This is a genomic window from Paenisporosarcina quisquiliarum, assembly GCF_027563315.1.
GTDB lineage: Bacteria > Bacillota > Bacilli > Bacillales_A > Planococcaceae > Paenisporosarcina > Paenisporosarcina quisquiliarum.
On sequence record NZ_JAMKBJ010000012.1, the window covers coordinates 1 to 57,671 of the forward strand.

Annotated in this window: 48 protein-coding genes and 1 tRNA gene (1 of these 49 running past the window's edge); 31 read left to right on the forward strand and 18 right to left on the reverse strand. The window is 41.5% G+C overall.

The annotated features are described in order from the left end of the window. Positions 1 to 224: 224 nt before the first annotated feature. Positions 225 to 1,538 (reverse strand): short-chain fatty acid transporter, encoded by a 1,314-nt coding sequence (locus tag M9R32_RS12690; RefSeq protein ID WP_269927110.1) that lies wholly within the window; start codon positions 1,536 to 1,538, stop codon positions 225 to 227. Positions 1,539 to 1,716: 178 nt separating this feature from the next. On the opposite strand from M9R32_RS12690, the gene M9R32_RS12695 reads away from it, so the two are divergent. Continuing rightward, a complete protein-coding gene (locus M9R32_RS12695; RefSeq protein WP_269927111.1) occupies positions 1,717 to 3,879 on the forward strand; it encodes a beta-propeller domain-containing protein in 2,163 nt (720 codons plus the stop codon). A gap of 28 nt (positions 3,880 to 3,907) precedes the next feature. Here the strand turns inward: M9R32_RS12695 and ade are convergent, their stop codons facing one another. Beyond that, positions 3,908 to 5,674, reverse strand: coding sequence for an adenine deaminase (gene ade, locus M9R32_RS12700; RefSeq protein WP_269927112.1), 1,767 nt, complete (start codon positions 5,672 to 5,674; stop codon positions 3,908 to 3,910). A gap of 232 nt (positions 5,675 to 5,906) precedes the next feature. Here ade and M9R32_RS12705 point away from each other — a divergent pair, with 232 nt between their 5' ends. Both M9R32_RS12705 and M9R32_RS12710 read left to right on the forward strand, forming a co-directional pair. Further along, on the forward strand, positions 5,907 to 6,653 hold the full coding sequence (locus M9R32_RS12705; RefSeq protein WP_269927113.1) for a threonine/serine exporter family protein: 747 nt from the start codon (positions 5,907 to 5,909) through the stop codon (positions 6,651 to 6,653). A 10-nt stretch (positions 6,654 to 6,663) separates the two neighbouring features. Then, positions 6,664 to 7,122, forward strand: coding sequence for a threonine/serine exporter family protein (locus M9R32_RS12710; protein ID WP_269927114.1), 459 nt, complete (start codon positions 6,664 to 6,666; stop codon positions 7,120 to 7,122). Positions 7,123 to 7,181: 59 nt separating this feature from the next. Here the strand turns inward: M9R32_RS12710 and M9R32_RS12715 are convergent, their stop codons facing one another. Continuing rightward, positions 7,182 to 9,191, reverse strand: coding sequence for a bifunctional diguanylate cyclase/phosphodiesterase (locus M9R32_RS12715; protein WP_269927115.1), 2,010 nt, complete (start codon positions 9,189 to 9,191; stop codon positions 7,182 to 7,184). A gap of 211 nt (positions 9,192 to 9,402) precedes the next feature. On the opposite strand from M9R32_RS12715, the gene M9R32_RS12720 reads away from it, so the two are divergent. The 3 genes from M9R32_RS12720 (at position 9,403) to M9R32_RS12730 (ending at position 14,661) form a co-directional block, all read left to right on the forward strand. Next, positions 9,403 to 10,308, forward strand: coding sequence for a DMT family transporter (locus tag M9R32_RS12720; protein ID WP_269927116.1), 906 nt, complete (start codon positions 9,403 to 9,405; stop codon positions 10,306 to 10,308). Positions 10,309 to 11,114: 806 nt separating this feature from the next. Further along, positions 11,115 to 12,857 carry an ABC transporter ATP-binding protein gene (locus tag M9R32_RS12725; protein ID WP_269927117.1) on the forward strand — a complete coding sequence of 581 codons (1,743 nt, stop codon included), beginning with the start codon at positions 11,115 to 11,117 and terminating at the stop codon, positions 12,855 to 12,857. Next, positions 12,838 to 14,661, forward strand: a complete 1,824-nt coding sequence (locus M9R32_RS12730) for an ABC transporter ATP-binding protein (RefSeq protein ID WP_269927118.1) — start codon at positions 12,838 to 12,840, stop codon at positions 14,659 to 14,661. The genes M9R32_RS12725 and M9R32_RS12730 overlap by 20 nt, the downstream gene beginning before the upstream one ends. Positions 14,662 to 15,151: 490 nt before the next feature. On the opposite strand, the gene M9R32_RS12735 is transcribed toward M9R32_RS12730, so the two are convergent. Beyond that, positions 15,152 to 16,237, reverse strand: coding sequence for an acyltransferase family protein (locus M9R32_RS12735; protein WP_269927119.1), 1,086 nt, complete (start codon positions 16,235 to 16,237; stop codon positions 15,152 to 15,154). Between the two features lie 122 nt (positions 16,238 to 16,359). Between M9R32_RS12735 and M9R32_RS12740 the strand changes: the two genes are divergently transcribed. Next, a complete protein-coding gene (locus M9R32_RS12740) occupies positions 16,360 to 17,232 on the forward strand; it encodes a GNAT family N-acetyltransferase (RefSeq protein ID WP_269927120.1) in 873 nt (290 codons plus the stop codon). 55 nt (positions 17,233 to 17,287) lie between these two features. On the opposite strand, the gene M9R32_RS12745 is transcribed toward M9R32_RS12740, so the two are convergent. Continuing rightward, complete coding sequence (locus M9R32_RS12745) at positions 17,288 to 18,475, reverse strand: GTP-binding protein (protein WP_269927121.1); 1,188 nt, start codon at positions 18,473 to 18,475, stop codon at positions 17,288 to 17,290. A 273-nt stretch (positions 18,476 to 18,748) separates the two neighbouring features. Further along, positions 18,749 to 20,989 (reverse strand): RNA polymerase recycling motor HelD, encoded by a 2,241-nt coding sequence (gene helD, locus M9R32_RS12750; RefSeq protein ID WP_269927122.1) that lies wholly within the window; start codon positions 20,987 to 20,989, stop codon positions 18,749 to 18,751. Between the two features lie 329 nt (positions 20,990 to 21,318). On the opposite strand from helD, the gene kynA reads away from it, so the two are divergent. After that, positions 21,319 to 22,179: a tryptophan 2,3-dioxygenase gene (kynA, locus tag M9R32_RS12755; protein WP_269927123.1), complete on the forward strand. Its 861-nt coding sequence runs from the start codon at positions 21,319 to 21,321 to the stop codon at positions 22,177 to 22,179. 12 nt (positions 22,180 to 22,191) lie between these two features. Beyond that, a complete protein-coding gene (locus tag M9R32_RS12760) occupies positions 22,192 to 22,920 on the forward strand; it encodes a glycerophosphodiester phosphodiesterase (RefSeq protein ID WP_269927124.1) in 729 nt (242 codons plus the stop codon). Between the two features lie 187 nt (positions 22,921 to 23,107). On the opposite strand, the gene M9R32_RS12765 is transcribed toward M9R32_RS12760, so the two are convergent. Then, a complete protein-coding gene (locus tag M9R32_RS12765; RefSeq protein WP_269927125.1) occupies positions 23,108 to 24,139 on the reverse strand; it encodes a DUF2804 domain-containing protein in 1,032 nt (343 codons plus the stop codon). A 76-nt stretch (positions 24,140 to 24,215) separates the two neighbouring features. Here M9R32_RS12765 and M9R32_RS12770 point away from each other — a divergent pair. From M9R32_RS12770 to M9R32_RS12800, 7 genes are all read left to right on the forward strand, one after another. After that, positions 24,216 to 24,288: transfer RNA gene (locus M9R32_RS12770), tRNA-Ala, on the forward strand. Between the two features lie 141 nt (positions 24,289 to 24,429). Further along, the gene (locus M9R32_RS12775) at positions 24,430 to 24,906 is read left to right on the forward strand and encodes a DinB family protein (protein ID WP_269927126.1); all 477 of its coding nucleotides are present in this window, start codon (positions 24,430 to 24,432) and stop codon (positions 24,904 to 24,906) included. A gap of 146 nt (positions 24,907 to 25,052) precedes the next feature. Further along, the gene (locus tag M9R32_RS12780; protein ID WP_269927127.1) at positions 25,053 to 25,520 is read left to right on the forward strand and encodes a hypothetical protein; all 468 of its coding nucleotides are present in this window, start codon (positions 25,053 to 25,055) and stop codon (positions 25,518 to 25,520) included. Continuing rightward, on the forward strand, positions 25,495 to 26,034 hold the full coding sequence (locus tag M9R32_RS12785) for a DUF6241 domain-containing protein (protein WP_269927128.1): 540 nt from the start codon (positions 25,495 to 25,497) through the stop codon (positions 26,032 to 26,034). The genes M9R32_RS12780 and M9R32_RS12785 overlap by 26 nt, the downstream gene beginning before the upstream one ends. Positions 26,035 to 26,312: 278 nt before the next feature. Next, positions 26,313 to 26,840, forward strand: a complete 528-nt coding sequence (locus tag M9R32_RS12790; RefSeq protein WP_269927188.1) for a site-2 protease family protein — start codon at positions 26,313 to 26,315, stop codon at positions 26,838 to 26,840. A gap of 477 nt (positions 26,841 to 27,317) precedes the next feature. After that, complete coding sequence (locus M9R32_RS12795) at positions 27,318 to 27,788, forward strand: DUF4830 domain-containing protein (protein ID WP_269927129.1); 471 nt, start codon at positions 27,318 to 27,320, stop codon at positions 27,786 to 27,788. 105 nt (positions 27,789 to 27,893) lie between these two features. Further along, the gene (locus M9R32_RS12800; RefSeq protein ID WP_269927189.1) at positions 27,894 to 28,382 is read left to right on the forward strand and encodes an amidase domain-containing protein; all 489 of its coding nucleotides are present in this window, start codon (positions 27,894 to 27,896) and stop codon (positions 28,380 to 28,382) included. A 93-nt stretch (positions 28,383 to 28,475) separates the two neighbouring features. On the opposite strand, the gene M9R32_RS12805 is transcribed toward M9R32_RS12800, so the two are convergent. Further along, complete coding sequence (locus M9R32_RS12805; RefSeq protein ID WP_269927130.1) at positions 28,476 to 29,333, reverse strand: DegV family protein; 858 nt, start codon at positions 29,331 to 29,333, stop codon at positions 28,476 to 28,478. A gap of 117 nt (positions 29,334 to 29,450) precedes the next feature. Next, complete coding sequence (locus M9R32_RS12810) at positions 29,451 to 30,020, reverse strand: glycerol-3-phosphate acyltransferase (RefSeq protein ID WP_269927131.1); 570 nt, start codon at positions 30,018 to 30,020, stop codon at positions 29,451 to 29,453. Positions 30,021 to 30,103: 83 nt separating this feature from the next. Between M9R32_RS12810 and M9R32_RS12815 the strand changes: the two genes are divergently transcribed. Continuing rightward, positions 30,104 to 31,924, forward strand: a complete 1,821-nt coding sequence (locus tag M9R32_RS12815; RefSeq protein ID WP_269927132.1) for a diguanylate cyclase — start codon at positions 30,104 to 30,106, stop codon at positions 31,922 to 31,924. A 37-nt stretch (positions 31,925 to 31,961) separates the two neighbouring features. On the opposite strand, the gene M9R32_RS12820 is transcribed toward M9R32_RS12815, so the two are convergent. The 3 genes from M9R32_RS12820 to M9R32_RS12830 form a co-directional block, all read right to left on the reverse strand. Continuing rightward, entirely contained in the window at positions 31,962 to 32,084 is a 123-nt protein-coding gene (locus M9R32_RS12820) for a hypothetical protein (protein ID WP_269927133.1), read from the reverse strand. A 155-nt stretch (positions 32,085 to 32,239) separates the two neighbouring features. Then, complete coding sequence (locus M9R32_RS12825; RefSeq protein WP_269927134.1) at positions 32,240 to 34,042, reverse strand: adenylate/guanylate cyclase domain-containing protein; 1,803 nt, start codon at positions 34,040 to 34,042, stop codon at positions 32,240 to 32,242. A 2-nt stretch (positions 34,043 to 34,044) separates the two neighbouring features. Next, entirely contained in the window at positions 34,045 to 35,199 is a 1,155-nt protein-coding gene (locus M9R32_RS12830) for an HD domain-containing phosphohydrolase (RefSeq protein WP_269927135.1), read from the reverse strand. A gap of 142 nt (positions 35,200 to 35,341) precedes the next feature. On the opposite strand from M9R32_RS12830, the gene M9R32_RS12835 reads away from it, so the two are divergent. Beyond that, positions 35,342 to 35,692 carry a DUF3307 domain-containing protein gene (locus M9R32_RS12835; RefSeq protein WP_269927136.1) on the forward strand — a complete coding sequence of 117 codons (351 nt, stop codon included), beginning with the start codon at positions 35,342 to 35,344 and terminating at the stop codon, positions 35,690 to 35,692. 29 nt (positions 35,693 to 35,721) lie between these two features. Continuing rightward, on the forward strand, positions 35,722 to 36,300 hold the full coding sequence (locus M9R32_RS12840) for a nitroreductase family protein (protein ID WP_269927137.1): 579 nt from the start codon (positions 35,722 to 35,724) through the stop codon (positions 36,298 to 36,300). Between the two features lie 51 nt (positions 36,301 to 36,351). Here the strand turns inward: M9R32_RS12840 and M9R32_RS12845 are convergent, their stop codons facing one another. Continuing rightward, positions 36,352 to 37,749 (reverse strand): dipeptidase, encoded by a 1,398-nt coding sequence (locus M9R32_RS12845; protein WP_269927138.1) that lies wholly within the window; start codon positions 37,747 to 37,749, stop codon positions 36,352 to 36,354. 165 nt (positions 37,750 to 37,914) lie between these two features. Here M9R32_RS12845 and M9R32_RS12850 point away from each other — a divergent pair, with 165 nt between their 5' ends. Both M9R32_RS12850 and M9R32_RS12855 read left to right on the forward strand, forming a co-directional pair. Further along, positions 37,915 to 39,174 (forward strand): hemolysin family protein, encoded by a 1,260-nt coding sequence (locus M9R32_RS12850; protein WP_269927139.1) that lies wholly within the window; start codon positions 37,915 to 37,917, stop codon positions 39,172 to 39,174. A 206-nt stretch (positions 39,175 to 39,380) separates the two neighbouring features. Next, positions 39,381 to 39,926, forward strand: a complete 546-nt coding sequence (locus tag M9R32_RS12855; protein ID WP_269927140.1) for an RNA polymerase sigma factor — start codon at positions 39,381 to 39,383, stop codon at positions 39,924 to 39,926. A gap of 583 nt (positions 39,927 to 40,509) precedes the next feature. On the opposite strand, the gene M9R32_RS12860 is transcribed toward M9R32_RS12855, so the two are convergent. Together M9R32_RS12860 and M9R32_RS12865 are read right to left on the reverse strand one after the other, a co-directional pair. Next, positions 40,510 to 41,385 (reverse strand): IS3 family transposase, encoded by an 876-nt coding sequence (locus tag M9R32_RS12860; protein ID WP_269927141.1) that lies wholly within the window; start codon positions 41,383 to 41,385, stop codon positions 40,510 to 40,512. After that, positions 41,382 to 41,681 carry a helix-turn-helix domain-containing protein gene (locus M9R32_RS12865; protein WP_269927142.1) on the reverse strand — a complete coding sequence of 100 codons (300 nt, stop codon included), beginning with the start codon at positions 41,679 to 41,681 and terminating at the stop codon, positions 41,382 to 41,384. The genes M9R32_RS12860 and M9R32_RS12865 overlap by 4 nt, the downstream gene beginning before the upstream one ends. A gap of 326 nt (positions 41,682 to 42,007) precedes the next feature. Here M9R32_RS12865 and M9R32_RS12870 point away from each other — a divergent pair, with 326 nt between their 5' ends. Further along, a complete protein-coding gene (locus M9R32_RS12870) occupies positions 42,008 to 43,462 on the forward strand; it encodes a phospholipase D family protein (RefSeq protein WP_269927143.1) in 1,455 nt (484 codons plus the stop codon). Positions 43,463 to 43,721: 259 nt separating this feature from the next. Here the strand turns inward: M9R32_RS12870 and M9R32_RS12875 are convergent, their stop codons facing one another. From M9R32_RS12875 to M9R32_RS12885, 3 genes are read right to left on the reverse strand one after another with little or no spacing between them, the layout of a single operon-like run. Beyond that, on the reverse strand, positions 43,722 to 45,296 hold the full coding sequence (locus M9R32_RS12875) for an ABC-F family ATP-binding cassette domain-containing protein (RefSeq protein ID WP_269927144.1): 1,575 nt from the start codon (positions 45,294 to 45,296) through the stop codon (positions 43,722 to 43,724). 33 nt (positions 45,297 to 45,329) lie between these two features. Further along, on the reverse strand, positions 45,330 to 45,512 hold the full coding sequence (locus M9R32_RS12880; protein WP_269927145.1) for an SE1832 family protein: 183 nt from the start codon (positions 45,510 to 45,512) through the stop codon (positions 45,330 to 45,332). 46 nt (positions 45,513 to 45,558) lie between these two features. Then, positions 45,559 to 46,581: a hypothetical protein gene (locus tag M9R32_RS12885; RefSeq protein WP_269927146.1), complete on the reverse strand. Its 1,023-nt coding sequence runs from the start codon at positions 46,579 to 46,581 to the stop codon at positions 45,559 to 45,561. Between the two features lie 121 nt (positions 46,582 to 46,702). On the opposite strand from M9R32_RS12885, the gene M9R32_RS12890 reads away from it, so the two are divergent. The 9 genes from M9R32_RS12890 to M9R32_RS12930 form a co-directional block, all read left to right on the forward strand. Further along, positions 46,703 to 47,368 carry an NAD(P)H-binding protein gene (locus M9R32_RS12890; protein WP_269927147.1) on the forward strand — a complete coding sequence of 222 codons (666 nt, stop codon included), beginning with the start codon at positions 46,703 to 46,705 and terminating at the stop codon, positions 47,366 to 47,368. A 28-nt stretch (positions 47,369 to 47,396) separates the two neighbouring features. Continuing rightward, positions 47,397 to 49,244, forward strand: a complete 1,848-nt coding sequence (locus M9R32_RS12895; RefSeq protein ID WP_269927148.1) for a cation:proton antiporter — start codon at positions 47,397 to 47,399, stop codon at positions 49,242 to 49,244. 121 nt (positions 49,245 to 49,365) lie between these two features. Beyond that, a complete protein-coding gene (locus M9R32_RS12900) occupies positions 49,366 to 49,929 on the forward strand; it encodes an NADPH-dependent FMN reductase (protein WP_269927149.1) in 564 nt (187 codons plus the stop codon). A 218-nt stretch (positions 49,930 to 50,147) separates the two neighbouring features. Further along, entirely contained in the window at positions 50,148 to 52,319 is a 2,172-nt protein-coding gene (locus M9R32_RS12905; RefSeq protein WP_269927150.1) for a DNA topoisomerase III, read from the forward strand. A 29-nt stretch (positions 52,320 to 52,348) separates the two neighbouring features. Then, the gene (gene ybaK / locus M9R32_RS12910; protein WP_269927151.1) at positions 52,349 to 52,843 is read left to right on the forward strand and encodes a Cys-tRNA(Pro) deacylase; all 495 of its coding nucleotides are present in this window, start codon (positions 52,349 to 52,351) and stop codon (positions 52,841 to 52,843) included. Positions 52,844 to 52,949: 106 nt separating this feature from the next. Next, positions 52,950 to 53,561, forward strand: a complete 612-nt coding sequence (locus M9R32_RS12915) for a YczE/YyaS/YitT family protein (RefSeq protein ID WP_269927152.1) — start codon at positions 52,950 to 52,952, stop codon at positions 53,559 to 53,561. A gap of 96 nt (positions 53,562 to 53,657) precedes the next feature. Then, complete coding sequence (locus M9R32_RS12920; RefSeq protein WP_269927153.1) at positions 53,658 to 54,746, forward strand: hypothetical protein; 1,089 nt, start codon at positions 53,658 to 53,660, stop codon at positions 54,744 to 54,746. A 95-nt stretch (positions 54,747 to 54,841) separates the two neighbouring features. Continuing rightward, positions 54,842 to 56,929: an immune inhibitor A domain-containing protein gene (locus M9R32_RS12925; protein ID WP_269927154.1), complete on the forward strand. Its 2,088-nt coding sequence runs from the start codon at positions 54,842 to 54,844 to the stop codon at positions 56,927 to 56,929. Positions 56,930 to 57,659: 730 nt separating this feature from the next. Next, positions 57,660 to 57,671, forward strand: the beginning of a protein-coding gene (locus M9R32_RS12930; protein ID WP_269927155.1) for a glycine C-acetyltransferase. The gene runs 1,179 nt beyond the window's last position; the window shows 12 of its 1,191 coding nt (coding positions 1-12); the start codon lies at positions 57,660 to 57,662; the stop codon falls past the right edge of the window.

Here is a 57,671-nt window from a genome sequence, read left to right on the forward strand (position 1 = left end):
TCTTATTAGGCATTTCTTTCCCCTCCTATTCGATTTAAACATCCGCTCACAAGTTTGGTTATATTGTAACTCGCTTACTTTATGGTGTCTAAAACTTTAAGGGGGCTTAAGAGTTCACGTAGGAAAATCATCTTTTGGCGTGTGCTGCTTCCTACATCCAATACCTGAAAAAAAACCGCTTCCCATAAAGGAAGCGGCTTAAGGACGGAATAAAAGACCTTTATTTAAAAGAAAAATAGACCAATGCTGATGACGATACCACTCAAGATCAAGACGAATACGCAATAGCCCATGATATCTTTCGCACGCAAGCCTGCAATTGCCAGTGCCGGAAGTGCCCAGAACGGTTGAATCATATTGGTCCAAGCATCGCCCCATGCAATTGCCATGGCCGTTTTTGAATAGCTGACGCCAAGTGCGTTTGCTGCGTCCAGCATGATTGGTGCTTGTACTGCCCATTGTCCGCCACCTGAAGGAACGAAGAAATTGACAATCCCTGCAGCGTAGAATGTAAACAATGGGAAAGTGTGTTCATTTGAAATGCTAACGAACGCTTCAGACATGACACCTGCTAAACCAGATGCCACCATCATGCCCATGATACCCGCATAAAATGGGAACTGGACAATGATTCCTCCAGCTGTCTTCACAGCATTGGCTACTGCCGCTAAGAATCGTTTTGGCGTACCGTGGAAAATAATTCCGAGCATGACGAAAATCAAATTGACGATATTGATGTTCAGGTCAAAGCCTTTTGTTGCAAAATGATAACCCAGATACACCAGGCCAAGCGCACCGATTAAAATGGACAGAACATAACTGTTCTCCATTTTGGAAGCAGGTGTTAAGTCGCCTGTCTCTTCAACCTCAACCGGCTCTTCCAATAAAGCTGGATCCACAACGAAAGTATCTTCTTTCTTCGGCATCATCCAGCGATTCAACAAAGGAACCGTGATGATCAATAGAGCAACAATGATTAAATTATATGTAGAAAAAATCGTTTCACTTGTTGGGATTACACCCATTTGTTCAGCGAATGGATGTCCGTCTGTCGCGATAGACAAAGGAATCGAGCCTGCCAAACCACCATGCCAGATGATGAATCCGGAGTAAGCGCTTGCAATTAACAACCGATAATCAACGCCTGGTACCTGACGTGCAATTTCTTTGGCGAACAATGCACCAATTACCAAACCGAAGCCCCAGTTGATCCAACATGCAATCAACGATACAAAACTGACAAGCAGAATTGCAGAACCTGGAGATTTTGCTCCACGAGCCATCATGCTTAATAATTTTTTAAACACTGGACTACTAGCTAATACGTGACCAGCCACTAATACGACAACCATTTGCATCGTGAATGCAAGCAATCCCCAGAAGCCATCTCCCCAATAAACCACCATGTCCAGTGGGCTTGAGTCGGTTAATCCAATACCCATTAAAAATACAAGTAAAGTTAAAATTGCAACGAATATGTATGGGTCCGGTAAGTACCGTTCCATGATTGTGTTCGAGAAACGTGTAAGAGTTTTCAATATCTTGCTCCTTTCTGTTTGTTCCGTCCAATATCTACCTTATCCTAATTCTAAGACTTACGCTATACGAATAATTAAAAAATTCATAATCAAATAATTATTTTCAGATAAATTGAAACGAATTTCCATTTTATCGGTCTAATAAATTAACTAGCATTATTAAAGGAGAGGTTTTTTTATGAGAAAAAGAAGTGTATGGCTTCTGCTGGCTGCAATAGTTGCCGCTTTGGTTCTGTCTTTTGCGTTTTTTATTGATAAAGTGACGGTCAGTGCTTCTTCGATTGCATTGTCTGAACAAGGATGGAAAGCAAACTTTTCAGAGCCATTAAAAGCATCGGCGATTAAAGATGGAACCATTTATTTGGTTGATCAACAAGGGAAGAAAACAAAGGCGAATCTTCAGTTAACACAAAACGGCAAATCTATTGAAGTAAATGAACTCAAACTTGGCTCATATACACTGTATATCAAAAGGGAAGCCGTACAAGGAGGATTTTTCAAATCCATGTCGACCAGTAAATTATCGTTTACTGTTCACAAAGATTTGCAATCTGTAAAATCAGAACGAGAATTGAAAGAGTACTTCGCAAAGATAAAAAAGCAACGTGAAACCATGTATATGGTTACTGAGGAAAGTGCCGAAGAGGGCTCAATGGATGCAAGCACGAAGTCCGCTCCTTCGAGCAGCGGAGGGGAAGCTGAACACTCGGAAACGAACAACCAAGTCGAAGGCGTCGATGAATCGGATATGGTGAAGACAGACGGGAAGTTCATTTACTCTCTATTAAATGGTCGTGTCATTGTAACGGATATTCAAAATCCTGCAAACATGAAGAAAATGGCCGAACTACCTTACGATGCCGAGTTCTATCCAACACAGTTATTCTTACATGAAAATACATTGATTGTGCTTGGAGATCGGCATGTACCATATGATTATGAGGAAACATCAGGAGAAGTCTCTAATAAAATGATGATGCCTTTTAACAGTTCCACAAATGTGCGTTTCTACGATGTGAAAAATCCGAAGAATCCAAAACTGGTTCGGGAAATCGGAGCGGAAGGCTACTTGAACGGTGCGAGAAAAACAGGCGATATGTTGTATTTCGTAACCAATGTGATGCCGAACTTCTGGATGTTGGAAAAAGACAACGATGTGGAATTGCGACCTTACACCTTTGATAGTGCAAAAGATGAAAAGACTTCCCCAATGTCGCTTTCTGATTTATCCATATTGCCGGGTACGATGGAAGGGACATATAGCGTCATTACTGCTATGAATCTGGCGAATCCGGAACAATCGCAAGTTATGACGAAAGGATATTTAGGCGGCAGTAATGCGATGTATATGTCTAAGGAAGCTTTATATTTAACGGCCCCAATCTACATGCCGTCAACAGAAAATGAAAATAAATCATCAGTGGATATGATTTGGAATCCGCGTGAAACCAATACAGAAATTTTCAAATTCAAATTGGATGGCAGTGACGTTGAGTTTGTTTCGTCTGGAGAAGTGACGGGCATGTTGCTCAATCAATTTTCAATGGATGAACATGACGGCTATTTCCGAGTCGTAACGACGAAAGGATTTGCTTGGGATACGGAAGCACTTTCGGAAAATAATCTCTTTATTTTGGATGCAGGGATGAAAAAAGTGGGTTCTATCGAAGGACTTGCGAAAGGCGAGCGCATCTATTCAGCCCGATTTATGGGGGATAAAGCGTATATGGTGACGTTTAAAGAAACAGACCCGCTGTTTGTGATGGATGTCTCGAATCCATCGGCACCTAAAGTTTTAGGGGAGTTGAAAATTCCGGGTTTCAGCAATTACTTGCACCCGTTGGATGAGAATCATCTAATCGGTTTCGGTTACGATACAAAATCAATCCCAGGTGAAAATGGGAATCCACCGCGTATCATTACAGGCGGCATGAAAATTTCATTGTTTGATGTCACTGACTTTGCCAATCCGAAAGAAAAAGATGTAGAAATAATAGGAGGCCAGGGCACCTACAGTCCATTGCAATATGACCATAAGGCTTTGTTCCAACACCGCGACAAAGGGTTATACGGTTTTCCGGTGACGTTGTATCAAAGTACTAATAAAGAAGGATATGGTCAATATGCAGGCGAAGGAGCGATGATGTATGAAATAACCGCTGAAGAAGGAATTCAACAAGTGGCCAACATGATCAAACCTGCCAAGCAGCAATATGAAAATTGGGAGGAGCTCGTTCAACGGATGGTCTACGCAGGGGAAACTCTTTATACGATCTCTAGCAAAGAAACTAAGAGTTATGATCTAAACACGTTTAAAGAGATTAGTGTAGTCACATATTAGTAACAAGGCAGGCCACTAAACGAATCGCTTAGTGGTCTGCTTTTTCGTTCACTTCAATCTCGATGTGCTGGAAAGTGTTGACATCAAATAAACCCGTATCAGTCAATTTAAGTGTCGGAATGACAGGCAAACTGAGAAATGACAATGTCAGGAATAAATGAAAATCAAGTGTCGGATGAATGGTATGAACCGCTTCGTGCAATTTTTTCAATGATTGGACTGCTTCCTCAAGGGGAATTTGCGTCATTAATCCGGCTACAGGCAATGCGAGCGAAGCCATAATCTGGCCCTCATTGACAACAACTAATCCACCCTGCATTTCCTGTAATGCCTGCACCGCCACAATCATATCTTCATCGTTCGTCCCCAGTACAATCGCATTGTGGGAATCATGCGCAATGGTTGTGGCGACGGCACCTTTTTTCAGTCCGAAGCCTTTTACGATCCCTAACCCGATCGTGTGTAATTGGTGATGACGTTCGATGACAGCCAGTTTCAAGTGGTCTCGTACAATGCTTTGCACGAATGTACCATTTTTAATAGCGACTTGTTCAATCACTTTGTTGGTGACGATTTGGTCTGGAATGATTTCCATGATATTCGCTTTGGCACCTTCAGATAGAGGGATCGCCAAACTTTCAACCGTCAATTTTGGCAAGTGAACCGATTGACTGATACGTTTTGAACAAACCGACTGAGTTTCAGTATGAGTAACCATGCACCCATTTTCGGCGACTTTGATACCTTGTTTATAAACAGCTGCTACTTTGAACTGTTCGAGATGATCAAGCAACAGAAAATCTGCTTCAAACCCGGCTGCCAGTGCACCTTTTTGATTCAATCCATAACATTCAGCCGCATTCAGTGTAGCTAACTGAATGGCTTGAAGTGGTTCCATACCGGCTGCTATTGATAGTCGCACTGCATGATCAATACTTCCTTCATCGACCAGTTCGTCCAAGTGTTTATCATCTGTGCAAAATAGAAATCTTCTTGCATTATGTGGCGTAACCGCAGGAAGCAAATCATGTAAATTCTTCGCTGCAGATCCTTCACGAATCAATACATACATACCTTGAGCAATACGGTCGCGAGCTTCATCCGCTGTCACGCATTCATGATCAGTCTGTATGCCTGCCGTACGATAACCTCGAATCTGTTCTCTTTGCAATCCGGCGCAATGTCCATCAATTCGCAAGCCTGCTTCCTTGGTCATCAGAAGTTTAGCGAGCATGGCTTCGTCTCCTGACAACACAGAAGGGTAATCCATTACTTCAGCGAGTCCGAGAACGGAAGGATGAGATAGAAGAGGCTGCAAATCAGCTGCTTCAAGCGTTGCACCAGCATGTTCAAATGAGGTAGAAGGGACACTGGAAGGAAGCATCACAAAAATATCCATCGGGCTTTTTTCTGCATCCTTCAACATGAACTCGATCCCTTCCACTCCCGCCACGTTGGCAATTTCATGTGGATCAGTCACGACTGTTGTCACACCATGGGGCAATAGAACATCGCCGAAAGCAGATGGGGTGAGCATCGACGATTCAATATGAATATGTCCGTCGATCAATCCAGGCACGACATAGCGTCCGGATGCATCCATTTCATGAAGCGCTTCAAATGAACCAGTGGAATCGATTGCCACGATGAGTCCATCCGAGACCACGATATCCGCTTTCGTCCAAACGAGTGAAAATACATCTGCTACGCGCGCATTGCGCAATATGAAATCAGCGGGTTGTTTTTGTTGGGAAATCGCAATGCTTTTCTTGAGTATATCCATTGAACCGTGCATAAAATTTCCCCCTTACATAAGATGATTGAGTAAACCCATTGTACTGTCGAACAAGCAAAATGAATAGCTTATTGAGTTGGAGAAGTGTATTTTTATTGGTTTGATGACTGCATTTATATTATCGTATTCGGGTTGAACAATAGATTCATGTAAAGGTCCAACAATATTTGTTTTTTAGTGCGCATTTCGTTAAGATTGTGCAAAGGCGATTAGTGAAAGGAGTGGGCAAAACGTGCTGAATGAGAAGAATGATTTGGCAATAGATTGTTGCCTGCTTGCGGGTCGATTAATGATAGAAAGTGGTGCGGAAACATATCGGGTTGAAGATACCATGACCCGGATGGCGATTTCGCAAGGTCTGATCGGGACACAAAGCTTCGTCACACCGACAGGTATTATGTTTTCGCTCGGGAAAGATGGATCAACACGGTTAATGGCCATCCGAGACCGGATAACAGATTTAGAAAAAATTGCGCTTGTGAATCAAGTATCCAGAAAATTGACGACAACTGAACTGACCATCGAAGAAGCATATGAGGAATTACAACGGATTGCCAGTGCGAACTTAATGTTCCCATTTCTCTTGCAATTTATTGCAGCTGCGGTTGCGAGTGGCTGTTTCCTCATTCTGTTCGAAGGTGTCGTAAAGGATGTTCCTGCAGCGACTATTGCGGGTGGTATGGGTTTCCTTGTCGTCACCTTAATTCATGAATTGACCCGCGTAAAGTTTTTTGCGGAATTCATAGCTGCCTCAATCGTTGGAGCATTGGCTTTTTTGGCGGTTCTGTTAAATGTAGGGGAAGACTTGAACATCATTATTATCAGTGGTGTCATGCCATTGGTTCCAGGACTTCTCATTACAAATGCAGTGCGGGACCTCATGGCCGGGCATTTTGTTTCCGGTGTATCCAAAGGAGCCGAAGCATTATTAACGGCATTCGCAATCGGTGCAGGCGTTGCACTCGTACTATCATTTTAGGAGGGGTGTTATGACCTGGATTGTACAAGGAATTTTAAGCTTTATCATCGCCATCTCATTTGCCATTATTTTTAATGCACCGAGAAAAAAATTGATTGCTGCCGGTTTAGTAGGCATGAGTGGTTGGCTTATTTTCAGTGGTTTTACATTAGTGTCAGGTGATTCAATTCAAGCATCCTTTGCTGGAGCCTTTATTGTAGCGCTGGCAGCGCATATATTATCCAAACGATTCCGTATGCCAATGATCATATTCAGTGTACCGGGCATCATTTTATTAGTTCCCGGAGGTCTCGCATACAACGCGATGCGTAACATTGTGGAAAATGACTATTTGACGGCCATCTCCTATGCTTCAAAAGCTTTTATGACATCAGGAGCTATCGCGATGGGGTTAGTATTTGCGGAAGTTTTAATGCAGCTAATTTTTAGGTATTTACGTAGAAAAAAGACGGCTTCTCAGAATGTTTGAGAATCCGTCTTTTTTTATGTCTTGAGCCGAGCAACAGCCCGCATACGCAAAAAGGGTTATCATAGTTTTTCGATTTCGCTTGCAGGTACAGGATGACTGACATAGTACCCTTGAATGGCATCGCATCCGAGTTTAGTCAATAAATCCTGTTGTTCTTTCGTTTCAACGCCTTCAGCCAATACACGGATCTCCATTGATTTTCCGAACTGGATGATGCCTTCCACCAGTTTTTGCAATTTCTCTTGTTTCGTAATGGAAGAGATAAAGGATTGATCGATTTTCAGTTCGGTAATCGGCAGTAACTGCATATAGCGGAAGGAAGCGTAGCCTGTCCCGAAATCATCAAGCACAAACGTGACGCCATCAGTCTGCAGTTGTAGCATCTGACGGATAATCGATTGTTCGGACTCCGCTTCGAGTGCAAATTTCTCCGTAATTTCAATCTGCAATAAATGAGCAGGACAATCGAATTTCTCTAAAACTTGCCTGATTTTCTTCACCATGTTTTTATCACGGAACTCACGGATAGACGAGTTGACGCTAACTTTCATGGGCTTGCCTTGTTTTGCCCAAGTGGCCGCTTGTTCGCATGCCTTCTCCAACATAAATGTCCCAATATCATGGATCATGCCGGTTTCTTCTGCAATCGGAATAAGGTCGCTCGGTGAAACGGTGCCAAGCACAGCGTCTTCCCAACGAACCAGTGCTTCCACTGCGTCGATCTTGCCAGACTTTAAATCTACTTGTGGCTGATACATGACGCTCAGGTCTTTATGATGCAACGCTTCAATCAAGCGTTTCTCGATCATCGCTTTTCTGCTTAACGCAACATGATTGGCTTTTGAAAGGCTGACGATATTTCCGCCACCTTCTTTTTTCACCTTATGGATGGTCGCGCTAGATGCTTTCATCAAATGTAAAAATGTTGACTGATCTTCTGGGAATCTAGTAATCCCGCCGCTGATCGAAATCGGAATGGCTTTATTGCGGATATAAATCGGATGTTGTTTCAAGTAACTTAAAAAGCCTTGAATAAACCAGTCACTTAACGGCGTCAACACCACAAATTCATCTTCTCCGACGCGCGCGATATCACTATCTTGGAAATACATTTTCATACGTTTTGCAAATTCCAGCAACAGTGTCGTCTCAGACTCTTCATCGTGCATGTCTTTCAATGTGTAAAACTTATCGATATCTAAAAAGATGAACGAAAAATGACGATCTTCAGCAATTAAATTAGAAACGATATTTTCAAGACGATGACGATTCATCAATCCGGTCTCGGGATCCACATAAGCAATTTGTTCAAGATGCAATTGCAGGCGTCTCTTGTCTGTAATGTCTTTTTCCAAAATTGTAAAATACATCGGCTCATCGTTCATATCAAGTACAGGAATGGCGGTCATATCAACCCAGTAGGTTTCCCCATCCTTGGTCAGTTTTTCAACTGATCCTTGCCAAACGCGGTTGCTTTTCAGCGCATACCAAATTTGATTGACCAATTTATCAGCAGACTCTTCGGGGAAAAGCTGCCAAAATGATTTGCCAATAATTCTTTTTGGTGTCCATTTGCTTGATTTCAAAAATAACGTATTTGCATATGTAATAAGCCCATCCTGATCTAGATAAGTGAGCATAAAGGTTTCGTCTAATCCCATTTTAAAGCTAGCTAATTCCTGTGTACTTGATGCTTGATTGATGGTCGGAATGTTATCGACTTCAAATAAGAACATAACGCAGTGTTCATCGTCGATTATCATTGAATTCAATACAGCCGACACATGAACGGGTTGGCCATGTTTAGAATGTAGAATGAAATTTTCAAAGCGAATTGGGTCATTGCTTTGAATCACTTGGTCCCATGTGGATTTCTGGATGGCTGAACTGTTTTCCTCGAAAAAAGGATAGAATTTTCCAACGATTTCATCTGCAGTAAAACCAAATGTTCGTTCCGCTTCCTTGCTCCACCAAAGCACTGTTGCATCTTTAGCTGTCAGCATCATTGGAAAAGGAACATGGTCCAATACACTGCTGCCATTTTCCAATACTTGTTGCATACCTTTCATTTCGCAGGACTCCTTGTATGTAAACTATCTACTATTATAGAGAAGTCTTGACAGCAAGTCATTAAAATTAAAAATGTTTTATTCTGATAAATAAAGGAAAATTCAAGGAGATTCATTGAAGGTATAAATGAAATGTTCGCAAGTTGTTCATTGAATTCAGCACGAACAATAGTAAGATGTAATGAAGTCTACTAGATTATGAGGTGAGTAAATGATTCGTGCAAAAGGGATTGTATTGATTATTACAGGGGCTATGTTGTGGGGAGCGACGGGTCCATTAATGGAATGGATCCTGTCACACTCGAGGATATCTGTTCCGTTTATGTTAACAATCAGGCTTCTTATTGCCGGAATTGGTTTACTCGCTTTCTTGAAAATTTCAGGAAAACAGTTAACACCAATATGGCGTCAGCCTTACTGGCTAAAACGTTTAGTCATCTTCGCATTGTTCGGCATGCTCGGCGTTCAATATTCCTTCGTTGCGGCAATCGAATCCAGCAATGCAGTAGTGGCGACACTGCTTCAATTTTTGGCACCGATTTTTGTCGTGATTTTTGTATCCTGGAGTATAAAGAAATGGCCACCGAAATATCAGCTTTATGGCATTTTTGGAACATTATTGGGCTTGTTCTTCTTGTTGACGAACGGGTCATTCAACAAGTTATTGTTAAGCCCTGAAGCGTTGGCATGGGGAGTCGCAGTCGGACTGAGTTTTGCTTTTTATACGTTATATCCAAGTGCCCTTATGAAAGAATGGGGAGTATTGTTCGTGGTCGGCTGGTCGATGCTGATAGGCGGTGTTGTCCTCGGAAGTTTAAGCCATGTATGGAAATCTGACGAATGGACGTTGCTACTGGATTGGAAATTATCCATTCTAGTATTGACGGTCATTGTCTTCGGCACAGTAGCCTTCGTATTATTTTTGAGTAGCATGAAATACATAAGCGCCATTGAAACGAGTATTTTATCCAGCATGGAGCCTTTAACGGCAATGATTATCTCCGTTATTTGGCTGCAACAAGTGTTAGGGGTATGGCAGATGGTTGGTGCTCTTCTAATGCTGGTATGTGTTACATGGCTATCCATTGCAGGAGATCGGAACAAGAAAGAAGTTTGATAGGGAATCATCTACTCTTCCGGGAGTGGGTGATTTTTTTGTGTATTCTGGGGAGATTCCTACGTCAACGTCATTTTTTCCTACGTGAACGGCGGAAATTCCAACGTCACCCTCGGTTTTTCCTACGTCCATCCCGGTTTTTACAACTGAGCCACCGCTCAGGCGCAACGACAAACAGAAAAGAGCCTGGAGCGGTTTGCGGAATGGCTCCCAATCAGGTTTCAAAGATTTAATAGTTTTTGTTTTCGCTGCGCTGCTGTAGGAAAGAAGGGATGACTCGAGATTTGTCATGGTTTCAGACGTCAACGCTGATTTCTCAGACGTCATCCCCAAAAAGTCAGACTGAGCCACCGCTCAGAGTCAAACCACAAACAGAAAAGAGCCTGGAGCGGTTAGCGGAATGGCTCCCAATCAGGTTTTAAAGATTTAATGGCTTTTGTTTTCGCTGCGCTACTGTAGGAAAGAAGGGATGACGATCACCCAGAAATTGTTCCGACTTGAGAACATTTAATTTTGATAGAGAAGCATCCATTCTTTTTTGAGTGTGTGATTTTTTTGTGGATTCGGGATGTTTCCTACGTGAACGCGTTTTTTTCCTACGTGAACATCGATAATTCCTACGTCACCCACGAATTTTCCTACGTGAACCCCTATTTTTACAACTGAGCCGTCGCTCACCCTAAAATCGTTCGAACTCGAGAACATTTCATTCAAACGAATGATACCTTTTACTCAGCCATTGTGGCATAATAGTGAACAATCAGATAATTAATTCGTTTAACGAAGAAGTTTCAGGAGGACATTTAGTGAAAACTGTATTTTCGTATGTCAGACCATATAAATGGCCGATTGCCATTGCTCTTTTCCTTATGCTAATTGAGCTTTCAGTCGAGCTTGTACAACCACTCATCATTGCGAAGATCATCGATGATGGCATTATGAAAGGCGATCAATCCGTCATCTGGACGTGGGGAGGGGTCATGATGCTCATGGCGTTCGTTGCTTTCCTGTCCGGTGCGACGAACTCATTCTTTGCCTCGCACGCTTCACAGAGCTTCGCTTTTGATGTCCGCAGTGCTTTATTCAAGCAAGTGCAACAGTTTACCGTTGCGACGTTTACAAAATTCCCGACAGCTGGTTTGATCACGAGACTTACAAGTGACGTTACCATGGTGCAAAACGTTCTCTTCATGAGTTTACGCATCATGTTGCGCGCGCCTTTACTTGTACTCGGTAGTGTAATCATGGCGTTTATCGTCAATGCCTACCTCGCGATGTTCCTCGTCATCGGGGCTCCATTCTTAATCATCTTCCTTTATATCATGGTGAAAAAAGGAGTCAGTTACTTTGCGCTTGTGCAAGTGCGGCTCGATCGCGTAAACCGTGTTCTACAGGAAAACTTGCAGGCTGTACGCCTAGTTAAAGCTTATTTACGAGGGACTTTCGAGTCTTCTCGTTTTGAAAAAGTGTCGAACCTCCTCAAAATGGATACGGTGAAAGCACTTCGCATTATGGAAATAATTCTGCCGCTATTGCTATTGGTAATGAACATCAGTTTGCTAGCTGTTCTTTGGTTTGGGGCACGTGAAATCCAATCGAATAATGCACAAATCGGTGAATTGGTCGCAATCGTCAACTACGCGATGCGTATGACAGGGGCTTTCTCGATGTTCGCTTTCATCATCATGGCGTTTGCCCGTGCGAAAGCTTCCGCAGAACGAATGGAAGAAGTCTTGCTGGTCAACGAAGGTTTAGAACGCGATGATGAATCTGGCAAAATGCATGGGATCATTAAAGGTGAAATCAACTTCAAGAATGTAACATTTAGCTATCCGAATACGCCTGAACCTGTGTTGCAGAACATTTCATTTGATGTGAAATCTGGTGAGAAACTGGCCATTATGGGAGCAACGGGAGCAGGGAAATCGACATTGATGCAACTCATTCCACGCTTTTTTGAAGTGACCTCTGGTTCGATTACCGTAGACGGTAAAGACGTCAAAAACTGGCCGTTGGATCAATTGCGTCAAGCTATCGGGCTCGTGCCTCAGCAGTCTCTGCTGTTTACGGGCAGCATTTATCAAAACTTGGCATGGGGCAAAGTGGAAGCATCCACTGATGAGTTGCAACAAGCGGCCAAACAAGCGCAAATTCATTCATCCGTTGAACAGTTCGCGAAAGGGTACGATACGCGAGTCGGCCAAAAAGGCGTGAATTTATCAGGTGGGCAAAAACAACGTCTGTCAATTGCACGAGCATTGGTTCGAAAGCCAGAAATTCTGTTGTTGGACGATAGCACGAGTGCGCTCGATGTGAAGACGGAAGCATCGTTGTGGGAGGCTTTGGATAAAGAAGAAGCTACTATGCTCGTTGTCACGCAAAAAATACGCACGGCAAAAGGGGCAGACCGAGTCCTGTTACTGGACAATGGACGTATTGCCGCATATGGCTCACATCAGGAACTAATCGAAACGTCCGATTTATACCGTCAAATTGCGGAGTCACAACAAGAACAGGAGGTGCCTTCGCATGCGCCAGATGTTAACTAAGCCATTCGGCTACGAGCCGGTTTTGACAAAAGAAGATATAACACCCGTGAAAAAGAAAAAAGGGGAACGGGCTGGGGACTGGAAAGGTGTATTAAAACGTATTTGGCAACTAGTAGATGAACAAAGAGCTTTATTGATTACCGTTCTGTTGCTCGTCGTGGTCAGTTCAACACTCGCTTTAGTTGGTCCGTATTTGCTTGGTAAAATTATTGATGAATATATCGTTCCTGGACAATTTGCAGGAATGCAAAACATGATGATGTGGTTGATCGGCATTTATTTCTTCCTGTCGCTATCGCTGTTTTTCCAGAACTACTGGATGATCGGTGTCGCGCAACAAACGATTTACCGCATGCGAACCAGTCTTTTCGCTCATTTTCAAAAGCTGCCGGTTTCATTCTTCGATAAACGCCAACATGGGGAACTCATGAGCCGTGTGACAAATGATATTGAAAACGTCAGTGCGACCTTAAATAGTTCCTTCATTCAAGTACTTTCCAGTATCTTGACGCTGACCGGAACTGTCATTGTCATGCTGACATTGAGTCCGTTACTAACACTGTTGACGATGACTATCATTCCTATCATGTTCTTCTCCATTCGATGGATTACAAGAAGAACCGGTAAACTGTTTAAGCAACAGCAACAAGCCGTGGGTGATTTAAACGGGATGATTGAAGAGACGATTTCTGGACAACGAATCGTTAAAGCCTTTTCTCAGGAAGATCGTGTCACCGATGAATTCATCGTGAAAAGTGAACGTTTGCGACAAACAGGATTCTGGGCGCTGACCTATTCAGGCTTTATCCCGAAAGTGATGAACATGTTGAACAATGCCAGCTTTGCCATTGTGGCTGGCGTTGGGGGCTTACTAGCCTTGAATGGACACGTTTCAATCGGAACCATCGTTATCTTTTCGGAATATGCAAGACAGTTTACCCGACCTTTAAATGACTTGGCGAATCAATTCAACACTGTGCTATCGGCAATTGCCGGGGCGGAGCGTGTTTTCGCGATCATAGATGAACCGATTGAAAAAGATGAAGCCACTTCGCAACTGGATACGGTGTTAAAAGGGAAAGTTGAATTCGATCAGGTCTCGTTTAAATATGAACAATCAGATGATGAGCACACAATTCGTGATGTCAGTTTTACGTTGAATCCTGGTGAAACGGCCGCATTGGTCGGCGCAACAGGTGCTGGGAAAACGACGATCATGCAGCTGCTCGCCCGTTTTTATGAGACGAATGAAGGTCAGATTCGCATTGATGATATTCCGATTGATCAATTGGCCCGCCAAACATTGCGCAGTCAAATTGCCTTTGTCTTACAAGATCCATTTTTATTCGAGGCAACTGTTAAAGAAAATATCCGTTACGGCAGATTGAATGCGACCGATGAAGAACTCATTGAAGCCGCGAAGCAAGCAAACGCCCACGACTTTATCGTAAAGCTTCCTGAAGGATACGATACCGTCCTGACAGCGGACGGTGGGGAAATCAGCCAAGGGCAGAAACAATTATTGTCCATCGCCCGCGCGCTCGTGGCAGACCCGGTCATTCTACTGTTGGATGAAGCAACGAGCAGCATCGATACCGTGACTGAGATGAAAATCCAAGAAGCACTCGAACGATTGATGGAAGGCCGCACAAGTTTCGTCATCGCCCATCGATTGAATACAGTCCGCCAAGCAGATGTGGTCTACGTCATGGATCAAGGTCGACTCGTGGAGTCCGGCAGTCAGGATGAACTTGTCTCTCAAAAAGGTCTGTATTACAACATGCTGACGGAATCACAGTTATAGATAAGTTCAAAACATAGAAAAGCTGAACCATAATTATTAATACTCTGTTCAGGCTAATGACAATAGAGAAGCAATTAATTTTAACAGCAAAAAATTGCATTCTTATTTGCACTTGATTTAAAAAAGAAGGTGGTCGGCTATTTCTTTCGCTTTCCGCGGACGAAACGCCAGCCTCCTCGGCTCGGCCTGCGGGGTCTAGCTTGTTCCGTTATTTCCGCAGGAGTCTTCAGAAAAAACCGACCACTATCCTACTTAACTATTTTGAAGAGTAACGCTGACAGAGGTACTTTCTGTTGATTGGAGTGGAGGCGGCGACTTCAGCGGGAACAGCACGAGCTGAAGGCCCCGGAAGAACGTAGTGATGAGGAGACTGAGGCCGTGCCCGCGAAACGCGTCCGCCGCAAAGGAAATCAACATGTCAGTCTCTGCCCTAATCTAGAAAAACCTTTATTATCTAAAAATGAGCTTATCAAAAGAAAAAGCTGAGCCTCTAGTATTGAGGCTCAGCTTCTTTTAATTTAACTGGTTTAGCAGCTGCTTTGCGTTTCTTCGGTGAGAAACCACCGAGGAACAATCTGCCGTGAGGGACCAGCTTTTGGATGATAATTGATGCCACAATCGGAACAATCAATCCAAATGCTGTAAATCCGATGATGCCGTAATTGAAGTAATCATTCAACACGATATCCGTGAAAATATGAAGATACATAATCGAAATCGAGTGTTTTTCAATTTGTTGCAACCACTTCAATGACATGCGAGAAGCGATCCATTGGAATGCACCCACAAAAACAAGTGTCATGGAAATCGGAATGATTAAATCCAAAACAACATGCTCATAACGTAGGAACTTCATGCTTAGGTGATAATCAATAATGCCGAACCAATCGAGTGAAACGGCAGACACCGTTCCAATCAACCCGGCAATCAACCATGGCTTCGTAATATTCATCCAAATATTCTTCATATAATAGCCTAGTGCAAAGTAGACAACCGCCATCAGTGCCACGTCGATATTCCAAATCATCGGAATGGTTTGAGAGGCTTTGTCTGGTGCACCGCCAATAACTTGCATCGCAAATACACTTTCAATGTGAGCGATTAAATAGAAAACAGCTAAAATTGCAATTTGTTTTGTACGATTAAAGTACTTCGTCATCCATAAGAAGAACAAGAACGTAAAGAACAATGTAGTGACAAACCAGAAGACGCCATAAGCACCTCTTGCAAATCGACCACCTATTACAAGTGTCCAAATATCATTTAAATACCATGACATATCCAAGTTTCCAGAACCGATTTCCATTCCATAACGAATGACCGTAATCGTTACAAGGAAAAACAAGTATGGTACGATTAATTGCATAAAACGTTTATGAATAACTTGTTTTGAAAGTCCTTTTTCCAGAACCGGTTTGAAAAACATTCCGCTTAAAATAAAAAAGGCGGGCATATGGAACCAATATATATACTTCCCAAGAGGGAAATCAAGTTGTCCAGGGTAATGGCCGATTACGACAAGGATCATTAAAAATCCTTTCGTGACGTCAACCCAAGATAATCGTTTCTTATCCATGATTTTACTCCTCCATGAAATCAGACTGTTGCTATTATATAGCCTATCTAGGGAGGAAATAAACCGTTGTTACCATAATGATACACGTTAGTCACAACAATGAAAGAAAGGTGGAAATACTTGTGGACATTGCCATATTAACAGTTTCGTTCCCATTGGATGTGGAAACATCGAGTGAAATCCAGGCTTTGCTTCGTGCAAACGAAGAAATAGAAGGAACCAATTACGAGCAAGTGTTAAATATACCAGTCATGACGGATCCATTAACTAAAGGCTTTGCTGTACTTGCTTATGCAGAAGATGAAGTCGTTGGTGTCATCTCTGCCATCGATATGATTGGGATTCATTCCTATGAGTGGAGCGGACTTGTTCATCCTGAATATCGCAGACAAGGACTGGGACAGGCATTGACGAAAGAATTACAACATAACTTGGAGCTCCGTGGATATGAAAGTGAGCTTGCATTGAACATAAAAGATTCGAAGGTAGGGGCAGCATTTTTGCAACAGGCTGGCTATGAGTGGAATTTTTCAGAAGCAACACTGAAAGCAAATGTGAAAGCTATAGAAGAAAATTCAGCAGTGGAAGTGTACCCGCTTACTGATGAAGCGCAGGAACTTAAGCATATTTTAATGAATGCATTTGGGGATACAGAAGACGAAGTGCAAACATTGCTAGATTACAATGCATCGAATCCATCTCGACATGTGTTTGTAGCGAAACAACAAGAGAAAGTTGTCGGTACCGTCACGCTTGTGGAAGACGGCGAAACGCTCTGGGTAACTGCTTTAGCGACAGATTCAGAGAGACAAGGTCAGGGAATCGGTTCAGCTTTGTTGGCATTTTCACAAGCAGAAGGATTGAGAAGAAATTGTAAAAGTGTGATGCTAGACGTGGAAATCGACAATAATCAAGCATTATCGATTTATGAAAAAGCGGGTTTCCATCCCGTTATGCAAGTTGATTATTACGTGAAAAACCCCATTGCGAACTAATGCGCAGTGGGGTTTTTGGCTTCATATCTGAATTACTTTGATTAAAACTCCTGAATTAATTAGCAGCCACAAAAGGGGGGATTGGGTCAGCAAATGTTGTCCAATCACTCATCATTTCGTCATCTGTCAGCAAACAAGCATCCAGCTGAGCTTCAATATCTTCCCTGTCCATATCGAGACCGATCCACACCATCTCAGTTTGACGATCCCCATGTTTCTCGTCCCATCTGCATGCTACAGATTTATCTTCTTGCATAATCAACCGTTGTTCCGCTTTAGGTAAGGCTGCAATCCAATATCCAGCTCCTTGGAACTGAAGGGAATTGCCGGCTTGGGACAATAATCCGGCCATTTTATTTCGAGTGGCCAACCAGAAAAAGCCTTTAGAACGGACAATTTCTTGTGGAAAGGCACTTAGCCATGCATGCCATCTTTCGGGATGGAAAGGACGTTTTCTTCTGTAAACAAAAGAAGTGATTCCGTATTCTTCGGTCTCTGGTACATGTTCTTCATTTAACTCCTTAATCCACCCAGCCGATTGACTGGCTTGCTCGAAGTCAAATAACCCTTGATCCAAAAGCATGGAAGGGTGAACGTTCCCTTTCTCAATAGGAATCAAAATGGCATCTGGATTCATTTTCTTCAGGAATGATTGGAAGGCAAGTACATACTCTTCCGTAACCAGATCAGTTTTACTAATCAAAATAATGTTAGCAAATTCAATTTGGTCGATTAATAAATCGGATACATCACGGACATCGTTTTCATCATCCGTCTGTTTGCGTTCTAACAACGAGTCCCCGCTTTCGTAATCACTCCAAAAACGGAAAGCATCCACTACTGTTACCATGGCGTCTAAACGACAATACTGAGAAAGGTCAATTCCCACTTCTGCATCGATATATGTAAAAGTCTGTGCTACCGGAATTGGCTCTGAAATACCGGTGGATTCAATGACGATGTAATCGATATCTCCTTGTTTCGCCAATTTTTCTACTTCAATCATCAAGTCTTCACGCAGGGTGCAGCAAATGCAGCCATTTGTCAGCTCCACCAATTTTTCTTCAGTACGTGAAAAACCTCCCCCTTGAATCAGTTGAGAATCAATATTGATTTCGCTCATATCGTTGACGATCACCGCGATTTTCTTTCCCTCTTTGTTGGCTAGCAAGTGGTTCAATACTGTTGTTTTACCTGCGCCAAGATAACCACTTAACACAGTAACTGGAATTTGAGTTTGCATTTGTTCGCTCCTTCATGATTTAATGTAAATAGTAATGATTACGATTTAAACAATACAACGAATAATTGATTCATGCAAGAGGAAAAGAAAAAACGTTTCCCTTTGATAAGAGAAACGTTAGGCTAGTCGACCGGACAAACCCGACCTTTGGTTGTAATAAATGACGTTCACGTAGGAATAATTGGCGTTGACGTAGGAAAAATTGAGCTCCACGTAGGAAAAATCGATGTTCACGTTGTAAAGGCAAGTTGTCCCCGCACTTTATTGATTGTTTCAAGATTTCTTTGATATAGCAGGCAATAAAAAATGCTCACGGTTTGGTCCGACTAAATGTAGCTCATGCATCGGACGAGTCATCGCGACATATAAAAGCTTGCGGTCAATTGCATGTTCGCGGAACGGGGTATCAAACGCCACAACGATCACCGCATCAAATTCTAACCCTTTTGCTAAATGGCTCGGCACGATGAGCAGCTTTTCTTGGTCTATATCTGAATGGTCGCTCAGCAACTGAATCGGAAGGAAATCTTCCAGGTGCTTCGCAACAGCTTTTGCCTCTGTCGTCGTTTTGCATATAAGGGCAATCGAACGATGACCACGACTTCGGACTTCATCCAGTAAAGTAACAATTCGGTTGCCATCAATCGTTTTCATTTCGTGAAACTGCGGATCGATGCCGTGACGGACGACGGGTTCCACCAATGGTAAGTCTTCGTCCATTTGCATCAAAATGCTGTTTGCCATTTCCATGATTTCAATTGTCGTTCGATAGCTTTTTTGCAAAGTCGTGTAAGTGGCACGGGGAAATAATTCAATAATTGGATCCCAGGAAGTGAGGGCCCAGTAGCTATGAATGCCTTGAGCTAAATCTCCTACCATTGTAAACATATCCGTTCCAAGGCCTTCTTTGAGGGCGGCGAGTTGGAAAACGCTGTAATCCTGGACTTCATCTATAAACACCACTCGCATTTTCCACTTGTCGGAAATGCCTTTAATCTTGGCATGCATGTAATAAAGAGGGGCCAAGTCTTCTATTTCCCATGACTCAATCGAATGGCTTTGAAGAAACGCCTTTTTCTGTTCCTCTGTCCATAGAGTGGCATGTTCATTTATTAACTTTTCATTTGTCACAAACTCACGATACATATTTTTGATGTTGGCTTTTTTAAAACGTCTCATGTAAGCATTAGCGGTGGTCTTGGATTCTTTTTCAATCAATGGAATTCGACGATCGCGCTCATCGATGAATTTCGTTACTTCCGCTTTGCGTTTTGCATCATCACGAACGACCAACGCTTTATCAAGCGCAGCATCGTATTTTTTGTTCAACACAATCAGGATTTCTTTTTTCTTTTGTCGCACATGCGATGTCAAGATCATCTTGATTCGTTCCAACCGTTTTTCAATTGGCATATAGGAAAAGTCCGTTAAGAATAAGTTTCTTAATTTGGAACCACGCATGATGCAGTACTTCTCAATGTATACATCTTCGAATTGGTCAGCTACCGATTTTTCATATTCATAAAGAAAGGCGTCTACTAACATCGTATAGGAAAGAGAACCTTTCATCTGAGATTGCCAAAGCATCATTTCATCCGGGTTTTCCTGTTCTGTTAATGCTGCAAGCTTCAGGTTCACATCTTTCAGTTTGACTTTAATCCCCGTGGCGTTCAAGACATATTCAGTGTAGGTTGTCTGGCATATTTGACCGACTCCAAGCTCAGGCAATACATCCGCTATGTAGTCCATAAACAGTTTTGATGGGGCTAAAATCATTAACTTTTCTGCTGGGAAATGTTCACCCATTGTATAAAGGAAATACGAAATACGATGCAATGCAATCGTCGTTTTTCCACTGCCTGCCGCCCCTTGCACAATAATGGGTTGCTTTAAATGGGCACGAATGATTTCGTTTTGTTCAGCTTGAATGGTCGACACAATTTCAGTTAAACGGACATCTGCTTTTCCTGAAAGTGCTTCTTGCAAAAGCTCATCATTGGTCGTTAAATCGATATCCCGAACATCCTGCAGCTCACCTTTTTCAATGGTGTATTGCCGCTTTGAAAATAGGTGACCGGTAAACGTATCTTCCCGGACATCGTATTCGATATCCCCGAGCCGCCCATCGTAGTACACATTGGCAACAGGCGAACGCCAGTCCACTATGATCGGTTCCTGTGTTTCCCGGTGGAATAAAGAAGTCTTTCCAATGTACAGCATTTCACTGTCTTCGCCGTCTTTTTGGAAATGAATGCGTGCAAAATAAGGCTTTTGCTGAATGGCTTCCAGTCCTTCTTTTTGAGAACGGGCCATTTCGAAAAACCTGGCATTGGTTAAAATGTTCATGTAGCTTAAACTGGAATCCAAATAATCCAAATCGGCCATTGCATGACGAATATTCTCTTGTGCAGATTTCACATCGCGTTTCGATTCGTCGAGTAACTGTTGCATATAGTGTTTAGTGTAGGTCAGGCGCTCTTGCTCTTGCTCAAAATCAGGATGTTTCTGTGTCATACAGTCCTCCGATATGAAGATTTGGGCCCACAGGAAGTGGGTCATGAAGGCGTTGCGACACGATGTCGCGTTCTTAGCCTTCATTCCTAAACTCATGCAAAAAAAGCTTTCGAGTCGATCCTTCCAAGCGCCGGTGTCAGGCTAGATTGGCGCAATGCGCTTTTCTGAAGATGTTGGGGTTTGAAAACAGAATAGAATCTTACCATAGTTTGGGAATCTCTTGCAATAAGAATTTTCACAATTTTAAGTAGTCTGTTAAAGTGTTGAATCTCATGTCATAATACAACTAGATGAGATGAGTGAAAGTAGAGCCTTAAGGGGATTTTAAAATGGATAAGAAACCACTGGATAACGGTCAAAATCGTGCTGCACAAGGTGAAGCAGGATTACATACGAATTTTAAAGAAAACATGACATACGGGGAATACCTTCATCTCGATAAATTGTTAACAGCACAGGACGGCTTGACCGATCACCACGACGAGCCATTATTTATTATGATTCATCAAGTCTCGGAGTTGTGGATGAAATTGATTTTGCATGAACTGCGAGCAGCTATAAAAAATATTGAAAATGATGATCTTCAACCTGCATTTAAGCAATTAGCGCGCGTCTCTAAAATTCAGACGCAAATCATTCAAGGGTGGGATGTTCTGTCCACTTTGACACCTGCAGAATACATGGAGTTCCGTTCGTCACTTGGCAATGCAAGTGGTTTCCAGTCTTACCAATACCGCATGATTGAATTTGCACTCGGCTATAAAACGAAGCATGTGCTTAAAATCTATGAAAAAGACGAAGAGTTATTGAACACATTAACAGATGCTTTCCATCAGCCAGGTCTATACGATGTCGCGATTAGAAAACTCGCTCGAGCTGGTCTGCCTATTGATGAAGAAATTCTTTTGCGTGATGTCTCGGCTCCGTATGAACCAAACGCCAGTGTACTCGAAGCATGGAAGACTGTTTACCGTGATGTCGACCAATACTGGGAGCTGTATCAATTAGCCGAGAAGCTTGTGGATATTGAAGACTGGCTGCAGCAGTGGCGTTTCCGACACATGAAAACAGTGGAACGAATCATTGGCTTCAAGACAGGTACAGGCGGATCTTCAGGTGTTCATTACTTAAAGCGAGTACTCGACCAATATTTCTTCCCAGAACTATGGACATTACGTACAGAAATTTAAGGAGGACTTTACATGAAAATCTATGCTCATCGTGGTGCATCAGGAACGTTTCCCGAAAATACTCTCGCTGCATTTGAAGAAGCAGCTCGACTCGATATCCATGGAGTGGAGTTCGACGTCCATCTGACAAAAGATGGAGAACTCGTCGTTATTCATGATGAGACAATAGACCGCACATCAGATGGCGTAGGGTATGTAAAAGATTTAACGTTAGCTGAGCTGCGTACTTTTGACTACGGTATCTGGTTTGGAAGTGAATTTGCAGGTCAAACAATTCCTACTTTGGAAGAAGTATTAGCGGTGTTCCAACAAACCACACATCATATCAATATCGAGCTTAAATCGGATATCTTTCCATATGAAGGCATGGGGGAGAAAGTGCTCCAAGTAATTGAAAAGATGGGAATGGCAGAAAGGGTTGTCATCTCCTCTTTTGATCACGAAGCGGTCAGGGAATTCAAGAAACTGGCACCTCATATTGAAGTCGCTATCTTAACCTTGGAAGTGTTGGTAGATGCATATGACTACGCCCGTTTCATTCCAGCGGATGCTCTTCATATCTTCCTCCCGACAGCCATGCGAAAAATGGCAAAAGAGGCCTTAGTAAAAGGAGCAATCCTTCGCGTCTACACGGTAAATGACATTGAGAACGCGATGGCTTTGCAGAAAATCGGCGTGCATGCGATTTTTACGGATTATCCAGAACGTATGAAGCAGGCGTTGGAAGTAGGAACGGTTTAAAAAGTTGCTGAAGTGATGCTAGATTTGGTATTGTCCAGTCAGCAATGCTTTTCGTCCATTCACACTAAAATGAACAAAAAAATCCTCGTCCTCCTGTTAATCAGGAAGATGAGGATATTTAATTATGTCTTGAAGTCTGATTACAAACGCCAGCGTTCAGAATAGAGTAGGCTTCTTCGTTTTCGTTTTACCACTTAGCCTTGTGCTCATCGATTGATCCAAGCATTTGGGTAATCGCAAGACGGGAGCCGTCGTCAAGATAAACGAAGCCTTGATAATATCCAATGAGTTGATTAATCTCGGATGTGACGAGACGGGCATTAATTTTCGCTTCACGTTTAAAAAATGGGGTAAACGTTAAATTGACATCACGTGAAAATTTCGAACGAATCTGCCAAGGTTTCATATAATCAGTCTCATCATAAGAAAATATGACATCTTCAGAGATTTTCGTCATGTGTCCATCGACAAATACTGCATTTTCCGTCATACCCGTTCCATCGGTCCATTTTCCACCGAAGTTCAGACCTATGCGCTGTCTGCCGACTCGTTGAGAAGCCATTGCCCAATTCCAAGAAGCGGATCTCGCCCAAACGCCACGTCCATAATCGAGTACGGAATAACTGTCATCCGGGTTAAATGAATAGCGCTTGTCCCCAATTTTGACAAACCCGCGAGTCGGGAGCGTATGATGCTTGGCCGTATGTTGAAAGAGTTGACGATTCCAAGGGATGACAACATTCAATGAATCGTCATTTTCAGGATGCTCGATATGTAAATCTGCATGTAGCAAATCTCCGTCGAAATCAGATACGGTGACCGTCATATGTGTCTCATTTTGCATATGAAATAATTGGACACTCATTTCGTTATTGGAAAATTTCACTGTTTCAAGAACTTGGCTCGGCATGTGAACACGTTGTCCCAGTGGAATCGTAATCGTCTTCTCAAAAAATCGTTGCGTTTCATAATCCAGGAAATACACGCAACAAATCGCTGCGTAATCCAAGTGGCGGATGCTAGCTGAAAATAAAATATCTTCTCCGTACACACACCAGTAATTCCATTTTTTCTTACGCATAAAATGTCCGGATAAATTACTATCGATTAACGGTTTTCGAGAAAAACCGATTGCAGCAGGGTTCAAATTTCCTTTCGAATCGCATAATGCAATGGGCGCAAAAATTTCACGCTCTGCATGTTGTTGCACTTTTTGCATTTCGCCACCCTCTCGCCTCTTGAATCAACTAGTATTCTTGCTATATACTGAGTATTGTACCAAATATTTTGATAAAGGGGTATTAGCTCAGCTGGGAGAGCGTCACGCTGGCAGTGTGAAGGTCGTCGGTTCGATCCCGATATACTCCATAAAATAGACAAGCCACTCGTATCGATAGATAGAGTGGTTTTTGTTTTGACCGGAATATTTACAAACATGGAGAATAAAATATTACGTACTATAGAATAGGGTTGGGAAGGTTGAGATATTTGGTCTATGAAACTAGTTTGATGACAACGAGAAATCATCTGTTAAATGAATTGAATGAACTAAGTTATGAAGATTTAAATTACAATCCAGAAAAAAATAGCTGGAGTATTGCTCAAATTTGTCATCACGTAGCTTTAACAGAAGAAACTTTTGCAAAAGCAATCGCTTATGGACTTAAAAAATCCAATGTCAGAGCCGAACAGAAGAAAATTGATTTTATGTTAGACAGATCGAATAAATTAAAAGCACCAGAAATTGTTCAGCCGCCAATTGATTCATTAGAATCTGATCAAATACTAGACCTTTTGAGCCAATCAAGAATTTTATTGATGAGTGTATTAAACACAGTGGAGGATAGTTCCACATTGACTGAGAAATCAGTGCCACATCCATTCCTTGGTGAATTACCGCTTAATCAATGGATTGAATTAATATACTTACATGAACAAAGGCATATTGAACAAATAAAAGAAATTAAATTACTCGCCAAATCTTAACTGAATTTTAATGATAAAAAGCACGTACTTGGTCTAAATAGATTGAGTATGTGCTTTTTTGCTATTTGATAGAAAATTAAAAATATCTTTGTGATGTAAGTTATTTACAGTAAAATAAAGTTATTATCTATTGATAGGTGGTATACATGATTTCTTTACTTATTACGGGTCTGATTGTCATGGTGGTTGGCCATATCGTACTCATCACATGCTCTTTTAAAAGTACAAAACAAGAGAATAAAATATTGTTTCAGACCCTTCCTGTATCATGGTTCTGGCTTGTCTTTGTTGTTGCTCACAAAATCAGGGAGTGGAAATTTCCCCTCGAAGATACCGAAGGATATACCATGGGATTTGGCTTAATTCTTCCGGGAGTATTCATTTTGATTTTAATCATAATGATTGGTGGAGGAGGGGGCATGAAGGCTGCAAGGAGGTATAATCAAAAACCTTTACTCGTCATATCAGCATTATCTGTAACTGTCATCTTTACGAATGTGTTGGTTTTTTTACTCTATCCAATTGTCTCGCTGTTCATTATCATAAAGAAATTACTAAGAAAAACTCAACTGTTTAATGGAGGAAAGTATGAAAGAAAAGAGCGAGAGATTTAAGTTCACTAAAGTACAGAAAATTGTGTTGAGCATTGCGGTTTTGGGTATTGTTGGAACGATTATCTATGGAATGTACGGACAAGAAGTACCCATTATTAAAAAAGATGGAACAATTACAGAAACTACGACTGAAGATGGCGGGAAAATAATTGAAGTAAAAGAAGTGAGAGACCAACCTGTTGAAGAAGAATTTCCGATGAATATGCCCGATTTTCAGGTAGGTCAAGTTATCCATCAAATGAGCCACCAGAAAATAGAAGCGGAAGAAAAGTGGGGGTTCCTTCCTTTGACAGCTGAGCGTGTGAACAGATTAATAGACGTAGTTGAAAATGGTGATTATCAAAATAAAAATCGCTATTTAAGCATTCTTAATCGGTGGTCAAAAAATGATTTCACGCAAGTAGATGAAGATCACAATACAATTTGGAACTTGCAGGGTGGAAATGTGGGCAAGGCAACGGGAATTCTCAGTTATGAAGAAGAAAAAGAATTCATTGAAAAATACTATGAATAGTAAAGGCACTCACTTTCGTGAGGGCCTTTTTATTTTTCCCTAGGACGGTTGTATTGTTAAGAACATCATTTCTAGAAAATGATTAGTGAAATCCAGCAAGTGAAATGGTACATTAAGTTTACAGGTAATGGAAGGAAGTAGAATCTATTAACTGAAAAAGAATAGTATGAAAGCAGGCGAGCAACATAGAGTTTTTAGCATTTCCTTTAGAACAAATCCCATATGTACTTATTACATTAATAATTGCCTTTACGTTACATGAATTTATGCACGCTTGGATGGCTTCAGTGTTTGGAGACGACACAGCAAAAAGAGAGGGACGAGTAACGCTTAATCCTTTAAAACATCTGGACATAGCTGGTACTCTTCTAATTTTTATTGCTGGATTTGGTTGGGCAAAGCCTGTACCAGTAAACGCTGCATATTTCGCAACTAGACGCGTTCAATCCATCATCGTCAGTTTAGTTGGACCCCTCAGTAACTTTGTTCTGGCGTTTATTGGATTTACAATTTATTATTTTTCACCAATGAACATGACAATGGATGAATTCTGGAATGTCTTTGTCATGTTGAACGTAGTGTTAGGTGTGTTTAATCTTTTGCCACTACCCCCATTGGATGGATATCGAATTGTGTCCAGTCTATTTCCAGTCAAAATTCAGGAAAAACTGCGACCTTTGGAAGCTTACGGTTCCATTGTCTTTTTAATTGTAGTTTTGACGCCAATTGGCGATAGCACCATCATGCCATTCATCGGAAGTAGTATAGACGTGGTCATGAGTTTGTTCTATTCAATTTATGAATAATCAAAGTGTGTTCCTTTGTCTATGATAGCGTAGCCTGTTGGGTTTCGCTTGTTTTTTTGGCAGGAGTCTTTTAGAAATAACCGACCACTTTTCCCGCTGGAAATTTAAAGAAGAATACTTACAGTAGCGCTTTCTGTTGATTGTATTGGAGGCGGCAGAAAACAACTGCTCCTGCGGTTACTCGTCGCAAAGATTGGGACCGAATTCCTTGGTCCAATCATTTCAGCGGGAACAGCACGAGCTGAAGGCCCCGGAGTCACGTAGTGACGAGGAGACTGAAGCCGTGCCCGCGAAACGCGTCCGCCGCAAAGAAAATCAACATTATCATCTATAACATTATTTTTAAAAGCATACAGTTATATTCAAAGTTTTTGAAACCACTCTCGGGAAAAGAGTGGTTTTTCTTTTATTTGAACAACAAAATGAAACTTTTGATTGGAAGAAACTACAAATTGATACATAGAGGGGGAGATGGGCATGAATAGATCTTCGATTTGGGCAACTTTGCTTTTACTGACAGTGGCAATGGGTATCACTTTTTTCGTGTTGAATCATGAACGTGAACCAATCAAACAAAGTGAACCTGTAAAAGCTGCTGTCATTGAGGACTATATTGCGGAAAAGTATGGAGATGAATTTGGCTGGAATATCCAAAATGGTCACAAGAGTATGGCTGAAAATGAACTCAGTTTATATCCGGAAGCATATGAAAATGCGAAAAATGCAGGTGTGGATTTGAAAGCTTACAGTGGAGAATACATTAACCATTATACATTTCCGCTATTGCCTATTTGTCAAAAAGACGGTGAAGACCGTGGTGTAAAGCTGATAGTATTTGAACACAATGGTAAATTCTTTGGCGATTATATGGGTTCGCTCAATACGGATGGTGGACCCCGAAAAACCATCACAAAAGACGAGTGGCTCGCCGAAGATCACTGCAAATAACTTCTCGACAATAAAACGCCAAAGACGATACTTCTCATATTTAACACGCTCCATTCTTCTAATTCCGTCAATATTTACATACGCTCTCCATAAGGAGGGATTTCTATATACAATCGTCAAGCAGCCGTGGATTATGCGAATAGGTGGTGGAACTCCAACAATCCAGCTTTTCCCGTATTTGATGTCGATTGCACGAATTACATTTCCCAATGTTTGCTTGCAGGTGGAGCTCCAATGCGAGGCTATCCAAACCGAAATAAAGGATGGTGGGTCAGAGGGGGCACGTGGAGCTTTAGCTGGAGTACTTCACATTCACTCAGATGGTATCTGGATACGTCCACAACAGGCTTGCAGGCAGTAAAAGTGGCGAATGCCAGCGATTTAAAGCTGGGCGATGTCATCAGTTATGACTTTCAGGGCGATGGCAGATTCGATCACACGACGATCGTTACAGGATTTAATGAAATCGGAGAGCCACTTGTCAATGCACATACCGTCAGCGCCCGTCAAAGGAATTGGCGCTATACAACGTCACCAGCCTATACAGATGATGCGAGATATATTTTCTTTCATATTAAAGATTCATTTACGTAAAAAACCCTTGGAATCCCAAGGGTTTTTGTGTTGTACACTTTCTATGTCTCGCTTCAGGCGCTCCTCTTAAAGGGTGCTTGAAGCTTTTTTCATTTATTCAGCAGGTACGTGCCAAAGTGCAGCGATTGTACCTTCACCAGCATGGACTGCAAGAACTGAGCTGATTTCACCAACACGAACTTCCAGACCAGGAACCTTTGATTGAATCAGATCTTTTAATTCCGCTACTTGATCTGGTATATTGCCATGCATAAGATCTATTGAGCGAACACCGTCTTTTTCGTATGCATCGACGGCTTTATCAACTAAATAGTTGAGCGCTTTCTTTTGAGAACGCACTTTATCAAGCGCTTTCAATTCGCCTTCTTCTGTTAAGTGAATAATTGGTTTGACTTGCAATAAGCTACCCAAGAAAAATTGAACGCCACTCATACGACCGCCTTTATAAAGCTGGTTCAAGTTTCCGATTAAAATATAGTTACGTAAGTTTTTCACTTCGCTTCTAAGTTGTGTAGCAATTTCTTCAAGATGCATTCCACGTTCTTGCAAAACGATTCCGCGCTCTACAAGTTTAGTGATGCCAGATGATAGAGCAAGAGAGTCGACACATTCCATATGAACTTCAGCAATTTCAGCACCTGATTTGGATGAAGAAATGGTTCCGCTCAATTTGGCCGAAACGTGTACGGCTAGAATAGCTTCATACTCTTCACTGATTTGTTCATAGAGTTTGGCAAATTCACCTGCAGCTGGTTGAGAGGTCTTTGGAAATTCTTCTGCATTTCGAATGCGATTGTAAAGTTCATCTGAAGTTAAATCAATGCCATCCGCATATTGTTCCTGTCCAAAATGGATAGCTAATGGTACAACATGTACATCTGGGTGGGCAGCGAGTATATCGCTAATATAAGCAGTACTATCCACAACCCATGCAATTGGTTTTTTTGACATCTACTAAACACCCTATCTTTAATTAAAGATTTTGACTATTTATTACTATAACACGAAAAGTATTTTCTCGCGATGGTCTTTGGTTTAAAATGAATTAAAGCTATTCAAGTGATAATGTTACGAGCGTTTCCATTTCTGTTCATCAAAAGATTGTTTGAAGTCGAAGCGATGTCGATACATAATGAAGAGTATCGCAACAACTATTGGCCAAGCATCTAATATTTCATTTAAATAGATAACTGACCCAATATACGCAAAATAACCGAAAATCATGCTAAGTGTAGCACTTCGTATAAAAAGTAACGCGACTAAAAAGACCACAATGAACGCAAATGCAAATAATAGATTGAAAGTCAGGCCAATTCCGACGAAAGTTGCGATCCCTTTTCCGCCTTTGCCTTTTAACCAAAATGGAAACATATGACCACAAATGACCAACAAACCACCCATTGCCACTGCCCATTCTTCAAAGCCGAAGTAGCGTCCTGCGAAGATTACAAGAACACCTTTCAAGGCATCACCTAAAAAAGTGAGCAGGAATGCGGATTTACCAATCACTGCACCTGCATTGCGTGCGCCTAAGTTTCCACTGCGATGGTGGCGTAAATCCGTTTTATAAAATTTCCCTACCCACCAGGCAGTCAGAACATTACCCAATAAATAGCTGGCCAAGAAATACATAATCATACGAACACCTCGCAAACGCTTTCTTTCTATTATGAAGGAAAAGCATGAATTGGGAAATAATATTTAACGCAGGAGGGAACCTATTGAAGAAACCTATACATATCCTTTTATTCTTCATACTCTTGCTTTCAGGCTTTTCGCTTCCATCCATAACTGAACAGAATGAATTGGTAGCGGATCAAGGAATAATTAATCTTCAGTCCTATGAATTTTCTAAAGATAAATTGATTAGTTTGAACGGACAATGGGCTTTCCATTGGCAGCAGTTATTAACACCAACAGAAGCCCAACAACAAAAAACATCTGATTATATGGAAGTGCCAGATGCTTGGGACATTCAAACAGGAACCATGTTAGGTTATGCAACCTATTCCTTGACGATTCAAATTCCTGAGAATTTACAGGGGCAAGTAATGGGCATTTATATTCCACATCAATATTCTTCCTACAGCTTATGGGCGGACGGGGAACGTATTGCGTTTAATGGTAAGGTGGGCGATTCCAAAGAATCCAGTGAACCGGCATTTCGTAAAGAACTTGCTTATTTCACTCCTGAAAGTCCAGAAATTAAACTAACTATGCAAGTTTCAAATTTTGAATTTCCAATCGGAGGGGCGACGAGACCGATTCTATTCGGAAAAGCAGATGCCATCTCCACTCATTACACCGAACTGATCGCGTCCACACTCTTCGTTATCGGCGGAATTTTAGTGATGGGAATCTATCAATTGGGTATATTTATTTTCAGACGACAAGAGAGAGCATTTTTGTATTTCGGCATTGTCAGTATCATTATTGCTGCACGTGCTCTGTTTGTAGAACCATTATTTTTCACGGTATTATTCCCAGACTTTTCATGGTTATGGCAAAGTCGACTGGAACATTTGATATTGTATGTCGGATATATGATGTATCTACTGTTTTTAAGATACCTTTATCCAAACGAAATGAGCCGATGGGTGGTTAGATGGTCAATCGTGTTATCAGTCGTACTACTTGTCATTACAACAATAGTTTCTCCATTAATATACCGACCAATATTTAATTATTTCCTCGTGATTGCCTTTGTAACGATGATGTATGTTTTAGTTGTTTTGTTTAAAGCAGTTCGCATGAAAAGACCCACAGCTGTTGTGAATTTAACCGCGAGCATTCTATTCTTTATGACCGTTATCAATGATGCGTTGATTTCCCTTAATTGGATTGACGGAATGCATCTAGCGACATACGGATTTTTCATGTACATTCTGATACAGTCGATTAACTTGAGTCGTAATTATGCACGGAAGTTTCAGGAATCTGAATTATTGACGGATGAGCTGCGAGATTTGAATTTAACGCTGGACGAAAAAATTCATGCACGGACAAAACAATTGGAAGTAATGAATGAAAAATTACATGAACTTACGTTACTGGACGGTCTGACAGGTTTAAACAACCGTCGTTTCTTTGATGAAAAAATGGTGGAAAAAGCCGAGAAAGTGAAACGCACGAAAGACCCGGTGACACTATTGTTAATCGATTTGGATGATTTCAAGAAATATAATGACACATATGGTCATGTATTAGGTGACGAATTAATCAAACTTGCAGCCGCCATCTTTAAAAATGTAGTGGGTTCTCGAGGTTATATCGCCAGATACGGCGGGGAAGAGTTCGCCATCATTTTGCCAGACTGTACAGAAGAAAAAGGATACATATTGGCCGAGGAGATCAGGTTGGCTATGGAAGATGCAAAAATGGAACATCTCGAGAGTTCAGTTAGTGAGTTTGCTACCTTGAGTATCGGAGGGACTTCATCCAGCAGACATCCTCATCAATGTCCTGAAGATTGGATTAAACTCGCTGATCGCGCATTGTATGAATCCAAAGAAAAAGGAAGAAACCGCGTCACCATGAAGTAAACGAACCACGCCCCGGCGTGGTTTTTGTTTTTTCTTATTAGAGGACAATGGTGCTAAAAGATGCTATTACAACGTGAGCTTCGATTTTTCCTACGTCAACGTCAATAATTCCTACGTCACCCTCGATTTTTCCTACGTCAACACCGATTAGCACACTCAAGAGTCAGGTTTCCTCCTCTCAGCCTCAATCGACAACATAAAATCAGCTTCACTTTGCACGAAATAGAAACAACCTGCCAAAATTTCATCATTGGCAGGTTGTTTCTCAATTGATTAAGATTATTTTATAAAAAAGTTGAGCCATCATCAATCCAATCAATTCCTTTTCAATCGCACTAACGAAAATGCACCATCAATGCCTTGCAAAGACGCTTCAAAAGGTTCCACTGAATAATCCAATAGCAGTTGTTGGGACGCAGGATTTCTTACTAAATCCTGATAACCCCGCTCACTTATGACGATGTCGTCACCTGTACTTTGGTTTTGGATCCGCGCTGCCATATTAACGGTGCGACCAAAATAATCGAGGATGTCATTGGCATTAACGGCAATGACGGGACCGCTGTAGAAGCCTAATTTGATCGAAATCGGCTTAGATAGCGAAGCATTTAACTCAGCTACATTGGACTGAATTGCGTGAGAAGCTTTTAATGCCAAAGTATCTTCATAAAAACCGGCCATCACGGAATCTCCAATGGTCTTAATAATGGCACCGCGATGAGCTTGTATATGTTGTTTTAAATAATCAAAGTGCTTTTTCACATCAGAATAGGCAAGAGCGTCACCGATTGCTTCGTACAATTTAGTGGAGCCTTTCAAATCCGTAAATAAAATCGTCATTTCACCAACACCAATTTGCTGGTCAGGTGATAGAACTTCCGTTGCAAATAAATCTCGGAATAACTGTAGCGATGTCACTTCCCGGGCGGTCAATGCAAATGAATCCCATTCCGTCTCTTCCAGGGCAACGACAATTTCATGTTGCGCTTGATTGAAAATATTCACTTCATCCACACATTTCATCGTCACTCGATTAAATCCAGACTCCGTATACATCAAAGTTGCATCCTCAGCAGGGGATTCGTCTTCGAATTCCACACTATGATTAAATTTCACAACGCGAAGTCGCAACTCCTGTGGCCATCGTGACAGGTCCATCGTGCGGCGTTCACCCGGTGGAATGCGCAATTGTGAAACGACATGAGGAGAATTCATCGGTCCGTTCAGACAAAATAATGTCTCATCCGTCTTCCGAATGGAAGGGTTGATGACGAACTGCATTTCCACGTAGCGATCGAAATTCATTTCGAAATCCACACCACATAAATCGCAATGTACCGTATTATTCAATTGTTTCAAAGAAGTGGTTTGTTCTTTTGGCACACGGCAGTTCGGACACATTAAGCTCCATTGCTGATTCAAAATACCAGCTTTCGTTGCAAGCAAAAACAGTTCAATCGTTTCGCGTTTTGAATATCCACGATCATGTGCCCATTTCAGAGGCTTTAGGTGACTCACTTCATCGTCGGTATGCGTGCGAATCATATGTAATAGGCTATGTATCATTTGTTCGTTTGAAAATGTTGCACGAAGACGCTCTGCCAGCAAGTTGAGTCTGTCTGCATTCACAGAAACAGCCTGTTTTTTCTGAGGTCTTGGCTCGTCCGAAGATTTATTTTCCTGAAAAGCTAGGGAGTAAGGAAAGATTCGTCGAAGTTGAGGAATGATCACCGTTTTTAATACGACTCTTCCAACAACATTACGAATGGTGAAATCAGAATCCAGAATAAGGCGGGTGCGATTGGGCGTGACACGTTCCATTCTGACCGTCCATAAGGCACGAGAAACAGGGCCAACTGAATAGATTCTTTCAATCACATAATGGGAATTTTTAACCCACTCAAATGCATGTTCACGCCACTCCGTTTTGATGAGACCGAATGCTTTTGCTTCGGCATTTCGGTGCAAAACATTGCTGTCGTATGAAAAGGTCGAAAATTGAACAGGGAAAAGTCCGATGTAATCGTTCAGATGATTTGTATCGGAGAGCAATGTCCACAGTTCTTCAATCGACAAGTCAAATTCTCGTTCTTCATGAAATAGAACAGTGTTGCTCATCTTCAGTCTCCTGCACTTTCTTCGGAATATTTCGTACGTATTTCAAGGAATGTATCGAGGTTTTGGAAAAATAAATCAATCAAATTGGGATCGAAATGCTTGCCACGTTGTTCCTCAAGATAGTTCAATACTTTTGGAATCGGCCAAGCGCGTTTGTATACACGCTCGCTGGACAAGGCATCGAATACATCAGCAATGGCAGTGATTCTGCCAAATATATGAATCTCAGTTTCTTTCAGCCCGTTAGGATATCCGCTACCGTCCCATTTCTCGTGATGTTCATGTGCGATGATGGCAGCAGTCCGCAGTAATTCACGCTTCGAATGCTTAAATACATTGTAGCCAATGGTCGTATGTGTTTGCATCAAAGCAAATTCTTCTGAAGTTAAAGCACCTGGTTTTAACAAAATGGTGTCCGGAATGGCTACTTTGCCAATATCGTGCATCGGTGAAGCGTGCTTCAGCAATCTGGCTTGCATCTCTGGCACACCGGCTAATTTAGCTAGCTGATAGGAATACTTTGCGACACGCTTCACATGATTACCGGTTTCCTGTGAACGGCTTTCCCCGATTTCACCCATCGTTTCAATCATTTCTTTTTGCGTTTCAATTAATTCATTGCGTAACATGGAAGATTCCAATGACTTGCCAGAATAGGAGGCAGCCAATGTTAAAATCTCTAAATCCCGCTCATTGAACGTTTCGCTTTCAGTCTGTTTATTTATTGCCTGGAAAGCGCCAATGACAATCCCTTCCGCATTGCGAAATGGAATGCACAGCACCGATTTAGTCCGGTAGCCAGTGGCTTGGTCAATCGCCGGATTGAACCGATCATCCGTATAAGCATCTTCCACAATAATGGATTGTCCAGTGGAAAAGCTGTGACCTATGAACCCACTTTCATCGGGAATGATAACAGGGTCTATCCCATGTGCTACAATAGTCCATAGTTGATGATTTTCCGAATTGTGAAGCCACACTGTGCAGCGATCTGCGAGAACAAGACGCTTCCCTAAATCGGCTAGAATCATGAGTAATTTATCTAAATCTGTTTCAGCAGTGATTTTCCCCATATATTCAAAAATGACCGCAAGCAATTCTTCTGATGGCAGTTCGTTTTGAGCATGAGATTTAGGAGTTGAGTCATTTTTAAACATATCGAAAATCCTTCCTGCCATAAAACATGGTTTGATTTTTATAGGAAATTGTTGGTATGGTAATATTACCATAGGTTTAGTGAATCATATAGTATGGATAACTGACGCGAAGAGGATTTTTCGCCATGTGGAGGAAGCTTGGATGACGATATTCAGTTATTTGCTCATAGGTCATCTAATAGGCGATTTTTTGTTCCAAACCAGTTGGATGGCAAGGCTAAAGGCGACTAAGTGGGTTCCTTTAATTGTTCATTGTATCGTTTATACAATGTCACTAATTGCTGTTGCGTTTTTAGGAGGCGGCTTGTTGCCGATCGGAGCAATCGTTCTTCTATTCTTTAGTCATTTGGTATTGGACAAACGCCTATTTGTTGCATGGTGGGTAAAACACGTCATGCGAACGGAAGGCCAGGAAACAAAATGGCTCTGCATAATGGTCGATCAGATTTTCCACGTAATTATTTTAGGTGTGATCGCACACTTTTGGTTTTAACTAGATAGTGAAAAGGGGAACTTACACACATGAATGAACAATCTTTATCAGTACGCGAAGCAATAATTCAACGTCGCTCGGTCAAAAATTTCAATGGACAACCTGTAGAACGCGAAACATTAATGACGGTTCTGGAAGATGCTAAATGGGCACCGAATCACGGAAATCGTGAACCATGGAGAGTGGTTGCGGCTTGTGGTAAAGAATTGGCCGATCTACATACAGTTTTGAGAGAGTTTGGCGTTACAAAGTGGAAAGATCTTTCTGAAGACGAGTTAACAAAACAAATGAAGAAATTTACTGCTCCGGGAGCTTATGCATTTGTCATTGTTCCAGAAGATGTACGCCAAAAAGAACGATTGGAAGACTATGCAGCTGCAAGTGCCTATATTCAAAATGCGCAATTATTGGCATGGGATTTGGGGATTGGCTCTTGTTGGAAAACACCACCATTCCTTGATGCTCCTAAATTCCGTGAAGCGCTAGGCGTGAAGCCGGGTGAACGCATCATCAGCATGTTGCAGTTGGGTTATTTCGATGAAATGCCAAAAGCAAGACCTCGTAAAGAAGTAGACGAGTTCGTAACATTTTTCTCATCAAACAACTAAAAAATCCCGGTTCATCGCATTATTTGCGAGAACCGGGATTTTCTTATTGCCTTATTTTTTCAAGTCTTGTGAAGTGAATTGTGCAATTTCATGATAGTAATCGCCAATTACGCGAAGACCTTGATCAAAGTTTTCTAAATGGAAATGTTCATTTGGCGCATGGAAATTTTCAGAAGCGAGTCCGAAGCCCATAAGAACGACAGGGTATCCAAGGATTTCATCGAAAGCGGCAACAATCGGAATAGAGCCGCCACCACGAACATAAGCTGTTGGCACATTATATACTTTTTCATATGAACGACCAGCTGCTTGAATTGCCGGATGGTCAAATGGTGTGATAAATGGTTTGCCTTTATCAAACTCTGTTACTTCGACCGTAACTCCAACCGGTTTATGCTTTTCAATATGAGCTTTCAATTTCTCGACGATTTCATCTGGATCTTGGTCAGGAACTAAACGACACGTGATTTTTGCGCCAGCTTCTGCAGGAAGTACCGTTTTAATACCTTCTCCAGAGAATCCACCGAAGACGCCATTGATTTCCAAAGTAGGACGCACCCATGTGCGCTCCAAGTGTGTATAGCCTTTTTCACCGAATAAAGCATTCACACCCAGTTCTTCTTTCAATGCTTCTTCATTAAAGTCCAGTGCAGCATAGGCAGCACGTTCTTCATCCGTTACAGCTCTGACGTTGTCGTAGAAACCTTCTACTTGGATGGTTCCTTCTTCATCGCGGAAAGAATCCAGCACTGCTACCAATGCATGAATCGCATTTTGTACGCTACCACCGTAAAGGCCTGAATGAAGATCACCCTTTGCGCCTTTAACTTCGATTTGAACACCAGTTAGGCCGCGTAAGCCGTAACATACCGCAGGTTTTCCTGGACCTTGCATGCCTGTGTCTGAAATGACAATGATATCAGCTGCAAGTTTTTCCGTATTCGCCTCAACATATTCTGGTAAGTTCGGGCTACCGATTTCTTCTTCGCCTTCAATACAGAATTTAACGTTCACAGGAAGCTTACCTTCTGTTTGTAACAGCGCTTCTACCGCTTTCACATGCATATAAACTTGTCCTTTATCATCACTCGCACCACGTGCAAATAACTTATTGTCACGGACTTGAGGATTGAAAGGTTCTGATTCCCATAAGTTCAATGGGTCAACAGGTTGAACATCATAATGTCCATAAATTAAAAGAGTCGGTTTTCCTTCGGCATGCATCCAATCTGCATATACTACAGGATGACCTTTCGTTTCATCGATTGAAACGTTTTCCAATCCAACTGATTTCATCGATTCAGCTAACCATTCCGCAGCTGTTTTCATGTCTTCTTTATGATCGGATAATGCACTGATACTAGGAATACGCAAAAACTGTTTTAATTCCTCTAAATGCTCTTCGCGCTTCGTTTCAAAATACGTGTTCAATGATGATAAATGGCTCATGGAAACCCCTCTTTTCGCAAAATTTCGTGAATGGAAATAGTATAGCACATTCTTTTCCTAGTTATATAGAGTGGGAAATGAGACATGTAAATTCGGAATATGATATGATAAGACTACTAGAAATTGAGCGGATTTTTTTGACTCATATAGGAGGAAATACGGTTAATGGAATTTATAGGTTTAGCCATTAGTTTAGTGTTGTCGTTTTTCTTTTCAGGCAGTGAAACGGCACTAACAGCAGTAAATAGGATGAAGGTCCAGCTTCGTGCTGAGCAAGGGGATAGGATGTCGCAGAAACTCCTCATGTTGATTGCGAAACCGGACCGCATGATTACAACGATTTTAATTGGGAACAATATTGTAAACATTGCAATGCCAACATTGTTGACATTGATTGCAATCAATTATGATTGGGACATTGCTATCGCAACGGCTGTTTTAACGATAATCATCATTATTTTTGGAGAAGTTCTTCCGAAAACGATTGCCGTGACATTCGCCGATCGTATCGCTTACATTGTGGCACCAATCATTGCTTTTCTTGTTCAAATTTTACGCCCGCTTACTTTCTTGATTGCGAAGTTTACGAATGTGTTCATTCGCATTATTTCAAAAGGGGCTGTAAAAGAAGCGACGCTGACGAAAGAAGAACTTCGTTCGATGGTAGATATCGCTTCAACTGAAGGTACTTTTGAAGAAGAAGAATCGGAACGTTTAAAAGGCGTTTTAGATTTCCCACATAAAGATGTACAAGATGTATTGGAAACTCACCGAACGGAAATCGTCGGTATTCCAACGAATGCTACATATGAAGAAGTACGCGATGTCATTTTGGAACATTACTACACACGCTACCCTGTATATGAAGAAAGCATGGATCACATTGTCGGCATGTTCTATTCGAAAACATTGATTGAATGGTCAATGGACCCGACAATGGAGCTGGATGAATTAATTGACCGCGATCCATTGTTTGTTGTTCAATCAGTCAGCGTCGAAAAAGTCTTCAAACAAATGCTGGCGAAGAAGAAACATATGGCCATCGTTCTGGATGAGTACGGCGGGACACTAGGTATCGTTACACACGAAGACATCATTGAAGAAATGATTGGTCAGGAAATCGAAGATGAATCAGATGAAGATGAAGACATTTTAGTCTATGAAATGACGGAACATCGTCTCATTTGTCACGGTCGCCTGGAAATTGAAGACGTCAATGAAATGTTCAAAGTCGAAATTCCAAATGATCACGATACAATTGGTGGCTTTGTCCTTCAACAGTTAGGCCACATGCCAGATAGCGGCGAGCAGTTCAACTACGAAAATCTTCACTTTGAAGTAAACGAGATGGACCGCAACCGAATCATGCAATTAACCATTACAATTAAAGAAACTAAAGACGAAGAAGTGCTGGATGACGAATAGTCATTCAGCTTTTTTTTTTTACGTTTCACATATGCTTTAGAGTTTGCAATTCAGTTGCTTCTGCGATTACACGTCATAGGGAAAATCTTGTTCCGAATTTCAGTCTTACACGTTTGTAAGTATTTTGAAAGTGAATCCGATAGAGCGTAAGGTTTGTTTTTGGCAAAATGAAGACAACAGCAAGAAATGAACGGAGGACACATCGGATGAACGGACAATTGGAACAAGTGTATGAGGAATATAACCGTTATATATATCATTTATGTTTGAAACTGACACGCAATCAAACGGAAGCGGAAGATTTAATGCAGGAAGTATGGGTTAAAGTGGTCCGCTACGAATCATATGTTAAGGATGTTGATCATATCAAAGCTTGGTTGACGACCATTTGCATGAATACGTTCCGCGATCGTTACCGCAAAAATGTGCGACGCAGCAAACACGTGATGAACCAACCAGATCAATTAGAAGTTCCCGTATTGGACTTAGTTCCATGTGATACGATGACGGCTGAAGATTTGTTGGAAAAGCATGACTTGTCGCAAATGGTTCAACAGAAAATTGGCGAATTGGATAATATCTATAAAACAACGGTCTTATATTTTTATGTCTATCAATATTCACTCGTTGAAATTGCCGACTTGATGAAAGTGTCAATCGGGACCGTTAAATCTCGTCTTTTCCGTGCAAAACAACGTTTGAAAGAAATGATGATTGCAGATACAACTGCTATTGAATATTTGCCTGCCTAATGAAATGAAAACACAGTCCTCGCGACTGTGTTTTTTTGTGTAGAGGGAATTAAACAGGAGCGTAGCGAAAACAAAAGTATCACAGAGCTATTTCTCATCAAGTCTACTGGATAATGAGACGTGTTTGAGCGATAAAAGGTTCTGTATCATTAAATCTTTAAACCTGAATGGGAGCCTTCCGCTAATTCGCTCCAGACTCTTTTCTGTGAGTGACGAGTGCTCATAGTTTCTGCAAGTCAACTTGGCAATGAGACGTATTTGAGCGAAAAGTTCTGTATGAGCGATAAATCCTCAAAATGAGCGATAAATCTCCAGTGTGAGCGACAAACACGCCTGACATACTCCCTGTCAAGTAGACACTATATAAACCGCTCGTTCATCTTTTGATCCAATTGATTTACGTTGATGAGATATCCAATGGTAACTTGACTTGGAGCCTCTGCGGGCATGACTTAATCGCCAAGAAGCCAGTTTAAAGAAAACTGGCTAAGCCTGAAGAGGCTATCATGCCCGCCACTCCAAGTAAAGTTACTACACGTCATTCTCGTTTCCACGCTCGATTTCTTTCTGTTCGGAAATCACCTTACGCTTCTAATTTTAATCGATGAGCCACAGGGCTCATTTTAAATTTCAATTGTGGTCTCACTTCGTTATAATAAGTAATATAATTGGTTACTGATTTGATCATCTCTTCTTCGGTTTCAGGTATTGAAAAACCAGGCATTTCGGTTTTTAATTTACCAAAGAAACTTTCAATACATGCATTGTCCCAGCAGTTGCCTCTGCGGGACATGGATTGTGTGAGATGCATTTCTTTTAATCGATTTCTGTAGCTAGGATTTGTGAATTGTGCCCCTTGATCGCTATGAAGGATGGCACCTTTTACAAATCCTTTTTCTTTTAACTGCTTCAAAGCCGCATAAACAAGTGAGATCGTTTGATTTTGCCCAATGCTATACGCGACAATTTCATTGTTATAGAGATCTTTAATAGCACATAGAAAAAGAAAGTTTTTATGTGGCTTCAACACTTCTAAATAAGTGATATCAATACTAAACTTGACTCCCGGCTTTATTGCTCTGAAATTTCTATTTAATAAATTATCCACTAACACATGTAAATGATTACGTACTTTATATTTTCTCTTCATGGTTTTTAGTGGCAGGTTGTACATTCGTCTCATTCTAGCGATACGCTTTATATTCACTACGATATTATATTTATTGAAAAGTTCATCTTTAAATCGTGTGTTCCCTAGGTTTCCTCCATGTGTAATGTATATAGATAACATCATATTTAGGAGGGGTTTATCTTTTTGTTCCTGTGTTCTGGTATTACTTTTGTTCAATTTTTTATAAAATCCCGAACGGGATAGTGATGTTATTTTCACAAGTTGCTTAACTGGATATTGCTCTTTGTGGGCAAGGATAAATTCAAAATCTTCATCATAAACGCTCACCGCCCTTGCAGATTTATAAGCTTTTTTAGATATGACAATTCTAAGTTAAGACGTACAATTTCTTCCTCCAGTGATTCCTTGGATGCCTTAGTACGTCCTTTGTTTCCAAGGCCTCGCATATCACGCAACACTTCAAAAGTTCCTGCTTCCCGTACTTGTTTTACCCACTCTGTAACACGTCTTCGATTACTTAACTCAAATCGTTTTGCTAAATCTACAGCCGAATGACCCTCAAAAAATAGCTCAACCACTTCTTTTTTCAAATCAAACCCATAAGGTACCTTTTTCGTTCTCATAAACTTCCGCCTCCTAAATGTAATAATGCCTATTTTTACAGTATGGGCGGTTTATTGAGTGTCTACTCTAAAGGGATTGTCTCAGCCAGTATGAGCGTTAAATTTTTCACAAACTCTAGCTAGGTTGAATCTACGTCTCAATATCCAAGTGTACTAGCCATTGATACGGTTTCTACTTTCCAAACAGTAGCGTAGCGAAAACAAAACCCATTCCAAAGCACTTGCAATGAAAAATATATGGTTGTGTACCTCAAATGCGGTTTGTTAATTTTCGAACTAGGGAATAACGTAGTAAAAAACAATCACGGTTCAAGGGGGAACGGCGTATGGCCAACAAGCCGCGCAAGCAATGGAGCAAGAGAAAACGGATTATAATAGGATCATTGGGAGTTTTTGCTCTTATATATATCGCAGCTATTATGTGGCACACATTTAAACCGCTGCCAGAAGGAATTTCCTATGCAGGGGACCTACACAAAACCGACCAAATCGAAATGATTACCGACTTAACTTTTGCTCAAGATCAAAAAGGCAAAGGTATGGTGCACGAAAATAATATATTTGATGAAGTTTACACCATGATTGATGAGGCAGAAGAATTTGTTGTAGTGGATTTTTTCTTAGTTGATGGTTACTACGATGAAAAAGAAGATTTCCCTAAAATTGCTGATACATTGTCTACGACATTAGCAGATAAAAAGAAAGAAAATCCAGATATGCCAATCGTGTTTATTACGGATCCGCTCAACCGTGGATATGGTTCTTATGAAAATGAATGGTTCAAAAAAATGCGTGAAGCGGGAGTGGAAATTGTATATACGGATTTAGATCCTTTGCGTGATTCAACCCCCATCTATTCAGGAATTTACCGTACGGTATTCCAATGGTTTGATATCGGTGGCAAGGGCTGGATTGACAATGCAATGGCAAGTGATGCGCCAAAAATGACCATCGCGTCTTACATGACATTACTGAACGTCAAAGCCAATCATCGGAAAGCAGTGGTGACTGAAAAAGAAGCAATGGTAACATCTTCGAATCCTCATGATGCAAGTGGATTCCATGGCAATATTGCATTAAAAGTATCAGGACCTGTCATTAACGATATTTTAGAAGCGGAAGAAGCCGTTTCGCTCTACTCTGGAGGACCTGAACTTCCACGTATCCAAGCTGAAGAAAGTGAAGGACAATATGAAGTTCAATATGTTACCGAGAAGAAGATTGTGGATGCTTTATTGAAAGATTTGGCTGAGACCAAAGAAGGTGATAAAGTGTGGCTCGGCATGTTCTTTATTGCCAAACGCGGGATTGTAAACGAGTTAATTGATGCAGCGAATCGAGGAGTAGAAATTAATATGATTTTGGATCCGAATGAAAACTCATTCGGTCAGGAAAAGTCAGGCTTACCAAATCGCCCTGTCGTACAAGAAATGGTTGAAGATACTAAAGGAAAGATAAAAGTTCGTTGGTACAACACAGTAATAGGACAGTATCATTCAAAAGCCATTTGGATTCAGACAGATAAACAAACTGTTATTTCCAATGGTTCTGCAAACTACACGGAACGGACATTAGATAATTATAATTTAGAAAGTAATTTACGTGTGGTCGCACCGAATGACAGCGAACTAGCAGGTGAAATGGAAGACTATTTTGAACGTCTTTGGAACAATGAAGATGCTATGTACACGGTCGATATGGATGAATTCCAAGATGAGTTTACCTGGTGGCAAAGATGGATTTATACATTCCAAAAAGCTATCAAAGTAACTACCTATTGATGATATGAAACCCTGCGAGCTATTGCCTCGCAGGGTTTTTCGTATCGTCGTCAACTCTCGCACAGGAATGCGTAATTTCGTGAAATCTAGATAAATGAATGCGAATTCTAGAAAACTACCAACGAATTCTAGATATCCACCGTGAATTGGAGATAAATCATAGTGAAATCTAGATATCCCCCTGCAAAATAGAGAAATCACCTATCACCTCATCCAAATAAAAAAGACCGCTGATAGACAGCGGCCTTTTCTTAAACAATTATTTATCTGAATCGTCTACATGTACACCGGTTTGGAACCAGTCTTCCACGTTCCAAATTTTCGTTACTAAACCTTCATAAAAGTCAGGTTCATGGCTAACTAATACGATGGTACCTTTGTATTCGCTCATCGCACGTTTCAGTTCTTCTTTTGCATGGATGTCTAAATGGTTCGTCGGCTCATCGAAAAGCAACCAGTTGCTTTCTTCCATCATCAGCTTACATAGACGGACTTTCGCTTGTTCGCCACCACTCAAACTGTTCATTGGACGTGAAATATGTTCGTTTTTCAATCCTGTACGTGCCAATGCTGCGCGCACTTGGCTTTGTTCCATACTCGGATACGTTTTCCAGATCTCTTCGATCGGCGTCACATTGTCGGCTCTAACTTCTTGTTCAAAGTAAGAAATATTAAGGAAATCACCACGTCGTACGCTGCCGCCGAGTGGATTCACTTTACCAAGCATGGTCTTAAGCAATGTCGATTTACCGACACCGTTCATTCCGACTAAGGCAATCTTTTCACCGCGTTCAATCGAGAACGATAATGGTGGCAGTAGCGGCTTGTCATACCCGATCAATAAGTTTTCCGCTTCCACTACGTAACGACTTGGGCTACGTGACTCTTTGAAACCAAACTGAGGTTTCGCTGCCGTTTCCGGACGGTCGATTCGCTCAATACGGTCCAACTGTTTCTGACGTGACTTGGCACGGCCAGTAGTAGAATAACGTGCTTTATTTTTTGCAATAAAGTCTTCTTGCTTCTTGATGAAGTCCTGTTGTTTTTCATATGCATCAATATGCTGACGTTTGTTAATTTCAGCAAGCTCAAGGAACTTTTCATAAGATGCTGTGAAACGGGATAACTTCGAGAACTCCAGTTGGAAAATTACATCAACGATTCCGTTCATAAATTCCGTATCATGCGAAATTAATAGGAAACAGTGAGGGTAATTTTTCAGGTAATTCGTTAACCAGCCAATATGTTCTTCATCCAAGTAGTTGGTAGGCTCATCCAGCAACAATACTTTTGGCTTTTCAAGTAACAGTTTTGCTAACAATACTTTCGTTCGCTGTCCACCAGATAAAGCCGACACAGGGCGATCTAATCCAATCGCATCCAGTCCTAGACCACGTGCAATTTCTTCTATTTTCATATCAAGCGTGTAAAAATCACCCGCATCAAGTGCATCTTGAATATCGGCCATTTGCTCGAGTAAATCTTCCAATTCTTCAGGCGTTGCTTCACCCATTTTGCCGGTGATTTCATTCATTTCTGCTTCTTTTTTGTATAGTGGCAAGAACGCGTCACGCAATGTATCGCGCATCGAACGACCTTGTTCGAGTCGTGTATGCTGATCCAAATAGCCATAATGTGTTCCAGGTAGCCATTCTACACGACCTGAATCATAAATCGTTTCGCCTGTAATGATGCTCATTAATGTAGATTTCCCTACACCGTTAGCTCCTACAAGCCCTACGTGTTCTCCTTCAATCAAGCGGAAAGATACGTCTTTAAATAGTGTACGGTCGCCAAATGAGTGACCGAGATTTTCAACTGTCAATAATGCCATGATTCCATTCCTCCATAAAGAAAGCTCGCAGGCTTACAGCGCCGCGAGCTTTTTGTTTAGTTCTGCGAGTTGTACTTCCATATTTGCTAAACGTTGCTCGGCTTTTTCGATCATGCCGGGATGCCCAGTGGACTCCAGCTTCTCCATATCGCCTTGCAAACGTACATAATCCATTTTCAGTTCGGCAATTTGTGCTTGAATTTCTTGTGCAGTCATGTAAGAGAAACTCCTCTTTTTTCACCTATTGTATCACACGAATGAGTTATCTGGTGATTTCTCGTACTTCTTCCTGGATGATTTTTTCTATAAATCGTTGCATGTTTGCATTGTTTAAGTGAAGCTTCAATGACAGTTGCTTTTTGATTGCCCTTACACTCCGGTTAGGATGAAGAATGTTTTCCATCACGGCATTTTGTAAATGGGATTGTTTCAATTTACGGCCAAGCCCCAAATAAATGAACCCATTTGCCTCTTTAGGAAAAGCATGTTGCGCTTCTTTTTCATCTTCAGCTATCACGATACATGGTTTGCCAATGACTGCGACGTGGTAAGGAGTGAAGCTAGCATCACAAATGACCAAATCGGATTCACTAATTAGCTGAATTGGATCGTCACATTCGACAATGCGGGTTTGCTTGCGTCCTAACGCCATTAGCTTCAAATCATCCCGACTGTGACGATAGCTGGAATGTAGAGCGACTGTAATGGCCAATGGAATTTGTAAATGCAGCAAATGACGCAACGTACGATAAGATAGATTATCTACATCTTCATCGGCAAATGTGACCACAACATGGGGAAGTGGAAGTGCTGGTGCATGTTTAAGGCCGGAATTTGCATATGGCTCCAATTCGTCAGGTACCACAAAACCTGCTGGTCCAACAACATAATGGGAAGGGACGGGTTCGCGATCTTCTCGGTACAAGGAGTGAACAACATGTGTTGCAGCTTTTCCGCCTTCTCCAAAGTCGTCAAAATGAAGAGTGAGCGGCACAAGCGAAGCGTACATTTTTCCTTCATCAATATCCGTATCATAGCCATCGGTAATGACCATATCAGGCTCATGTTCAATTAATAATTTCTTTAAATCGGCGTTTCGAGCATATGAGAGTGGGGCAAAGCCCTGTTGATCGAGGGTACGAAGAACTGCTGTTTGTTTTTCAGGGGCCGCAAATAAAATTCGATGAGAAGCTAGTAACTTTGCAATGTGAATACACCTCGTGACGGGATAGCCAGCCCGTCCAATTGTAAATAAAATGGTTTTTTGTTGAATTTGGTTGCTCATTTCATTCCCACCTTTCATCTTCTATTTAACGTATGGGAACGACAACCGCTGTATGAGTAATTGTTCAGAATTTGCACCAGCATATGGTAAACTCATAATACTAGATTAAAAGACTGGAGTGATGAAGTTGGAAAAAAGAACAGCAATAATCGCAGGAGCATCAGGACTTACAGGTTCACAACTCGTCAAATTTCTCTGTGAAAATGACAATTATGAAAAAGTCACCATCATCGTCCGTAAAGCAATTGCCTATAGCCATCCGAAGTTAGTCACGAAAGTCAAAAATCTGAATCAAGTGACCAAAGATGATTTTGTCGGAGTAGATGATTTCTTTTGCTGTCTTGGGTCGACAATGAAAAAAGCGGGATCGAAAGAAGCTTTTGAGCAAGTCGATTTAATTGCGCCTATCCAAATGGGGAAATTTGCGCAAACACAAGGCGTCAAGCATATGCTGGTCATTTCGGCAATGGGAGCAAATCCTGATTCCAATGTCTATTACAACCGAGTAAAGGGAACGATGGAAGATAAAGTCTCGATGCTGTCCCTACCACACGTCTCCATTTTCAGACCTTCATTGTTAACCGGAAACCGAGAAGAATTCCGTTTAGGGGAACGATTCGGAGAAATGGCGATGAACGTGTTAAAACCGGCGTTCGTTGGTCCGTTGAGAAAATACCGTTCAATTGAAGCGAAGCAAGTGGCGTTTGCTATGATGAAAATCGCCTTGAAAAAGCCGTCAAGAACGGTTGCTATTTATGATTCTGAAACAATTGCACAAATTAAATAAGGAATAAGTAAAGAGGTGATTTGATTTCATGTTTGATTCGCTCTTATTTGATTTAATGTTCGTCATTTTTTTAGGAATCGCCTCACAGTGGTTTGCATGGCGTTTCAGAATGCCAGCGATTGTCTTAATGTCGATTGCAGGACTACTTGTTGGCCCGATTCTTGGATTTATCAACCCGCAAGAAAGCTTCGGGGATTTATTCGGCCCCATTATTTCACTAGCGGTAGCCATTATTCTTTTTGAAGGCAGTTTGAATCTGGATTTCAGGGAAATCAAAGGATTTAATAAACCTCTCCTACGCATCGTAACTTTGGGTGCATTTATTGCTTGGATTGCGGGATCTTTAGCAGCCCATTATTTAGCCGGACTTTCATGGGCAGTTGCCTTTGTCATCGGGGGATTATTTATCGTGACGGGACCGACTGTTATCCTGCCATTGCTCAGACAGGCCAAACTCAAGCCGAAACCAGCCGCAATATTAAAATGGGAAGGCATAGTTGTCGATCCTTTTGGCGCGCTCTTAGCCGTTTTTGCATTTGAATTCATTCAATTTATTAATGATGAAGTAACGCTGAGAGCCTTGCTTATTTTCTTTGCTGCATCCGCATTTGCCGGACTACTAGGCTGGGGAGCAGGACGTGCCTTAGGCTGGATGTTCGAGAATGGCAATGTCCCTGAATTTTTGAAATCACCATTGGTTTTCGCAGTTGTACTGTTCACTTTCGTCCTATCTGATGAAATCATGCACGAAACAGGTTTACTAGCGGTGACTGCTATGGGGATTACCATGGCGAATATGCATATTGCCTCAATTCAAGACATGCGACATTTCAAAGAAAATATTTCAGTATTATTGATTTCCAGTATTTTTGTGATGCTGACTGCTTCTTTGCACCCTCAAACTTTATTAAGAATTTTTGATTGGCAAATTATCACGTTTGTATTAGCCATGCTCTTTATCGTGAGACCATTATCCATTTGGTTATCGACCATCGGTACTGATTTGACGAATAAGGAGAAAACGCTGATTGGCTGGATTGCGCCGAGAGGGATTGTGGCTTTGACGGTATCGGGTTATTTTGCCACGGTTATGTTAGAAAAAGGCTATGAAGATGCAGATATCTTGGTTGCACTGACGTTTGCACTTGCCTTTTCGAAGGTAGTGGCTCACGGATTTACAATCAGTTGGCTAGCGAGAAAATTAAATTTAGCTTCTTCTGAAAGTCCAGGCGTATTGATTGTCGGAGCGAATCGATTTACTACACAATTAGCCAAATCAATTCACGACCTCAAACATCAAGTGCTCATTATGGACAATTCCTTCGAACACTTAAGTGAAGCCCGTAAACTCGGATTAAATTCTCAAGTAGGAGAAATTCTTTCTGAACAGACGGAGTATAACGTGGATTTGACACCGTACCCATTGATGATAGCAGCTACTGAAGTGGACTCCTACAATGCGCTCGTTTGTTCTAACTTCGTACCTGAATTGGGACGCAAAGCATTGTTCCAAACTGCCCTACATCAAGGAGACTCAAACGATTTCCATCAATCGCTTGGCGGACGCATTTTGTTCAATCAACAAGAGACCATATACCAGTTGAACGAGCGGATAGTCAGAGGTCAAATCATTCGTAAAACGCCAATCACCGAGCAGTACACGTATACGAACTATTTGCGTGACCGTGAAGAAGATACCTTGCTTCTCTACATCATGAAAGAAAATGGAGATATAGTATTCTTCACTGCAAATAAAGAACTTCAAGCCACTTCTGGTGATACTGTTGTGAGTTTGACGTCTCCTACAAAAGAAATCATGAAAGTTCAGGAACGACTGGAAGCAGATCGTGCCAAACAGTCTCCGCCAAAAGAATGAACTTGTGTACTTTCAGCACATGGTGCTTAGGGCAAGGATTTTCTTTTTGATACAATGAGGGTATAGAAGTTCAAATTCCTTTTTGAACTCATAAGAGAAAAGTCTTTGAAGGAGAATGCACATGAAAATTTTGCTTATAGACGGCACCATTATTGGCTCCAAAACTGGAGCGGTTCTGGAGCAAGTGAAAATATATATTGAACAATTAAATGATGAGCTCAATCTAGAAATAATCAAGCTGGCCGATTTTAACCATCAATTTGTTGACGGTCGACCACTCGGTGAATACAACGATGATATGCGTCGCTTAGTTCGAGAGTTTGAAGAAGCGGATGGATATGTGTTAGCCACACCGATTTTCCAAGGGTCGATTCCGGGTGTCCTGAAAAATGCATTCGATATGCTGCACCCGCGAACGATGCGATATAAACCCGTTTCAATCGTCGCAAATGGTGGAACGTTCCAGCATCACCTAGTCATTGAAAACCAATTGAAGCCAATCCTAGATTACTTCCGTTGCCTTGTGACACCGAATTATGTGTACACAACGAGCAGCCATTTCGGTGAAGGCAATGTCATCACCGATGAAGATGTGCATGACCGCTTGCGTGAACTCGCTCGCGTATTTGTTCAATATGTAGAAATGAGCAAACATTTATCAAAAGATACAATCGACAAACCTTAAAAGACAATTGGACCACTTCGCGAAAACCATGCGAAGTGGTTTTTTGTTTGATTTTTAAGACGGGGTTCAATCACGGTTTTCGCGAATAGAACTGTCCTGAACGCGAATAGACCCTTTCAAATCACGAATCGACCAAACCCATTGCCATAACGACGATTCATTTTAGAAAAGAATCTTTTTCCGTTATAATGAATGAATGTAAGAAAGGGGCGGACACTTTGTCAAAATCAGTAGTACTTGCAGAAAAACCATCCGTAGCACGCGATATCGCTCGCGTCCTCGGTTGTCATAAAAAAGGAAATGGCTTTTTAGAAGGAACACAATATATTGTGACATGGGCACTCGGCCATTTGGTCACGCATGCGGATCCGGAACAGTATGATAACAGCTATAAAGAATGGAAACTGGAGGATTTGCCAATCTTGCCTCAGCCATTCAAGCTGGTACCGATCAAACAAACAATGAAGCAATTCAATGCGGTCAAAGCACAACTGAACCGAGCGGATGTTAAAGAGGTTATTATCGCGACTGATGCTGGTCGTGAAGGAGAGCTTGTGGCCCGTTGGATTCTGGAGAAGGCGAAAAGCCGTAAGCCGGTCAAACGATTATGGATTTCTTCGGTAACGGATCAAGCCATTCAGAAAGGTTTCCGTGAACTGAAAGACGGACGAGCATATGAACATTTGTATGAAGCGGCAGTTGCCCGAGCAGAAGCGGACTGGGTAGTGGGCATCAATGCAACACGTGCACTGACCGTGAAATACAATGCGCAGCTGTCTACTGGTCGTGTGCAAACACCAACGCTTGCAATGATTGCGGCACGCGAAAAACAAATTCGCGACTTTACATCTAAAACGTATTACGGTTTACAGGCATTAACGAAAGAGGCGACCTATACGTGGTCATTTGGGCCGAACAATCAAACGAGCAATTTCAATAAAGATCAGGTCGAGCAGATTCTAAAGAAATTGGACAAGAGCAAGGAAGGCACGATTAAGTCCATTCAAACAACACCGAAAAAGCAGCCTGCACCGCCGTTGTTTGATTTGACGGAATTGCAAAAAGAAGGCCATCGTCTTTTTGGCTGGTCAGCGAAAGAAACGCTGTCCACGTTGCAAGGTCTTTATGAACGCCATAAAATCGTGACGTATCCTCGTACGGACTCAAAACATCTGTCCAGCGATATGAAGTCGACATTAAATGAACGAATTAAAGCTGTCGACCTGCAGCCATACAGAGCGGCAACGAACAGTATATTGCGTTCATCGACCATCCAGCCTCAAAAAGGTGTAATCGATGATGCGAGAGTGAGCGATCACCATGCCATTATCCCGACTGAGGAATCACCAGTTTTGCAAAACTTATCGGATAAAGAACGTAAATTATATGACTTGATCGTCAAAAGATTTTTAGCCGTGTTCCTGCCTCCATACGCATATGATCAAACGGTCATAACATTGGAAGTGCTTGGAGAAACATTTACGGCAAAAGGAAAAACCGTTCGTGACGAAGGTTGGAAAAGTGTTTACCAAGAAGACAAAGATAGCGATACGGAAAGTACATTGCCTCCTGTACAAAAAGGCGATTCCATTGAAATACGTGCGATTTCTATGACTCAAGGCGAAACAAAACCTCCAGCTCGTTTCAATGAAGGGACGTTGCTTGCGGCAATGGAAAATCCTTCAGCCTTCATGGCAGGGGAATCAAAAGACATTATTCAAACGGCAGTCGAAACAGGTGGGCTCGGAACAGTAGCGACACGTGCGGATATTATTGAAAAGTTATTCAATAGCTTTGTCATCGAAAAGAAAGGCAAAGATATTTACACGACTTCCATAGGAAGACAGTTGCTTGAATTGGTTCCGGAGGATTTAAAATCCCCGTCCTTAACGGGTGAGTGGGAACAGCGATTGACGAAAATTGCCAAGGGTACAATGAAAAAGGAACAATTCATGAAGGATATGGTGAGCTTTTCGAAAACAGTCGTAACGCAAATCAAACAAAGTGATCAAAAGTTCAAGCATGATAATGTCACTGGCAAAACGTGTCCGACATGCGGAAAGAATTTGCTTGAAGTTAACGGCAAACGAGGCAAAATGCTGGTGTGCCAAGATCGTGAATGTGGCTATAAAAAACAAGTGGCCATGCAAACCAATGCCCGCTGCCCTGTGTGTCATAAACGCATGGAAATGCGCGGAGAAGGGGACGGGAAACTGTTTGTCTGCAAATGTGGCCATCGGGAAAAATTATCAGCTTTTGAGAAACGCCGTGAATCTTCAGGTGGGGCAAAAGCGAATAAAAAAGATGTGCAGAAATTCCTGAAACAACAGGATGAACCTCAAAACACAGCAATGGCTGAAGCACTGAAGAAGTTATTGAATCAGGAATAATGATGTTTTAACGAATCGAGGGAATGTCTATGGTCAAGTCTTCCAAACCAACAAAAACGAATGCAGTCCGACTTTTAGATCAACAAAAAATAAGCTATGACTTATTTGAGTATGAAGTAGCCGATGGACAAATTGACGGCGTATCCGTTGCGCATAAAATTGAGCAACCAGTTGAAAAAGTGTTCAAGACCCTGGTTGCTACTGCTGGACTAGGTAAAGTATTCGTGTTCCTGGTTCCTGTCGCACAGGAACTGAATTTAAAAGCGGCCGCGAAAGCTGCTGGAGAAAAGAAAGTGGAAATGCTTCCCGTTAAAGATTTGCTTGGGTTGACGGGCTATATACGGGGAGGCTGTTCTCCGTTAGGGATGAAAAAATTATTTCCTACATTCATCGATGAAAGTGCGAGAGAACTGGATAAAATGATTGTCAGTGCAGGGAAAATCGGTACGCAGATTCACTTGAAGCCAAGCGACTTAGTATCCTGTACGAAAGGGATATTTGTCTCATTAACTAAAGCAGAATAATTTTCCGCTATACGAAAAATAGAATGCTGATATACTATTCAGTATTGATTCGAATCCATTCATGCGAAACGTGAATGGATTTTTTATGGAAAGAAGGCACTTTTAGATGACAAACACTCTTTACATACGATGGAGTTTTTTTATTGTTGGGTTAATCCTGCTGGCACTTGGTATCGCGATGACGATCAGAGGTGAATTACTTGGAATAGGTCCATGGGATGTTTTACATGTTGGGCTTTTCATTAACTTTGGTTTATCGATTGGCATTTGGTCCATTACCACCGGTTTATTAATTGTCCTTTCTACTTCTCTCTATTTCAAACGCTGGCCACCAATTGGTACATGGCTAAACATGGTGTTGATTGGGGTATTTATTGATATGTTTCTCTGGGTATTGCCAATCGTGGCCAATCCAATTGCTGAAATTGCCTTATTTATTTTAGGTGTAGCGGTGATGGGGTTTGGAGTTGGCATGTATATCGCATCAAATATCGGAGCGGGTCCTCGCGATTCCCTCATGCTGATACTCATTGAAAAGACGGGGTGGACCGTCAAGCGTGTTCGAACACTAATTGAGATAGTTGTTGCAGTACTAGGATGGTTACTTGGTGGGCCAGTAGGTGTGGGGACTGTAATCATTGCACTGACACTCGGGTATATCGTGCATTTTACATTGCCGCTATCACAAAAATGGATTGTACAACTAACTTCAAAATAATAACTTCAGGCGGTCACTTTGGTGGCTGCTTTTTTCATGTTTTGCCATCCCATTTCATATAGTAGATGCAGTCAACATAATGAAAGGGATGAGTCGATGAACGGAACAATCACGCATCAGTTTGGACGAGCTTTTACAGGTCAAGGTGAAAAAAATATTTATACCGATTTAATCAATGAAGCGAGAAAAGTGTACTTTATTAAATCTCCCCCGACATTCAAGCTGTCGGAATTATTTAGGCAAGTTGGCTATCATTATGTAAAACGAGGTTACGATATTGAGTGGTTTTACGATCCATTGCATGAAGATACGATTGAAGCTACTTTTGTAAGAGGCAATCGGATTTTGTTTATTCAAGCTGCCCATCCAATTTCTTTTGAACCTAAATATTATGGCAGTACCCATCATGTCATTTCGTTCTACGAGGCATATGATGAAAGCAAGTTGCGTGAACACGGCGGCTTTTTAAGAGAAAAAACATTGCATAGTGAACAGTGGTTGGCCAAAGCATTGGAAACATTAACAAACGCAAAAAAACTTCATGATGACTGGGAAGTTCCATATGTAAAAGGGATGGACTGGGAAGGCTTTGATGCGCAAGCTAAAACATTGTTTGATGAAACCTTTACGACGCTTAAATTCAATAAAACCCCTAATAGGTCACATCGTTTAATGGGGACACTAACGCCTCAAGGGGCAAAAGATCATTTTGCATCCCTAACTAAAGGGGTCAAAAGACGCATATTCATCAAAGGGTACCCAGGTGGTGGCAAGTCGACGTTAATGAAGGGCTTCGCTGAAAAAGCAGAAAGCGTAGGTCTTGATACCCAATGGGGCTGGTGTGGTCTCGACTGCAACAGCATTGATTATGTTTGGTTACCAGAGCTGCAAACCATCCTATTTGATAGTACAGCACCGCATGAATACGAGCCTGAACGTTCGGGTGACGAAATTTACGACGTAAGAAAATTCCGTGATTTGAATGAAGAAGATCAGAAATTAGTAGATGGCATCGTAACAAGATATAAGGAAGAAATCTTACATGCAACCGAGTATTTACAGGTATATTGCACGGATGACGAAACAATTAGAGAGACTTTAGATGCGTGTGTAAATAACTATAAATGGGCAGAAATCGAAGATGACCTATTCCGAAAGATAGATAATTCTTCCATTTATAAATGATTAATTAAACTCATTCTTCAGATATTTTACAAGTGTTACAATAAACTCTCAAACTATTAACAGAAAATTTGTAATAGTCGAGAGGGGAATGTAAATTGAACAAAAAGAAATTGTTTTCCGTATTATCAACAGGTGCACTTGCAGCTTCACTCATGATGCCTGCTACTGCAACTCCAGTGGAAGCAGCCAGCCCATATGCAAACTTCAATACAGCAAAATACGGTGATCGAGTTGATATCGATCAGGCGTTAAATAACTTATCAAACAGCGAAAGCTTCCAAAAAGAAGCCGACCGCATCATTAGAGCGCAAGCGGATGAAAAAGCTGGCGGAGAAGATAAAGCCTCGGAAGCTAGTCCTTTTACGTTTGATGGTGGTACGAAGAAGTTCTTGAATCGCAATTTGAAATTTAAAGATTTCACATTACGCAGTGTAGGCGACAACGTGGAGATTTGGGTAGCGAATGATTTAGCTTATGGTCCGAATAACCCGAAACCGGCTGATGTTGTCACTCAAGAACAAGCTGATAAATTGCGTGATGAGTTTGATTCGAATATTTATCCAGTAGCAACAGAATTCTTCGGTACGCCTGATGCACTTGATGGCTCTAATTCTCCATTGCCTGGAATGGTCGGATTACCTGAAGATTATTATGAAGGGTCAGACAAAATCATCATGCTCGTTGATAACGTCCAAGATGAAGGATGGAATAATCCGAGCTATCCTTTCTTTGTAGCAGGATTCTTCTGGCAGACGCTTGAAAATTACACAGACCGCAATATTGTAACCATTGATACGAATTCTTGGGAAACACGTCTCGAGTCTACTTTCTTTGGAACAACCATCCATGAACTTCAACATTTGATTCAAGCAGATAATGATGGATCTGAAGAGACATGGCTGAATGAAGGGATGTCCACATTCTCTGAATATCTTGGTGGATATGGACATGGCGAAGGCTCCATTAACTTCTATTTAGATCACCCAGAAAACTCTTTGGTCAACTGGGATGAGCATGGTATAGCTGAAACAGGTCCTGAAACGATTGCGGATTACGGTCAAACATACTTGTTCACACTTTATATGTATGACAAATTCGGTAAAGACTTTATTCGTGAATTGGCTGTAGATGGCACTTCTCAAGGGATTGCATCAATCGATCAGCACTTAAAAGCAGCCGGTTCTGATAAAACATTTACAGAAGTTTACCAAAACTTCATGACGGCTCTGGCACTAGATAATGACAAAGTGTCGAGTGATTACAAATTCGATAGTATTGATTTACGAGAATTGCCAGTAAACGCAGCTGGTGACCCTCGCGGGAAAACGGTCGATTTTGAAAAAGCTTTGACGTTTGAAAAAGAAGGAGTACCGGCATGGGGCGGGGACTTCAAAGACTTAGAATTTGAGCAAGACGTTCGTTCGTTGAAGTTTGACGGTGTTGATTTCCTTCCATTGCAATGGGAAACTGTTGCCAATCCATTGAATGCAGACGAGCAAGTTTTACATGCAAACAATGGGGATGAAGCAGATCAAGCGCTCATTTTCAACGCACAAGTTCCGACTGAAAATCCTACTTTAACTTTCGATCATTTCTATGACATCGAAGAGAGCTGGGATTATGGGGTCGTTCAAGTTTCAACAGACAATGGTCAAACGTGGACATCATTATCCAATGAAAACACGCGTGAAGATGTCGTGGAAGAAGGACATCCAACAATCAAAGATAACGTACCTGGATTTACAGGGCATGCAACGGAGTGGGCAACGGAATCATTCGATTTGTCAGCTTATGCAGGTCAAGATGTGTTAGTATCGTTCAGAAACCTGACAGACTGGGGTTACAATGATAGTGGTTGGTTCATTAAAAATATCAACCTTGGTAATTTCTCTGCAGATGGCACTTCAACTGATGTATTCCAATCACTTGCTGAAATTAAAGGTGAGTATGTAGACTTTACTGTCAGTCTGATCCAAACACGGAGTAATGAACAACAAAAAGTTATGCACATTAACCCATTCGACGTAACGGAAACAGAGGCACTACAAGTCCGAAATTTCCTTACTCAAGGCAATGTGAAAATGATTACGACATACGCAGCAAAACCAGGTCAAACTTCAGCAGTAGACTATACGTATGAAGTAGGACTCAAAACTAACCAAGGTAAAAAGAAAATGAAATAACCTGGAAGCGGGCTCATAATGAGCTCGCTTTTTTATATTGATAGTCAAAAATACACAAGTCATGAAACAGGATGAAAACACGAACATTCTTAATGCAGAGAAGCTTATTGATTTTCGTTGCGGTCGGACGCTTTCCGCGGGCGGTCCATGTGCCTCCTCGTTCGCTACGCTCTCTGTGGGGTCACATTTGGACACGCTTTTCCCGCTGGAGTCGCCGACCTACACTTCAATCAACAGTATGCGCTTCTGTAGACATTTCTCTTTAAAATTAATAAGTAGGATACTGGTCGGCTATTTCTGAAGACTCCTGCGGAAAAAACGGAACAAGCGAGACCCCACAGGCTCAGTTGTCAGAGACAACTGAGCCGAGGAGGCTTGCGTTTCGTCCGCGGAAAGCGAAAGAAATAGCCGACCATCACCTTTTTGATAGATTATTTTTATATTGAATACAACACGTCGAGGCGGGCTCATAATGAGCTCGCTTTTTTCTTGTAACACCAAGTTGACTTGAGCCTGATTTAAAAATAGAAGAATTATATTTATAAATTCTCAGAAAGATGGTTAAATCCTATAAATGGAACGATAACTAGTTTCAAACTAAAATTTCGTAGTGTCAGCACGTTGCGCTTTTCTAAAGCGCTTATGTTAAAATGGAAAAGATTATAATACACCAGCGATATGCCAATGATAGTGGTGTGGCACATAAATTCGCTTGAGAGGAAGATGCTTTTTGTCTAACGTA

What these genes read in the sequence shown, in the direction of transcription:
- M9R32_RS12695 (WP_269927111.1), top strand. Translation starts at nt 1,717, where the DNA reads ATGAGAAAAAGAAGTGTATGGCTTCTGCTGGCTGCAATAGTTGCCGCT.
- ade (WP_269927112.1), bottom strand. Translation starts at nt 5,674, where the DNA reads ATGCACGGTTCAATGGATATACTCAAGAAAAGCATTGCGATTTCCCAA.
- M9R32_RS12710 (WP_269927114.1), top strand. Translation starts at nt 6,664, where the DNA reads ATGACCTGGATTGTACAAGGAATTTTAAGCTTTATCATCGCCATCTCA.
- M9R32_RS12715 (WP_269927115.1), bottom strand. Translation starts at nt 9,191, where the DNA reads ATGAAAGGTATGCAACAAGTATTGGAAAATGGCAGCAGTGTATTGGAC.
- M9R32_RS12720 (WP_269927116.1), top strand. Translation starts at nt 9,403, where the DNA reads ATGATTCGTGCAAAAGGGATTGTATTGATTATTACAGGGGCTATGTTG.
- M9R32_RS12730 (WP_269927118.1), top strand. Translation starts at nt 12,838, where the DNA reads ATGCGCCAGATGTTAACTAAGCCATTCGGCTACGAGCCGGTTTTGACA.
- M9R32_RS12735 (WP_269927119.1), bottom strand. Translation starts at nt 16,237, where the DNA reads ATGGATAAGAAACGATTATCTTGGGTTGACGTCACGAAAGGATTTTTA.
- M9R32_RS12745 (WP_269927121.1), bottom strand. Translation starts at nt 18,475, where the DNA reads ATGCAAACTCAAATTCCAGTTACTGTGTTAAGTGGTTATCTTGGCGCA.
- helD (WP_269927122.1), bottom strand. Translation starts at nt 20,989, where the DNA reads ATGACACAGAAACATCCTGATTTTGAGCAAGAGCAAGAGCGCCTGACC.
- kynA (WP_269927123.1), top strand. Translation starts at nt 21,319, where the DNA reads ATGGATAAGAAACCACTGGATAACGGTCAAAATCGTGCTGCACAAGGT.
- M9R32_RS12760 (WP_269927124.1), top strand. Translation starts at nt 22,192, where the DNA reads ATGAAAATCTATGCTCATCGTGGTGCATCAGGAACGTTTCCCGAAAAT.
- M9R32_RS12765 (WP_269927125.1), bottom strand. Translation starts at nt 24,139, where the DNA reads ATGCAAAAAGTGCAACAACATGCAGAGCGTGAAATTTTTGCGCCCATT.
- M9R32_RS12775 (WP_269927126.1), top strand. Translation starts at nt 24,430, where the DNA reads ATGACAACGAGAAATCATCTGTTAAATGAATTGAATGAACTAAGTTAT.
- M9R32_RS12780 (WP_269927127.1), top strand. Translation starts at nt 25,053, where the DNA reads ATGATTTCTTTACTTATTACGGGTCTGATTGTCATGGTGGTTGGCCAT.
- M9R32_RS12785 (WP_269927128.1), top strand. Translation starts at nt 25,495, where the DNA reads ATGAAAGAAAAGAGCGAGAGATTTAAGTTCACTAAAGTACAGAAAATT.
- M9R32_RS12790 (WP_269927188.1), top strand. Translation starts at nt 26,313, where the DNA reads ATGGCTTCAGTGTTTGGAGACGACACAGCAAAAAGAGAGGGACGAGTA.
- M9R32_RS12795 (WP_269927129.1), top strand. Translation starts at nt 27,318, where the DNA reads ATGAATAGATCTTCGATTTGGGCAACTTTGCTTTTACTGACAGTGGCA.
- M9R32_RS12805 (WP_269927130.1), bottom strand. Translation starts at nt 29,333, where the DNA reads ATGTCAAAAAAACCAATTGCATGGGTTGTGGATAGTACTGCTTATATT.
- M9R32_RS12810 (WP_269927131.1), bottom strand. Translation starts at nt 30,020, where the DNA reads ATGATTATGTATTTCTTGGCCAGCTATTTATTGGGTAATGTTCTGACT.
- M9R32_RS12825 (WP_269927134.1), bottom strand. Translation starts at nt 34,042, where the DNA reads ATGAGCAACACTGTTCTATTTCATGAAGAACGAGAATTTGACTTGTCG.
- M9R32_RS12830 (WP_269927135.1), bottom strand. Translation starts at nt 35,199, where the DNA reads ATGTTTAAAAATGACTCAACTCCTAAATCTCATGCTCAAAACGAACTG.
- M9R32_RS12835 (WP_269927136.1), top strand. Translation starts at nt 35,342, where the DNA reads ATGACGATATTCAGTTATTTGCTCATAGGTCATCTAATAGGCGATTTT.
- M9R32_RS12840 (WP_269927137.1), top strand. Translation starts at nt 35,722, where the DNA reads ATGAATGAACAATCTTTATCAGTACGCGAAGCAATAATTCAACGTCGC.
- M9R32_RS12845 (WP_269927138.1), bottom strand. Translation starts at nt 37,749, where the DNA reads ATGAGCCATTTATCATCATTGAACACGTATTTTGAAACGAAGCGCGAA.
- M9R32_RS12850 (WP_269927139.1), top strand. Translation starts at nt 37,915, where the DNA reads ATGGAATTTATAGGTTTAGCCATTAGTTTAGTGTTGTCGTTTTTCTTT.
- M9R32_RS12855 (WP_269927140.1), top strand. Translation starts at nt 39,381, where the DNA reads ATGAACGGACAATTGGAACAAGTGTATGAGGAATATAACCGTTATATA.
- M9R32_RS12865 (WP_269927142.1), bottom strand. Translation starts at nt 41,681, where the DNA reads ATGAGAACGAAAAAGGTACCTTATGGGTTTGATTTGAAAAAAGAAGTG.
- M9R32_RS12870 (WP_269927143.1), top strand. Translation starts at nt 42,008, where the DNA reads ATGGCCAACAAGCCGCGCAAGCAATGGAGCAAGAGAAAACGGATTATA.
- M9R32_RS12875 (WP_269927144.1), bottom strand. Translation starts at nt 45,296, where the DNA reads ATGGCATTATTGACAGTTGAAAATCTCGGTCACTCATTTGGCGACCGT.
- M9R32_RS12880 (WP_269927145.1), bottom strand. Translation starts at nt 45,512, where the DNA reads ATGACTGCACAAGAAATTCAAGCACAAATTGCCGAACTGAAAATGGAT.
- M9R32_RS12885 (WP_269927146.1), bottom strand. Translation starts at nt 46,581, where the DNA reads ATGAGCAACCAAATTCAACAAAAAACCATTTTATTTACAATTGGACGG.
- M9R32_RS12890 (WP_269927147.1), top strand. Translation starts at nt 46,703, where the DNA reads ATGAAGTTGGAAAAAAGAACAGCAATAATCGCAGGAGCATCAGGACTT.
- M9R32_RS12895 (WP_269927148.1), top strand. Translation starts at nt 47,397, where the DNA reads ATGTTTGATTCGCTCTTATTTGATTTAATGTTCGTCATTTTTTTAGGA.
- M9R32_RS12900 (WP_269927149.1), top strand. Translation starts at nt 49,366, where the DNA reads ATGAAAATTTTGCTTATAGACGGCACCATTATTGGCTCCAAAACTGGA.
- ybaK (WP_269927151.1), top strand. Translation starts at nt 52,349, where the DNA reads ATGGTCAAGTCTTCCAAACCAACAAAAACGAATGCAGTCCGACTTTTA.
- M9R32_RS12915 (WP_269927152.1), top strand. Translation starts at nt 52,950, where the DNA reads ATGACAAACACTCTTTACATACGATGGAGTTTTTTTATTGTTGGGTTA.
- M9R32_RS12920 (WP_269927153.1), top strand. Translation starts at nt 53,658, where the DNA reads ATGAACGGAACAATCACGCATCAGTTTGGACGAGCTTTTACAGGTCAA.